The sequence below is a fragment of the Kitasatospora sp. NPDC001225 genome, assembly GCF_053597855.1.
In genome coordinates this window covers 1-42,598 of the sequence record NZ_JBSFJC010000076.1, presented here as the reverse complement: position 1 = coordinate 42,598, position 42,598 = coordinate 1, and the positions used below count along the sequence as shown (strand labels likewise).

The 42,598-nt window shown below is 68.9% G+C and carries 38 protein-coding genes and 1 tRNA gene; 21 read left to right on the top strand and 18 right to left on the bottom strand.

Going from position 1 to position 42,598, the window contains the following annotated elements:
- Positions 1-78: 78 nt before the first annotated feature.
- The 4 genes from ACWDCZ_RS24540 to ACWDCZ_RS24525 all read right to left on the bottom strand — a co-directional run bounded on the left by ACWDCZ_RS24540 (position 79) and on the right by ACWDCZ_RS24525 (position 2,935).
- A complete protein-coding gene (locus ACWDCZ_RS24540) occupies positions 79-837 on the bottom strand; it encodes a hypothetical protein (RefSeq protein ID WP_449816969.1) in 759 nt (252 codons plus the stop codon).
- Complete coding sequence (locus ACWDCZ_RS24535; RefSeq protein ID WP_449816968.1) at positions 837-1,502, bottom strand: hypothetical protein; 666 nt, start codon at positions 1,500-1,502, stop codon at positions 837-839. Before ACWDCZ_RS24535 ends, ACWDCZ_RS24540 begins: the two co-directional genes overlap by 1 nt.
- A 600-nt stretch (positions 1,503-2,102) precedes the next feature.
- Complete coding sequence (locus tag ACWDCZ_RS24530) at positions 2,103-2,492, bottom strand: helix-turn-helix domain-containing protein (protein ID WP_449816967.1); 390 nt, start codon at positions 2,490-2,492, stop codon at positions 2,103-2,105.
- Positions 2,489-2,935: a hypothetical protein gene (locus ACWDCZ_RS24525; protein ID WP_449816966.1), complete on the bottom strand. Its 447-nt coding sequence runs from the start codon at positions 2,933-2,935 to the stop codon at positions 2,489-2,491. The genes ACWDCZ_RS24530 and ACWDCZ_RS24525 overlap by 4 nt, the downstream gene beginning before the upstream one ends.
- Positions 2,936-3,160: 225 nt before the next feature.
- Here ACWDCZ_RS24525 and ACWDCZ_RS24520 point away from each other — a divergent pair, with 225 nt between their 5' ends.
- The 4 genes from ACWDCZ_RS24520 (at position 3,161) to ACWDCZ_RS24505 (ending at position 6,127) form a co-directional block, all read left to right on the top strand.
- Complete coding sequence (locus ACWDCZ_RS24520) at positions 3,161-4,006, top strand: RNA polymerase sigma factor sigma-70 region 4 domain-containing protein (RefSeq protein ID WP_363380455.1); 846 nt, start codon at positions 3,161-3,163, stop codon at positions 4,004-4,006.
- A 3-nt stretch (positions 4,007-4,009) separates the two neighbouring features.
- The gene (locus ACWDCZ_RS24515; protein WP_449816965.1) at positions 4,010-4,819 is read left to right on the top strand and encodes a protein phosphatase 2C domain-containing protein; all 810 of its coding nucleotides are present in this window, start codon (positions 4,010-4,012) and stop codon (positions 4,817-4,819) included.
- A 42-nt stretch (positions 4,820-4,861) separates the two neighbouring features.
- Positions 4,862-5,119, top strand: a complete 258-nt coding sequence (locus ACWDCZ_RS24510) for a hypothetical protein (protein WP_449816964.1) — start codon at positions 4,862-4,864, stop codon at positions 5,117-5,119.
- A 411-nt stretch (positions 5,120-5,530) separates the two neighbouring features.
- Entirely contained in the window at positions 5,531-6,127 is a 597-nt protein-coding gene (locus ACWDCZ_RS24505) for a lytic polysaccharide monooxygenase auxiliary activity family 9 protein (protein ID WP_449816963.1), read from the top strand.
- Positions 6,128-6,235: 108 nt separating this feature from the next.
- On the opposite strand, the gene ACWDCZ_RS24500 is transcribed toward ACWDCZ_RS24505, so the two are convergent.
- Positions 6,236-6,415: a hypothetical protein gene (locus tag ACWDCZ_RS24500; RefSeq protein WP_074001727.1), complete on the bottom strand. Its 180-nt coding sequence runs from the start codon at positions 6,413-6,415 to the stop codon at positions 6,236-6,238.
- Positions 6,416-6,609: 194 nt separating this feature from the next.
- Positions 6,610-7,299, bottom strand: a complete 690-nt coding sequence (gene phoU / locus ACWDCZ_RS24495) for a phosphate signaling complex protein PhoU (protein WP_049657907.1) — start codon at positions 7,297-7,299, stop codon at positions 6,610-6,612.
- 306 nt (positions 7,300-7,605) lie between these two features.
- Here phoU and ACWDCZ_RS24490 point away from each other — a divergent pair, with 306 nt between their 5' ends.
- Positions 7,606-9,042, top strand: coding sequence for a sensor histidine kinase (locus ACWDCZ_RS24490; protein ID WP_375876597.1), 1,437 nt, complete (start codon positions 7,606-7,608; stop codon positions 9,040-9,042).
- 2 nt (positions 9,043-9,044) lie between these two features.
- Entirely contained in the window at positions 9,045-9,740 is a 696-nt protein-coding gene (locus ACWDCZ_RS24485; protein ID WP_031069385.1) for a response regulator transcription factor, read from the top strand.
- Between the two features lie 102 nt (positions 9,741-9,842).
- Here the strand turns inward: ACWDCZ_RS24485 and ACWDCZ_RS24480 are convergent, their stop codons facing one another.
- Positions 9,843-10,526 carry a hypothetical protein gene (locus ACWDCZ_RS24480; RefSeq protein ID WP_074001726.1) on the bottom strand — a complete coding sequence of 228 codons (684 nt, stop codon included), beginning with the start codon at positions 10,524-10,526 and terminating at the stop codon, positions 9,843-9,845.
- Between the two features lie 450 nt (positions 10,527-10,976).
- Between ACWDCZ_RS24480 and ACWDCZ_RS24475 the strand changes: the two genes are divergently transcribed.
- The 7 genes from ACWDCZ_RS24475 to ACWDCZ_RS24445 all read left to right on the top strand — a co-directional run bounded on the left by ACWDCZ_RS24475 (position 10,977) and on the right by ACWDCZ_RS24445 (position 18,000).
- Positions 10,977-11,459, top strand: coding sequence for a CarD family transcriptional regulator (locus ACWDCZ_RS24475; protein WP_014136563.1), 483 nt, complete (start codon positions 10,977-10,979; stop codon positions 11,457-11,459).
- Between the two features lie 308 nt (positions 11,460-11,767).
- A complete protein-coding gene (gene ispD, locus ACWDCZ_RS24470) occupies positions 11,768-12,523 on the top strand; it encodes a 2-C-methyl-D-erythritol 4-phosphate cytidylyltransferase (RefSeq protein WP_074001725.1) in 756 nt (251 codons plus the stop codon).
- Entirely contained in the window at positions 12,513-13,013 is a 501-nt protein-coding gene (ispF, locus tag ACWDCZ_RS24465; protein ID WP_049657183.1) for a 2-C-methyl-D-erythritol 2,4-cyclodiphosphate synthase, read from the top strand. Before ispD ends, ispF begins: the two co-directional genes overlap by 11 nt.
- A gap of 141 nt (positions 13,014-13,154) precedes the next feature.
- The gene (locus tag ACWDCZ_RS24460; protein WP_049657181.1) at positions 13,155-13,547 is read left to right on the top strand and encodes a PPOX class F420-dependent oxidoreductase; all 393 of its coding nucleotides are present in this window, start codon (positions 13,155-13,157) and stop codon (positions 13,545-13,547) included.
- A gap of 95 nt (positions 13,548-13,642) precedes the next feature.
- Positions 13,643-15,037, top strand: a complete 1,395-nt coding sequence (gene cysS / locus ACWDCZ_RS24455) for a cysteine--tRNA ligase (protein WP_049657179.1) — start codon at positions 13,643-13,645, stop codon at positions 15,035-15,037.
- 137 nt (positions 15,038-15,174) lie between these two features.
- Positions 15,175-16,167, top strand: a complete 993-nt coding sequence (gene rlmB / locus ACWDCZ_RS24450; protein ID WP_049657177.1) for a 23S rRNA (guanosine(2251)-2'-O)-methyltransferase RlmB — start codon at positions 15,175-15,177, stop codon at positions 16,165-16,167.
- Between the two features lie 168 nt (positions 16,168-16,335).
- The gene (locus ACWDCZ_RS24445) at positions 16,336-18,000 is read left to right on the top strand and encodes a DoxX family membrane protein (protein WP_449816962.1); all 1,665 of its coding nucleotides are present in this window, start codon (positions 16,336-16,338) and stop codon (positions 17,998-18,000) included.
- Between the two features lie 91 nt (positions 18,001-18,091).
- Here ACWDCZ_RS24445 and ACWDCZ_RS24440 read toward each other — a convergent pair whose 3' ends face one another.
- The 3 genes from ACWDCZ_RS24440 to ACWDCZ_RS24430 form a co-directional block, all read right to left on the bottom strand.
- Positions 18,092-18,892 carry a nucleotidyltransferase family protein gene (locus ACWDCZ_RS24440; protein ID WP_107086556.1) on the bottom strand — a complete coding sequence of 267 codons (801 nt, stop codon included), beginning with the start codon at positions 18,890-18,892 and terminating at the stop codon, positions 18,092-18,094.
- Positions 18,893-18,980: 88 nt separating this feature from the next.
- Complete coding sequence (locus tag ACWDCZ_RS24435; RefSeq protein ID WP_049656385.1) at positions 18,981-19,436, bottom strand: hypothetical protein; 456 nt, start codon at positions 19,434-19,436, stop codon at positions 18,981-18,983.
- Between the two features lie 208 nt (positions 19,437-19,644).
- Positions 19,645-20,736 (bottom strand): ABC transporter ATP-binding protein, encoded by a 1,092-nt coding sequence (locus ACWDCZ_RS24430; protein WP_049656383.1) that lies wholly within the window; start codon positions 20,734-20,736, stop codon positions 19,645-19,647.
- A 285-nt stretch (positions 20,737-21,021) separates the two neighbouring features.
- On the opposite strand from ACWDCZ_RS24430, the gene ACWDCZ_RS24425 reads away from it, so the two are divergent.
- Positions 21,022-21,098, top strand: a tRNA-Thr gene (locus tag ACWDCZ_RS24425).
- 737 nt (positions 21,099-21,835) lie between these two features.
- Here ACWDCZ_RS24425 and ACWDCZ_RS24420 read toward each other — a convergent pair.
- The 5 genes from ACWDCZ_RS24420 to ACWDCZ_RS24400 all read right to left on the bottom strand — a co-directional run bounded on the left by ACWDCZ_RS24420 (position 21,836) and on the right by ACWDCZ_RS24400 (position 28,059).
- A complete protein-coding gene (locus ACWDCZ_RS24420; RefSeq protein WP_449816961.1) occupies positions 21,836-22,633 on the bottom strand; it encodes a phosphoadenosine phosphosulfate reductase in 798 nt (265 codons plus the stop codon).
- 220 nt (positions 22,634-22,853) lie between these two features.
- The gene (locus ACWDCZ_RS24415; RefSeq protein ID WP_449816960.1) at positions 22,854-23,498 is read right to left on the bottom strand and encodes a hypothetical protein; all 645 of its coding nucleotides are present in this window, start codon (positions 23,496-23,498) and stop codon (positions 22,854-22,856) included.
- A 168-nt stretch (positions 23,499-23,666) separates the two neighbouring features.
- Complete coding sequence (locus ACWDCZ_RS24410) at positions 23,667-24,578, bottom strand: phospholipase D family protein (protein ID WP_449816959.1); 912 nt, start codon at positions 24,576-24,578, stop codon at positions 23,667-23,669.
- The gene (locus tag ACWDCZ_RS24405) at positions 24,575-26,455 is read right to left on the bottom strand and encodes an ATP-binding protein (RefSeq protein ID WP_259316637.1); all 1,881 of its coding nucleotides are present in this window, start codon (positions 26,453-26,455) and stop codon (positions 24,575-24,577) included. Before ACWDCZ_RS24405 ends, ACWDCZ_RS24410 begins: the two co-directional genes overlap by 4 nt.
- Positions 26,440-28,059 carry a DEAD/DEAH box helicase family protein gene (locus ACWDCZ_RS24400; protein WP_449816970.1) on the bottom strand — a complete coding sequence of 540 codons (1,620 nt, stop codon included), beginning with the start codon at positions 28,057-28,059 and terminating at the stop codon, positions 26,440-26,442. The genes ACWDCZ_RS24405 and ACWDCZ_RS24400 overlap by 16 nt, the downstream gene beginning before the upstream one ends.
- Before the next feature lie 463 nt (positions 28,060-28,522).
- Here ACWDCZ_RS24400 and ACWDCZ_RS24395 point away from each other — a divergent pair, with 463 nt between their 5' ends.
- From ACWDCZ_RS24395 to ACWDCZ_RS24370, 6 genes are all read left to right on the top strand, one after another.
- Entirely contained in the window at positions 28,523-29,692 is a 1,170-nt protein-coding gene (locus ACWDCZ_RS24395) for a cysteine desulfurase family protein (RefSeq protein WP_449816958.1), read from the top strand.
- Positions 29,693-29,747: 55 nt separating this feature from the next.
- A complete protein-coding gene (locus ACWDCZ_RS24390) occupies positions 29,748-30,851 on the top strand; it encodes a DUF4007 family protein (protein WP_117488401.1) in 1,104 nt (367 codons plus the stop codon).
- A complete protein-coding gene (locus ACWDCZ_RS24385) occupies positions 30,848-34,414 on the top strand; it encodes an ATP-binding protein (protein ID WP_449816957.1) in 3,567 nt (1,188 codons plus the stop codon). The genes ACWDCZ_RS24390 and ACWDCZ_RS24385 overlap by 4 nt, the downstream gene beginning before the upstream one ends.
- A 2-nt stretch (positions 34,415-34,416) precedes the next feature.
- On the top strand, positions 34,417-35,253 hold the full coding sequence (locus ACWDCZ_RS24380; RefSeq protein ID WP_117488397.1) for a phosphoadenosine phosphosulfate reductase domain-containing protein: 837 nt from the start codon (positions 34,417-34,419) through the stop codon (positions 35,251-35,253).
- 145 nt (positions 35,254-35,398) lie between these two features.
- Positions 35,399-36,001, top strand: coding sequence for a GIY-YIG nuclease family protein (locus ACWDCZ_RS24375; RefSeq protein WP_117488395.1), 603 nt, complete (start codon positions 35,399-35,401; stop codon positions 35,999-36,001).
- A gap of 31 nt (positions 36,002-36,032) precedes the next feature.
- Entirely contained in the window at positions 36,033-37,325 is a 1,293-nt protein-coding gene (locus ACWDCZ_RS24370) for a DNA sulfur modification protein DndB (RefSeq protein ID WP_449816956.1), read from the top strand.
- 253 nt (positions 37,326-37,578) lie between these two features.
- On the opposite strand, the gene ACWDCZ_RS24365 is transcribed toward ACWDCZ_RS24370, so the two are convergent.
- From ACWDCZ_RS24365 to argS, 3 genes are all read right to left on the bottom strand, one after another.
- Positions 37,579-38,316, bottom strand: a complete 738-nt coding sequence (locus ACWDCZ_RS24365) for a hypothetical protein (RefSeq protein ID WP_449816955.1) — start codon at positions 38,314-38,316, stop codon at positions 37,579-37,581.
- A gap of 12 nt (positions 38,317-38,328) precedes the next feature.
- Positions 38,329-39,408: a DUF262 domain-containing protein gene (locus ACWDCZ_RS24360; RefSeq protein ID WP_449816954.1), complete on the bottom strand. Its 1,080-nt coding sequence runs from the start codon at positions 39,406-39,408 to the stop codon at positions 38,329-38,331.
- A 232-nt stretch (positions 39,409-39,640) separates the two neighbouring features.
- Positions 39,641-41,401: an arginine--tRNA ligase gene (argS, locus tag ACWDCZ_RS24355; protein ID WP_449816953.1), complete on the bottom strand. Its 1,761-nt coding sequence runs from the start codon at positions 41,399-41,401 to the stop codon at positions 39,641-39,643.
- Positions 41,402-41,742: 341 nt separating this feature from the next.
- Between argS and ACWDCZ_RS24350 the strand changes: the two genes are divergently transcribed.
- The gene (locus ACWDCZ_RS24350) at positions 41,743-42,519 is read left to right on the top strand and encodes a hypothetical protein (protein WP_449816952.1); all 777 of its coding nucleotides are present in this window, start codon (positions 41,743-41,745) and stop codon (positions 42,517-42,519) included.
- Positions 42,520-42,598: the final 79 nt, after the last annotated feature.

Below are 42,598 nucleotides of genomic sequence, written 5' to 3'. Positions count from 1 at the left end.
CGCCGGACAACATCACCCGAAGGGTGGGGAGATCAACTGAGCAGGTTTGGCCAACCTCAGAGCACAGACTGGGGAAATTCAGAGAGCGTCATCAAGGAGGTTGCGCCAGACGACCATGGGCAGGAAGCGGTTGTAGGTGCCGCCGGCCATCTCGGCGTCCTGCATCTTGGCCCGCAGCTCGCGGGAGCTGATGTGGCCGACGACGGCGATGTGCGGGGCGGTGGCGTGCAGGGCGTCGCGGTTCATCACGCCGAGGTCTTCGCCGTTCCAGGCCTGGCGCAGGATGCCGCTCAGGGAGGAGCCCTCCCGGCGGCCACGGGCCATGGTGACGCCGTACTCGGACTCGATCACCCACAGGCGCTTGTCGGTGACCCCGGGGTCCTTGTCGCCGTCGCCGTCGCGGACCATGTCGATCAGGCCTTCGCCGGAGGACAGGCCGGAGCGGGTGTTGGAGGCGATGAAGTCCGGGACGGCGGCCTTGAGCAGGCGGCGCACGGTGTTGGTGGCGGCGCCCTTCCTGCCCAGGGAGGTGCCGCCGATGGTGAGGGCCCAGATCAGGGCGGGGTGGCGGTCGTTGCCGATCCACATGAACGGCCCCGGGCCGATGGCCGCGCCCGCGGCGGACAGGAGGTTCACCAGGATGCCGACGGGGTCGGCCTCGGTGGTCGGGTCGAGCGCGGCGACGGTCTCTCCGGCCCAGCCGCAGAACACCTCCGGGTCCGGGACGGGGCCCGGCCGCTCGGGGCGCACGAGGCCGGGCGCGGGGTCGTACATCGGGTTCGGTCGGGTCTGTGGTCGGTCGTCGGGGGTGGTGGCGAGGTGGAGTTCGACGGGCATCAGGCGCTCTCCGCAAGGGGCTGGGTGTCGGGGAGGTCGACCTGGCGGCCGGAGTGGTGGTGGCGGTGCCAGCCGGGGCGGCCGGGGATCGCGACCGGCGGCCACCTGGCCGAGGCGCTCACGGCCCGTTGGGCGGCTTCGGCGGCGCGGGTGCGCTGCTCGGCCAGCTCCAGCGCGCTGGGGTGGTTGGACCAGGCCCGCACCGTGCGCACCAGGCGCTTCCAGGCGGCTTCGTCCTCGGCCACCCACGCGGCCCGGGTCTGCTCGCCGATTGCGATGGTGGTGCGGAGGCCGGCGTGCAGGTAGAGCGGGGCTTCCTCGCTCTGCTGGCGCCAGGCTTCGGCGGCGGTGATGAGGGCGGCTTCGCGGCGCGGGTCGGCCGGCGGCAGGGCGGCGAAGGCGGGGGAGCCGTAGTCGGGGATGCCGACGGGCTGTCCCCACCGGTCGAGCACCACGGTCGGGGTGATCCGGCGGAGCGCGCTCACGAACCGGTCGGCTGCCCACCGGGCGGTCGACCGGTGCGCGTCCCGCACCGGCGCGGGGAGGGCGATCGGGTCGGGCAGCACCGCCGCTTCAACCACGTCCGGGTCCGCTTCAAGGACACCGGCGGGCGCTTCAGCGGCACCGGCGCCGGGGGCGTTCACCGGGCGCTCACCGGCGCTCACGGCGCCGTGTCCACCGCTCACGGACGGGCCCGCTTCAGGCCCGCCAGTGGCCGTTTCAGCGGCGCGGGCCGGGGCTTCAACCGCACCGGCGGGCGCTTCAGCGGCGGGGTGGACGGGGCGGTGAGTACCCGACTGAACGGCGCTCACGGCCGGGCCGGTTTCAGCTCGACGGGCGCCGGTTTCAGCGGCGGCGGCCGGGATTTCAGGCCCGGATGGTGGAGGTTCCTGGGGGCGGGCGTCGGCCCCGTCATGGCTGGTCACAGCTACTCCTGCAAGGCGAGGGAAGCGCTTCCGGGAAACCGGGAACGGTCGGCGGAAACGCGGCGAGCGAGTCGGGTGGCAGTCGGGCCGTGACGCCTGGTCAGTGGGCGACCGATGCATGGGGGAACGGGACGGGAAGCGCTTCCCGGGAACCGGGAACGGTCGGCGGGTAACGCCGGGAACGGTCCCGTGAGCGGCGGTGAACAGCCGGGTGTTCACCGCCCCGCGCGTGCCCCTGAAAGTCGGCCGACTGCGGTTGAAACCGGGCCAGTCGGGCGGCCGGGTGAGCGGGTGGTGAGCGCCCGTGAGCGTCGGTGAGCGCTCACCCGGGACAGAGCGTCAGGCCGCGAGCGGGAGGAGGCCGACGACCGTCTCCGGCAGACCCAGGAGGCGGGCGATGCGCCGCAGCTGGGCGACGTCGCGGATGGTGCGCTTGCCGCGCTCCAGGAGCGAGACGTACGGCTGGCTGAAGCCGAGGAGGTCGGAGAGGTCCTGCTGGGTGAAGTGGGTGTCCGCGCGGAACCGGCGCAGGATGGCGCCCAGGTCCGGGCCCGTCTCCTGGGCGGCGGGCTCCTCGGCCGGGAGCGCGGCGACGGAGGCCAGGCGGGCGGCACGGCGGTCGTCCGGGCCCACCGTCCGACGGCACGGGCCGCACAGCCGGTCGGGGTTGCTGCGGCTGAGCCGGGCCGAGCAGCGCGGGCACCGGCGGATCTCGACGACCGTGTTCACGCCGCCACCGCCTTCGCGACGGCCGGGGCCACCAGGGAGAGGACCGGCGCGGTCGGGGTCGGCGGCTGCGGGGCGGTGACGCCGAACATCCGGGTCACGGCCTCGGCCACCAGCTTGGTGTAGGCGTAGAACGGCCGGCGCGAGTGCGACAGCGCGGTGCGGGCCAGCTCCGCGTACTCCTCGATCTGGTGGGCGTCGGAGTCCACGATCGCGAAGCGCAGGGCCTCCGCCAACTCCTCGGACTTCAGCAGGTCCGAGGCGGTGAGCGTCATCTCCGGGTGGAAGGCCAGCAGGCCCACCAGGTCGAAGAACCGCAGCGACAGCGACACCCGCACCGAGACGCGGGCCTCGCTCTCGCCCGGGTCCGCCTCGCCGAACAGCGAGACGTTCTCCTTCGCCGGGCCGACCGCGAGCGACGACTGAGTGATGAGCGGAGCGTGCATGATGGAACTCCCTTCACCGGGGCACGGAGCGGCGTACTGACTTGGCGGTTGGGCGCGCCGCTCCGCTGCATTTGTGCAGGTCAACGAAGTGCTAAGCCCGTTCCTTGTGTTGCTTAGGGGGGCTTTCGCTCTCTCGCGATACCCAAGGTAGGCAGTCGCTATCTGTGCGTCAAGTCCCTCTAGCGGTAGGCTTGCTTCGCCCCCCTAGGCAGTGAAGGGATCACCATGCACGAGGAGCTTGAGCGGGTGGCCAACGTGGCCGTCCCGATCGACCGGGCCAAGGCGGCGATTGCCCTGATGGCGGACTACCAGAACCGGGTGGTCGAGCTGTCCCGGGTCCGCCGGGAGGCCATCGAAGAGGCATCGGCGTCGGGCATGTCGCAGACCGAGATTGCAGCCCTGCTCGGCGTAAGCCGTGGGCGTGTCGGTCAGCTCGCGTCGGCCGGCCCCGCGCCGGAGCGGGCCTTCTTCGGCCTGGGGCCGATGACCGTGGCGGTCGGCGGCAAGTACGAGGCGGGGAAGTCCCCGGACGAGAACCCAAGCCAGGTCGTGACCAGGGAAGACCTGAACAACTACGAGCACCTGCGGAAGCTGTTCGCGGGCCTGAAGCTCGACTCCGAGTACGAGGTCATCCCGCCGTCCGGCATCGTGAACCTCAACCGCGAGCACCTGGTCGTCATCTGCGGCCCGCGGCTGTCCCCGATCGTGGCCCAGGTGCTTGAAGGTGACGACAACCTGCGGTTCCGCAAGGACACGGCTTGGCACCTGGTGGACCTGCACACCGAGACGGAGTACCGCTCCCCGCTCGACGTGGACGGCACGGCCGGGGATGTCGGCTACCTCGCTCGGCTTCCCCGCCTCGACGGTAAGGGGACGTTCCTCTACGTCGCGGGCATCCACGCGATCGGCGCGAACGGCGTCGTGCACTACCTGGAGAACCATCTCGGCGAGCTGTATCGCGAGGTGCGGACGAAGCGTTTCTCCACGCTCATCTCCTGCCGTTACGACCCGCAGACCCTGGAAGTTCTGGAGAGCAGCAGGATCACCCCGATCTACCGACACGAGGGCTGACAGATGCGCGTCTCCATCGCCACCGCACCCGGTGGCACGAACCCCAATGAGGACTGGGCGGCGGCCACGCCCACGCTTGCCGTCGTCCTGGACGGCCTGAGCACGGCCGGACTGGACACCGGCTGTCGGCACGGCGTTCCTTGGTACGTCGCCCAGTTGGGCGGCCACCTGATGGCCGCGCTGGCAGAGTCCGGCCGGCCGCTGGCTGACGGGCTGGCGGATGCCCTGGAGCGTGTGGCGGTGCTCCACCCCGGGTGCGACCTCGGCAACCCCGGTACGCCGTCCGCCACGGTCTCGATCCTGCGGGCCGGTGCCGACCAGTTCGACTACCTCGTTCTCGCGGACTCACCCATCGTCTTCGAGCGGGCCGACGACTACCACGTGGTCACCGACCTGCGAGTCGACACCGTGGTGCCGGAACTCCGGGCGGAGACGGAACGGTTCGCCACCGGCACGCCGGAGCACGCCGAGGCCGTCCGCCGGATGGTCGAGGCCCAGCGGCTCACCCGGAACACCGTGGACGGCTACTGGGTGGCCGCCTCCACCGGCGAAGCCGCGCACCACGCGCTGACGGGTGTGGTGCCCCTCGATGGCGTCCGCTCGGTGGCCGTGCTGTCCGATGGGGTCTCGCGCCTCGTGACCGAGTACCGCACGGCATCCTGGGCGGATGCGTTTGCGACGCTTCGGGAGGCTGGCGCGGACGGTCTGATCTCGCAGGTCAGGAAGACCGAGGCCACCGACCCCGATGGGCGCCGCTGGCCGCGTTTCAAGTCCGGCGACGATGCAACCGTGGCGTTCTGTCAGGTGCCTTGAGGGGTCAACTTCGCAGAGCCTGGCCCTGGCTAGGATCTGGTCATGACTTCTGAATCGCCCAACCCCACGGCGCGTGGCATCGAGATCATGGCGGCGTGGACCGAGAGCAGCGATGGCCGGGGGACGGACTTCGCGCTCAGTCGACTCACGGAGATGGCCACAGAGGACGGTGAGCGTGGCTTGGTGGACGCCTCGATCGGGCTGGCCAACGTCGCGGGCTACCTCCTGCTGATGCTTGAGCGGGAGACCGGCAAGACCCCACAGCAGGCACTCCAGGAGATTGCCAAGCTGGGGGCCTAGTTCTGGGCCGTCCATGGGCCGTCCGGCGTCGATCGAGGGTGGCCAACGATGACAACTATCAACGGCTCAACCGCAGGTCAGAGGCCCCTGATCAGGCCCGCAGAATCGACAGGCCAGACCCAGGGCAAGAAGTAGGCCGCTTGCCGCTACGGCCCCGCCACCCGGTCCGACCGGGCGGCGGGGCCTTCGTTCGTTTTCGGTCGGTTCGGGGTCAACCCGCTTGCCTGGTGGTGGAGTTGGGTAGGTGGGAAAATGGTTCAGACCATTGACGGCCGCAGTCGGCGGCTCCTACCGTGAGGGCACCGGACTGGCGCAGGCATGCCAGGATCTCCCCGTCCGGGCCGCCGCACCCCCACGCGCGCGCGTCTGTGCCCCCGGCGCACACTCCATCCACCCCCACGGAGGAGCACCATGCGCACACGCCACATCGTCGGGGCGGCCGTCGCCGCGCTGGCGATCCCGCTGACCCTCGCCTTCCCGGCCGCGTCCCACGGCTGGATCACGACCCCGCCCAGCCGGGCCGCGCTCTGCGACACCCACGTGGACGGCGTCCCGTGGGACTGCGGTGACATCCAGTGGGAGCCGCAGAGCGTCGAGGGCCCCAAGGGCTTCCCGGCCCTCGGCCCCTCGGACGGCACCATCTGCGCCGGCGGCAACGCGCGCTTCGCCGAGCTGGACGACCCGCACGCGGGTGCCTGGCCGACCACGCCGGTGACGGCGGGCGGGCAGCTCACCTTCACCTGGAAGTTCACCGCCCGGCACGCGACCACCGACTTCCGGTACTACATGACCAAGCCGGGCTACGACGCGAGCCAGCCGGTCACCCGGGCCAACCTGGACCTGACGCCCTCCCTGACCGTCCCGTACGGCGGGCAGCAGGTGCCGAGCACGCTCAGCCACACCGCGACCATCCCGGGTGGGCGCACCGGCCACCAAGTGGTCGTCGCGGTCTGGACGATCTCCGACACCGGGAACGCCTTCTACTCCTGCACCGACGTCGCGTTCTGACGTCCGGTCCCGACGCCCGGTCCGACGCGGACACGGACCCGGACGCGAACGAGGTGCACGGCCGCCGGAAGACCGTGCACCTCGGGGACTCCTCGGACGGCGGCGCGCTCAGTGGCCGCCGCAGCAGCCGCCGTCGGCACCGCCGCACTGGCAGGGCGCGCCGGACTGGCAGCCGCAGCCGCAGCCCGGGCCGCAGCCGCAGCCGGCGGCGAGGACGGGGAGCAGCTTCGGGGCGGGTGGCTCGACGGTGGTGTGGGCGGATGCCGGTCGGGTCGGGTGGGCCTTCATCGAGCTTCCCTCCTTGTGACGGGCACAGTCCTGTGCCCCCAACGTCGAGTGAAGCCGCCGAATGGACGGAGCGTCAACGGGCGCGCGGTGGTGGGGCGCACGGAGTGCCGTGCGCCCGCACCACCCTCGTCGCAGGTTTACTCGCCCCGGGGGGTGAGCCGGGAGCGGCCACGAAGCACCGCCCGGACCGGAGGTCAGTCGACCGGCGCGGCCTCGGCGGCCTCGGTGGCGGCCACGAACTCGGCCACGTGCTCGCCCGTCACCAGGTACACCACGCGCTTGGCGACCGACACCGCGTGGTCCGCGAAGCGCTCGTAGTAGCGGCCGACCAGGGTGATGTCGACGGCGGTCTCGATCCCGTGGTGCCAGCGCTCGTCGATCAGGTGCGACAGCAGCTCGCGGTGCAGGGTGTCGATCGCGTCGTCGTCCTGCTCCATCTCCAGCGCCTTGTCGACGTCCTTGGTGGCGATGACCAGGCCGGCCTTGGCCACCAGGCGCTGGGCGAGCTGGCCCATCTCCAGGACGGTGGAGTGCAGGTCGCTCGGCACGGCGGTGTCGGGGTAGCGCATCCGCGCGACCTTGGCGACGTGCCGGGCGAGGTCGCCGCAGCGCTCCAGGTCGGCGCTCATCCGCAGCGAGGTGACGACGATGCGCAGGTCGGTGGCGACCGGCTGCTGGCGGGCGAGGAGGTCGATGGCCCGGTTCTCCAGGTCGTGGTGGAGCTCGTTGACCTTCTCGTCGGCGGCGATCACGCCCTCCGCCAGGGCGAGGTCCGCGTCGAGGAGGGCGGTGGTGGCGCGGCCCATGGCAGAGCCGACCAGCCGGGCCATCTCGACCAGGCTGTCGCCGATCGCATCGAGTTCCTCGTGGTACGCGTCGCGCATGTTCTCTCCTCAGTAGCTGTGTCGGTGGCGGTGCCGACCGGTCAGCCCGTCCGACCGTCGTTCCGGTGTCCGGGTGACCGCTGCTGGTGGCGCGCATCGTACGCGCACACCCGAGCCGGTGGCCGCTGTTCGGCACACCGATCTCTCCCACACGGGCTGCCTGGCCAACTTTCGGCCGCCTGGGCGACGGTGCACGGCCGCTCCGGTGAATCGGCGGCTACCTGAAGGTGAATTCTCGGCAACGCGTGGTCGATGCCTTGATCGGGTGCTTGGGGACTGGCCTGGCCGTGCGCTTACGCTGGCCACATGGACGTGAACGTGGCCGCCGCCGCTGCCTGTGCCATAGCCGGGCTCGGTGTCGGCCTCACCGCCTCCATCGCCTTCCGCTGGAGCGAGCGCGAGCAGGCCAAGGGCAGGTACAGCGCAACCGGCGGCAGGAACCCCGGCCGGTACCAGTCACTGGGTACCGGCAACCCCGAGCCGCCGCTGCCGCCCGGGGTCGACACCGTGCTCTCCGTGCTCCGCTCCTGCGCGATCGTGCTGGGCGAGGGCGACGAGGTGGTCAAGGCCAGTTCGGCGGCGTACGCGATGGGCCTGGTGCGCGGCGGTGCCGTCGCGGTGGACCAGATGCTCGCGCTGGCCCGCTCCACCCGCCGGGACGGCGAGATCCGCCAGGTCGAGCTGGAGGTGCCCCGGCCGGGCGCGGCCCGCGCGGCCGAGCCGCTCGCGGTCTCCGTCCGGGTCGCCCCGCTGGGCTCCCGGCTGGTGCTGGTGCTGGTCGAGGACCAGACCGAGCGCCGCCGGGTGGAGGCCGTCCGCCGGGACTTCGTGGCCAACGTCAGCCACGAGCTCAAGACCCCGGTCGGCGCCCTGTCGCTGCTCTCCGAGGCGGTCGTGGACGCGTCCGACGACCCGGAGGCGGTGCAGCGCTTCGCCGGCCGGATGCAGGTCGAGGCGGCCCGGCTGGCCAGCCTGGTCCAGGAGATCATCGACCTCTCCCGGGTCCAGGACGACCGGCTGATGATCGACCCGGAGCCGGTCGCGGTGGACGAGCTGATCGCCGAGGCGATCGACCGCTGCCGCCAGCAGGCCGCCGCCAAGCAGATCCTGATCGCGGCGGGCGGCATCGCCGGCCTCTACCTGCACGGCAACCGCGGCCAGCTCGCCGCCGCGCTCGGCAACCTGGTCGAGAACGCCGTCAACTACAGCCCGCCCCGTACCCGGGTGGCCATCGCCACCCGGCGGATCTCCAGCGCCGCGGCGCTCGGGGAGGCGGACGGCGAGCTCATCGAGATCTCGGTCACCGACCAGGGCATCGGCATCTCCGAGAAGGACCGCGAGCGGGTCTTCGAGCGGTTCTACCGCGTCGACCCCGCCCGCTCCCGGGCGACCGGCGGCACCGGCCTGGGCCTGTCCATCGTCAAGCACGTCGCGGCCTCGCACGGCGGCACCGTCTCGGTGTGGAGCGTCGAGGGCCAGGGGTCGACCTTCACCGTCCGCCTGCCCGCCGGGCAGGCACCCACGGAGGACGAGCCCGACGACGCGTTCGACGACGAGTTCGGCGACGAGCCGGACCACACGCCGGACGGCGGCCCCGCCGGTCCCGCCGCCGCACCCCGAACCCTCACCACGGACCGGACGGACCGCGCTCCCCGCGCGCCCCGCACGGACCGTTCGCTCCCCACCGGGGAGCGGGCACCACACCTGTCAGACACAACCCCGCAGCTTGCCCCGGAGGCCTGATCGTGACCCGAGTACTGGTGGTCGAGGACGAGGAGTCGTTCAGCGACGCCCTCTCGTACATGCTCCGCAAGGAGGGCTTCGAGGTGGCCGTGGCCGCCACCGGCCCCGACGCCCTGGAGCAGTTCGAACGGAACGGCGCCGACCTCGTCCTGCTCGACCTGATGCTGCCGGGCCTGCCCGGCACCGAGGTCTGCCGCCAGCTCCGGGTGCGTTCCAACGTCCCGGTGATCATGGTGACCGCGAAGGACAGCGAGATCGACAAGGTCGTCGGTCTGGAGATAGGCGCTGACGACTACGTCACCAAGCCGTACTCCACCCGCGAGCTGGTCGCGCGGATCCGCGCGGTGCTGCGCCGCCGCGGCGAGGACGGCGGCGCGGGCGACAACGGCGGCGGCCCGGGCGCCCTGGAGGCGGGCCCGGTCCGGATGGACGTGGACCGCCACGTGGTGACCGTGGACGGCGCCAAGGTCGACCTGCCGCTCAAGGAGTTCGACCTGCTGGAGATGCTGCTGCGCAACGCGGGCCGGGTGCTCACCCGGATGCAGCTGATCGACCGGGTCTGGGGCGCGGACTACGTCGGCGACACCAAGACCCTGGACGTCCACGTGAAGCGCCTGCGGGCCAAGATCGAGCCGGACCCGGGCGCGCCGCGCTACCTGGTCACCGTCCGCGGCCTGGGCTACAAGTTCGAGCCGTAAACCGTCCCCACCACGCGGAAGGCCCCCGCCGGCAGCAGCCGGAGGGGGCCTTCGCGTCGCTCCGGCGGGCCCTGGAGGGCCCGCCGGGGGCGGGGTGCGGCGTCAGTGCGCGGCCGGGACGGCCGGGGCGGTGGTGCCGGCCGGGACGGCGGCACCGGTGGCCGGCGCGCCCGGGGTGGTGGCGCCGGGGGCCGGAGCGGTGGCACCGGGGGTGGCCGCACCGGGGGTGGTGGTCTTGGCCGGGGTCGCGGTCGGCGACGGGGTCGGACCGAAGCCCTTGTACAGGCCGCGGCCGTCTGCGCCCGAGTCCGGGCTCACGGCGGCCTGGGCCTCGACCTTCTGGCCGTCCTTGAAGGTGAACACGGTCGGGGCGAAGCCGCCGACGTGGACGGTCGCGGAGGCGGCGGTGGCGGACGGGTTGCCCTGGCCGCCGATCACCACCGCGCCGCGGGCCGGGACGACGATGCCGGACAGCGGAGCGCCGGCGGCGTCCGCGAAGGTGGTGGCGGCACCGCCGACGGTGACGGACTGGAGCTCGGCCGGGGCGTCCGCGGTGTTCGCGATGTTCACGACCACGTTGGCGGGACCGGTGTGGTCGCCCGAGGCGCCCTCCCCGGTGACGACCACGATGTTGTTCAGCCGGAGGTTCGTTCCGAGGGTCGCCGCCGCGTTGTCCGGCTTGATCTGCAGGGTGTCCGGCGTGTTGCCGGCGGCGCAGGAGGACAGCGAGGCGATGGCGATGGCGGCGAGGGCGGCGATGCTGCCGCGTCGAAGGCTGCGGCTCACGGCGGCGGCTTCTCCCTAGGTCACGTGTCGGGTGGTCAGGTCTCAGATTATCGACCTCGCTTATGCGCTCCTCACGGGGTGGTCCCCGTGTCGCACTCCCGGGGGCCGCCGGGGGCCGTCCGGCCGTACGCCGGGGGTGCGTCCGGCGGTACGTCGACATGTCCGGGTCACGCGGAGGACAAGGTTCGACCAAGATCGAATAACGATTCGGCCGCGACTCGAAAAGGGGTGAAAGCTCAAGATCCAATCATGGTTGCGGGGGTGTTGCGCAAGGGTTTCGTCGAACCCCGGAACCGCCTCCGACCTGCGGGAAGCCCCTCTCGAACACCGGTCGCAGCACGTCATGGGGGTCCTTGTCAAGCCCCGAGACCGGCCCTGACCTGCGAAAACGCCCTTCGGGTGGGCCGAGAAGCGTGTTATTCTGGAAAGCCACGGAAGGGGTCCTGTCACATGACGTTCAAGGTTGGCGACACGGTGGTCTACCCCCATCACGGGGCCGCGCTGATCGAGGCCATCGAAACTCGCCAGATCAAAGGTGTGGACAAGACCTACCTGGTGCTCAAGGTGCAGCAGGGAGACCTGACGCTCCGCGTGCCCGCCGAGAACGCGGAGTTCGTCGGTGTGCGCGATGTAGTCGGCCAGGAGGGTCTGGACCGGGTCTTCGAGGTGCTGCGGGCACCGTACACGGAAGAGCCGACCAACTGGTCCCGTCGCTACAAGGCGAACCTGGAGAAGCTCGCCTCGGGTGATGTCATCAAGGTCGCCGAGGTCGTCCGCGACCTGTGGCGCCGCGAGCGCGAGCGCGGCCTCTCGGCCGGCGAGAAGCGGATGCTCGCGAAGGCGCGCCAGATCCTCGTCAGCGAGCTCGCGCTGGCGGAGAACACCAACGAGGACAAGGCGGAGACGCTGCTCGACGAGGTCCTCGCCTCGTAGCGCGCCACCGCAGTGCGGTCGGGCTGCCGCCCAACGCTCACAGCGCCCGGTGCCGGCGCGCCACTCCTCGGACGAACCGTCCGGGAGTGGTGCAGTGGCACTCCGGGCGCTGAGGCATGTCCGGACCACGCCACCCGCCCGAGCCGGCCCAGGCCTGCAAGACCGTTTCCGCACCCGTTCTTGCGCGGAACCGTTGCGCGGAACTTGCGGAGCTGTGCGGCGGACGGTGGACCGTGGTTCTTCGGAAGGGGCCCGGTGCGCCCGCCGGGCACGCCATGGCCATACCCACTTCGCCGAAGGAGTGAAACCTGAACGCGTCAGGAGCAGTCGCAGCAGCAGTGGTGCCCGCCGCCGGACGGGGTGAGCGGCTGGGGCCCGGGGCCCCGAAGGCCCTGCGGGAACTGGGGGGCGTGCCGCTCCTGGTGCACGCCGTCCGGGCCCTGGCCCGCAGTCGGGCGGTCGGCCTGGTCGTGGTCGCCGCGCCCGCCGACGGGGTGGCCGAGGTGGTCGCCCTGCTGGACAGCCACGGGCTGGACGACAAGGACATCCGGGTGGTGGCCGGCGGGGCGACCCGCCAGGAGTCGGTCCGGCTGGGCCTGGCCGCGATCCCGGACGAGGTCGGGATCGTGCTGGTGCACGACGCGGCCCGCCCGCTGGTCCCGGTCGAGGTGGTGGACGCCGTCGCGGCCGCCGTCCGGGCCGGGGCGCGGGCGGTGGTGCCCGCGGTGCCGCTGGCCGACACGGTGAAGCGGGTCGAGCCGAACCCGGGCGGCCCCGAGCCGGTGCTCGACACGCCCGAGCGCGCCACCCTGCGCGCGGTGCAGACCCCGCAGGGCTTCGACCGCGCCACCCTGGTCGAGGTGCACGCCAAGGCGCTGGCCGAGGAGAGCGCGGGCACCGCCGACGCGCCCCCGGTCACCGACGACGCCGGCCTGGTGGAGCGCTACGGCGGCCGGGTCGTCGTGGTGCCCGGCCACGAGGAGGCGTTCAAGGTCACCCGTCCACTGGACCTCGTGCTCGCCGAGGCCGTACTCGCCCGCAGGAGGGCCGCCGATGCCTACTGACCCGCAGACCCCCGTGATCCCCCGCGTGGGGATCGGCACCGACGTGCACGCCTTCGAGGCCGGCCGCCCGCTCCGGGTGGCCGGGCTGGACTGGCCGGACGCCGAGGTCGGCCTCTCCGGGCACTCGGACGCCGACGTCGCCGCGCACGCCGCCTGCGACGCGCTGTTCTCGGCCGCCGGGATCGGCGACCTGGGCGCCCACTTCGGCACCGACCGCCCGGAGTGGGCCGGCGCGTCCGGGGCGAAGCTGCTCGGCGAGGCGGCCCGGCTGGTCCGCGAGGCGGGCTTCGAGATCGGCAACGTGGCGGTCCAGGTGATCGGCGTGCGGCCGAAGATCGGCAAGCGGCGGGCCGAGGCGCAGGCCGCGCTCTCCGAGGCGGTCGGCGCCCCGGTGTCCGTCTCCGGCACCACCACCGACGGGCTGGGGCTGACCGGCCGGGCCGAGGGCCTGGCTGCGATCGCCACCGCCCTGGTGTACGAACGGCGTTGAGCCGGTCGCGGTGAGCGGTCGGGAACAACCCGGACCTGACGGGTGTTCACCGGGTGTTCCCGGGGCCCGAGTCGCTAGTGTTCGGCTCGGGCCCGGACGGGGCTTCCGCTCGGGCCGAACGCCGACGTGAAGGGGTTTCCGATGGGTGTCGAACTTGCGGACAAGGTCAAGGAACTGCTCGACAGCACGAGCTTCGCCGTGGTCTCCACCATCCAGCCCGACGGGGGCCCGCAGGCCTCCGTGGTCTGGGTCAAGCGGGACGGCGACGACATCCTGTTCTCCACCGTCGAGGGCCGCCGGAAGCACCTCAACCTGGTCAGGGACCCGAGGGTGTCCCTCGTCATCAACGACAAGGACAACCCGTACGAGTACTTCGAGGCGCGCGGCGAGGCGACGCTGACCACCGAGGGCGGCCGGGAGCTGATCGACGAGCTGTCCCGCAAGTACCTGGGCAAGGACTACACCTTCGACGGCCCGGAGGCGGTCCGGGTGGTCGTCCGGATCTCCCCGGACAAGGTGCTCGGCAACATCTGAGTCCCGTCCGCGTCCCGCCGTTTCCCCGGGATCACGCCCCCGTTGTCCCGGGGAATGTGGCGGGGCACCCCCCGGTGCCCACTACGCTTGACGCTGTGAGCATTCGTCTGTACGACACCAGCACCCGCCAGGTACGCGACTTCGTCCCGCTTGTACCGGGTTGTGTCTCGATCTACCTGTGCGGCGCTACCGTTCAGTCGGCGCCACACATCGGGCACATCCGGTCGTACCTCAACTTCGACCTCATGCAGCGGTGGTTCGCCTACCGCGGCTACCAGGTGACCTTCGCCCGGAACGTCACCGACATCGACGACAAGATCATCGCCAAGGAGCGCGAGCTCGGCACGCCGTGGTGGCAGATCGCCTACGAGAACGAGCGCGCCTTCAACGACGGCTACGACGCGCTCGGCTGCCTGCGGCCGACGGTCGAGCCGCGGGCCACCGGGCACATCCCCGAGATGATCGCGATGATGCAGGGGCTCATCGAGAAGGGCCACGCCTACGCGGCCGACGGCAACGTCTACTTCGACGTGCGGTCGTACCCCGACTACCTGGCGCTCTCCAACCAGAAGCTGGACGACCTGCGCCAGCCCGAGGGCGAGGGCGAGACCGGCAAGCGGGACCAGCGCGACTTCGCGATGTGGAAGGCCGCCAAGCCGGGCGAGCCGAGCTGGGAGACCCCGTGGGGCCGCGGCCGTCCGGGCTGGCACCTGGAGTGCTCGGCGATGGCCCACAAGTACCTGGGCGCGGCCTTCGACATCCACGGCGGCGGGCTGGACCTGATCTTCCCGCACCACGAGAACGAGATCGCCCAGTCCAAGGCCTACGGCGACGACTTCGCCGGCTTCTGGGTGCACAACGCCTGGGTCACCATGGCCGGCGAGAAGATGAGCAAGTCGCTGGGCAACTCGGTGCTGGTCTCCGAGATGGTCCGGGCGTGGCGGCCGATCGTGCTCCGCTACTACCTGGCGGCCCCGCACTACCGCTCGATGATCGAGTACAGCGAGGAGTCGCTGCGCGAGGCCGAGGCCGGCTTCGGCCGGATCGAGGGCTTCATCCAGCGCGCCGTCGAGCGCTGCGGCACGGTCGACGCGGCGCCCGAGGTGCCGCCGGCCTTCGCCGAGGCGATGGACGACGACTTCGGCGTGCCGCAGGCGCTGGCCGTCGTGCACACCGCCGTCCGCCAGGGCAACAGCGCCCTGAACGCGGACGACAAGGAGAGCGTGGTGGCGCGACTGGCCGAGGTCCGTGCGATGCTCGGTGTACTGGGCCTCGACCCGCTCGACCCGCACTGGGCCGGGACGGAGCGCGGCGAGGACCTCCACGGAGTGGTCGACTCGTTGGTCCGTCTGGTCCTGGACCAGCGGCAGGCCGCGCGCGAGCGCAAGGACTTCGCCACCGCGGACGCCATCCGCGACCAGCTCGGCCTCGCCGGGCTGGCCATCGAGGACACCCCGTCCGGCCCGCGCTGGACGATCAACAGCCAGTAACCCCATCCGACGATCGGGGTGATGGGTGGGCCGTACCGGACCGGTGCGGCCCTCCCGCATGACGTAGCGCATGCCGTCGGCCGCCACCGGGCAGACCGGGACGGCCGGGGCATGCCGGACAGACAGGAAGTACAGCCATGGCCGGCAACAGTGCACGCAGGAACCGTCGCAACCCCGGATCGAAGAAGGGCGCGTCTGTCGGTACCGGCGGCCACAGCCGGAAGGCGCTCCAGGGCAAGGGCCCGACGCCGCCCGGTGCGGAGCGCAAGGGCCACCCGAAGCAGCGCGCCGCCAACGCCGCGATCAAGCGCGAGCGGGACGCCAAGGCCCGGGCCGGCATGCGCCGGGCCGGCGGCGGCGGCCGTGGTGGCCGCGGCGGCGCGGGCAGCGCCGAGCTGGTCTTCGGCCGCAACTCGGTGGTCGAGGCCCTGCAGGGCGACGTCCCGGCCAACGCGCTGTACGTCCAGCAGTTCATCGACACCGACGACCGGGTCCGCGACGCCTTCCAGGCCGCCAACGACCGCGGCATCCCGCTGATGGAGGCCCCGCGGCCCCAGCTGGACCAGATGACCGGCGGGATGAACCACCAGGGCCTGGTGCTCCAGGTGCCGCCGTACGAGTACGCGCACCCCGACGACCTGCTGGTCGACGCCGCCGACGCCGGCCAGGACGCGCTGATCATCGCGCTGGACGGCGTGACCGACTCGCGCAACCTGGGCGCCGTGGTCCGCTCGGCCGCCGCCTTCGGCGCGCACGGCGTGGTCATCCCCGAGCGCCGCGCGGCCGGCATGACCGCCGGTGCCTGGAAGACCTCCTCCGGCGCCGCGGCCCGGCTGCCCGTCGCCCGGGCCACCAACATGACCCGCACCCTGGAGGCCTACCAGAAGGCCGGTCTGATGGTGGTCGGCCTGGCCGCCGACGGCGAGGCCGAGATCGGCGACCTGGAGCTGCTGACCGGTCCGGTCGTGATCGTCGCGGGCAGCGAGGGCAAGGGCCTGTCCCGGCTGGTCTCGGAGACCTGCGACATGCGGGTCCGGATCCCGATGTCCGGCCTGACCGAGTCGCTGAACGCCGGTGTCGCGGCGGGCATCGTGCTGTACGAGGCCGCGCGACTGCGCGCCAAGCGCTGAGCACGGCCGGGTCGCGGCGCGCAGGAGATCTTCCGAATTCCCCGCAATCCGAGTGAAGGCGATCGGGCCCCGACCGGGCCCGATCGCTTTTTTCATGATCACTTCAAGTGTGCGCCGGACATCCACCCGGGAGAGTGTCCTAAGCGGGCGTCACCCGGTTAGACGGGCGTGGACACCAGAACACCTCGGCGCCCCCTGTTCGGCGACGGCAGCACCGGGATAGACGCGGGCCCCGGCCTCAACACCGTCAAGGTGGAGTCGGACCCTTCGCGGCTCAGCAGCACCCAGGCGAGCTTCCGGCTCCGGCTCGGCGGCCCGGTGGCGCCGCTGATCGATGCCCCGGCCGGACTGCTGTCCACCGGTGCCGCATTCGGCGACCCGTACGCCAACCAGGGCCTGATCCGCCGTCCGCTGGTCACCCCGCAGGTCGTCGTGCCCTCCTCCGCCGTCCCGGCGCTGGCCGGGGCCGGGGCCGGCGGCGCACCGCGCCGCAAGGGCCGGGTCACCGCCGTCACCTGGACCGGCCAGGCGCCCCCCGGGGACCTCGCGGCCACCCGGCTGCTGGAGGCGGTGCGCCCCGGCGGCACCCCGGTCGGCGGCGTCCGCCTGATCGAGGCGGACACCCAGGCGCTCCCCTCCCTCGCGGGCGCCCGCACCCTCCCGCGCCAGCCCCGCGAGGGCGCCGGCACCGCCACCGACGCGGGCGTCGGCCCGGTCGGCGAGCCGCACGGCTGGACCCCGAGCGGCGAACTGCCCGAGGTCTCCGCCGTCGACGCCGCGGGCAGGCAGCCCTGGTACCCGGGCCGCCGGGTCGACCTCGGCCTGGTGCTGCTGCCGCTGCGCGCCGTCCTCGGCTCGCTCTCCGTCTACGCCGGGTTCAGCAAGCTCTGCGACCCGGTGTACTTCGACGGCGGCGAGCGCGGCTCGATGATGCGCTGGCTCTCCTCGCTGCACCCCTGGAAGGTCGCCGAACCGCTGCTGGCCTTCGCCATGGCGCACCCGGTGGGCGCCGGCCTGGTGGTGTCGTTCACCCAGATCGTGGTCGGCGTGCTGACCGTCCTCGGCCTCTGGCAGCGGCTCGCCGCCGGCGCCGCGATGGCGCTCTCCGCCGCGCTGCTGTTCACCGTCAGCTGGCGGGCCGTCCCGGTCTACGACACCCCGGACCTGATCTTCCTCGCGGCGTGGAGCCCGCTGCTGATCGCCGGGGCGCCGTTCGCCTCGCTGGACGGGCGGCTCAGCCTGGAGGCCTGGCGCCGGTACGGCGCGGACGCGCCCGCGGCGCTGCGCCGCCGGGTGCTGCGCCGCGGCACCGTGGTCACCACGGTCGTCGTCGGCCTGACCCTGCTGCTCGGCTCGATGCTCGGCGCCGCCGTCCGTACCGGCGCCCGGGCGCACCAGGCGCCGGACCGTCCGGCCACCGACTACGGCACCCCGGTCTGGCCGTCCGGCAGCCCGTCCGGCGCCCCCGGCGGCAAGGGCACGTCCACCACGCCCCAACCCGCCGCCCCGCACCCGGCCACCCCGACGCCGAGCGCGACCACCCCGGCCGCCACGCCGTCCACCAAGCCGGCCACCCCGACGCCGAGCGGCAAGGCGCACTCGGGCAAGCCGGAGGCCGGGTCGGGCTCCTCCCCGGCCGCGCCCGCCCCGTCCGGCGGCTCCGGCGGCACCGCCCCCGCCTCGCGCGGCACCCCGGGCACCGGCGGCTCGGGGCCGGCGGCCAAGTCCAGCCCGAGCTCCGGCGGGCTGCTCGGCGGGGTGCTGGGCAGCGCGCCGCTGGCCGACCTCTCCGGCGGCCGGACCTCCCACCCGGGGGTGCCGACCGCGACCTGAGGCCCGCGTGACGGCGGTCGGCCGGGTGCTCCGCGGGGAGCACCCGGCCGACGCGTGTCCGCGGGCGGCCGTACGGCTCGCGGCCCGCTGGTTACCTGGGGGACCGGCCGGCGCCGGAGGCGAGCTCCTTGGCCGCCTCGGTGAGGTCCTTGGCGGTGTCGATGGCCCGCCAGTACACGCCCTGCGGCAGCTGGTAGCCCGCCAGCCGCTTGCCGCGGGCGAGCTGGGGGAAGGTGGTGCGCTCGTGGTCGCCCACGTCCGGCAGCAGCTCGGCGAACTCGGGGCTGAACACGTACAGGCCGGCGTTGATCAGGAAGGGCGAGGGCGGCGCCTCGATGAAGTCCAGCACGTTGCCGAACTGGTCGGTCTCCACCGCGCCCCAGGGGATCCGCGGCCGGGCCAGCGCGAGCGTCGCGACGGCGTCCCGCTCGTGGTGGAAGGCGGCCATCTCGCGCAGGCTGAACCGGGTCCAGATGTCGCCGTTGGTGGCGTACCAGGGCTCGTCCGGGCGGGGCAGCGCCTTGGCCGCGTACTTGAGCCCGCCGCCGCGTCCGAGCGGCTCCGCCTCGACCACCGTGCGCACCCGCAGCGGCAGGTCCGCCTTGTCCAGCCACTCCTCCAGCACGTCGGCGAGGTGCCCGCAGGAGACCACGACGTCGGTGACGCCCTCCTCGGCCAGCCAGGCCAGCTGGTGGCCGAGGATCGGAGTACCCGTCCCGGGGATCTCGACCAGCGGCTTCGGGCGGTCGTCCGTGTAGGGGCGCAGCCGGGAGCCCTGGCCGCCGGCCAGGATGACGGCCTGGGTGACGGGCGTCGTGGTCGGCCGCGGCGGGTGGGGCTGCGGGGGCCGGGCGGACGGGAGGTCGGCGGTGGGGCCGGAGTCAGCGGTCATGCCTGAACAATAAGGCGGCGGACGGGGGCGTCCGCCGCCTCGGGGGCCTGCCTCGGCCCCCTTGCCTTCCCTTGCGTTCCCGGCCGCCTCAGCCGACGACGCCGGCCGCGAACGCGCCGTCGCAGACCGGGCGGGCGAAGGTGCGGGCCCGCTGGACGTCGCCCTGGTACTTGCGCACCGCGGCCTTGCCCAACTCGGTGGCCAGCGAGGTGCAGTACGGCGTCAGCGAGGGCTGCTCGCGCATCGAGCGCTCCAGCAGGTCCAGCGCGGCGGAGGGGTTCTTCGCCCGCAGCTCGTCCAGCAGCACCACCCGCAGCGACTCCTGCGGGGCGAGCCCGTCCGAGGCCTTGGCCACGGCGCCGGCCGCGTTGTTGGAGCGTCCGATCCCGGCGCCGTCGCCGCTGGACGCCGCCACGACCTGCTGGTCGAGCCCGGTCGGCGGGGCCCACGGGACCCTGGTCACGGCGAGGGTGCCGGTGGTCACCAGGACGACCGGCAGGGTCAGGGCGACGGTCTGGCCGATACGGCGCAACAGCTGCTTCACCCTCAGGAGAGTAGCGGTGGGTACGGGCCGGATCGCCCTCCGTTACCCCATCGAGTGACACGGTGTCCGGGTTTGTCCCCTTGCCGTGTTGACGCGGGGGCGTCCGGACGGGGTCGAAGGGGCGGGGGTACGGACGGAGCCCGCCGGACCACGAGGGTCCGACGGGCTCCGGGTGCCGCGCTGGTCGCGGCTGTCGCGCGGGGTCGCGTCAGTTGCTCAGGCGCAGGCCGGAGCTGGTGGAGAAGACGTGGGTCTCGTTGGCGATCGGCACGACGTGGACGGTCTCGCCGCGGGCCGGGATCTGGCGGCCGGGCACGCGGACGACCAGGTCGTGGTCCTCGCCGCCGATCTGGGTGGTGCCGTAGACGAAGCCGTCCGAGCCGAGCTCCTCGACCACGTTCACGGTCACCGCGACGCCCTCGATGCCGCCCGCCGGGACGATCTCGAAGTGCTCGGGGCGGACACCGACGGTCACCGTCTTGTCGGTGCCGGCGCCGGCCAGGTCCTCGCGGGAGATGTTGACGACCGAGCCGCCGAACTTCACACCGCCGTCCACCAGCGGCACCTCGACCAGGTTCATGGCCGGCGAGCCGATGAAGCCGGCCACGAAGAGGTTCGCGGGCTTGTCGTACATGTTGCGCGGGGTGTCGACCTGCTGGAGCAGACCGTCCTTGAGCACCGCGACCCGGTCGCCCATGGTGAGCGCCTCGGTCTGGTCGTGGGTGACGTACACCGTGGTGATGCCCAGGCGGCGCTGGAGGCCGGCGATCTGGGTACGGGTCGAGACGCGGAGCTTGGCGTCCAGGTTCGACAGCGGCTCGTCCATCAGGAAGACCTGCGGCTGGCGGACGATCGCGCGGCCCATCGCGACGCGCTGGCGCTGGCCGCCGGAGAGCGCCTTCGGCTTGCGGTCCAGCAGCGTGGTGAGGTCGAGGATCTTCGCGGCCTCCTCGACCTTGGTGCGGATCTCCGCCTTGTTCACGCCGGCGATCTTGAGCGCGAAGCCCATGTTGTCGGCGACGGTCATGTGCGGGTACAGCGCGTAGTTCTGGAACACCATGGCGATGTCCCGGTCCTTCGGCGGCAGGTGGGTGACGTCGCGGTCGCCGATCCGGATCGCACCGGCGTTGACGTCCTCCAGACCGGCCAGCATGCGCAGGCTGGTCGACTTGCCGCAGCCCGAGGGGCCGACCAGCACGAGGAACTCGCCGTCCGCGATCTCCAGGTCCAGCGCGTCCACCGAGGGCTTGTCCGCCCCGGGGTACACGCGGGTCGCCTTGTCGTACGTGACAGAAGCCATGGTTGTTTGTCTCCTTCACCGGCAGGAACGTGCCGGACGATCCGAGTAAAGGGGGGTCTGTTCTGCTCCGCCGGCCCACCAGTGGTCTGAACCACTGCCACGAACCGGCTCCCGGCGACGCTACCTGCGCGTCCGCCGCTTGTCAGCCCCCACCCGACCCGATTTCGGCATCGGTTCCATCACGCCCACCCATCCCACCAACCCCCGGATATACCCCCATCCCGTCACCCGGGCCCGGTAGACTGCCCCCCGGTGCCGCCGTGATCCATCGCGGACGGCCACCGTGCCTCCTTAGCTCAGCTGGCCAGAGCACCGCTCTTGTAAAGCGGGGGTCGTCGGTTCGAACCCGACAGGGGGCTCCAAAGCGGACATTTTTTCGGGGTGAAACGGACATTCGAGGCGCGTATCCTGCCTCTTCGTTGTGTGGCCGTCTCCTTGGGGCGATGGAGCTTGACTCATAAAACTGCAGGTCAGGGTACTTGTGGCCCGTTTCGCCCATCTGATGAGCCTGCGCCCGGAAAAGTGGTGCTCAACGGCTTTCTGGGCTTGGTTTCCCCGTGAAACCGCAGGTCAGGGCTCGTTTCGGTGGGGTGTAGGCCGCTGGGGTGACCTTCGCCCATGCGGGCGATGGCTCACTCGTATGGGTTGGCAGCGTTTCCGCAGCTCAGCGGTATATCAGGCGCGGCCGGCTGGCTCCAGTACACATTCGGCACACATCAGAATCGATCATGAGCCTGTGAGTGGCGCGCGCAGCCGGTGGAGGAAAGCCTTGCCGTCGCGCCCAGAAGTGTCACCAGAGTCGCCCGTGCGTGACTTGGTGCTGTCAGCGCTGTGGGCGATCCGTGCGTCGATGGGGCGGGCGTTGGCTTGCTGTCGCGAGGGCAACTGGGAGTGACGGCACCGGCGATCAGGACGGCGACGAGTGCGCTGAGGACCGTGGTCAGCGTCTCGCGGTCAACAAGGCACAGTAGGCGCCTTGTACAGGCATGCAGGTGGGCGGGTCGAGTCTCCAGTCAACCCGGTGCGGTTCAGTTTCCGGTATGGCGTACCGGAAACCCCGCCCTCCAGCGGCTCAGCTCGCCGGGGCGGCGGAGGCCAGTCAGGTCATGCACCAGCCGGAGTCGCAACCACTGTCCTCCGCCTCCTCTGGGGCCTCATCCCTTTGAGCAGGAATTGCTTCGGCGAGCGGTCGGCCATATCGCGTGAGGTAGGCGGGGTCACGCCCCATGGCGGCGCGACGCTCATTCACTGCCTTCTCCAGCTCCACTGATTTGGCGAAGAGTTCGGGCTCATCTTGTCGCTGCTGATGCCAGGCGCCAACGGTGCGGAACGGACAGAAGAAGCACGAGCTCTTGGGGGGTACGGGGAGGCCCGCCTCTTGGATGATGTGTTCGCAGTCATCCCTGCGCAGGCGCAGGTCGAGCAGTGGGTACTCGACTTGCTCGTGAGGTTCACTCCGTCTGCGGTTTGCCCTATGGATCTCGTCGAGGGAGATGCCGATTCCCACGTTGGCGGGATCATTCGCCGTGGCGCCGTGCTGGCGCAGCCATCGGCCGACCACCTTGATCTTGAAGTCTGCGGTGCAGGATCTACGCCCAGGCGCTCCGTTGGCCATTCTCACGGGGATGGGGATCGAGCGGGTGTCTGGCCGATTCAGCCTTTCCATGAGGGTCTCAGTGGTGCCGTCCCGCCGCGTGCGCCGAAGCTGGTGGAGCTCGATGCCGGCGTTCGCCGCGTAGGGTGCGGCGATGTCGCGGATGTAGGACAGAGTCGCCGGGTGTTCACTGTCATCGCCGACGTTGGCGAACAGGAAGGTGGGGTAGTCGATTTGGCCCTCGGCGGCGAGGACGAGGAGTGCGGTGGACTGCACTCCGCCGCCGTAGGAGATCACCTTCACGAGTGAGTCTCCGCTCCACAGCGGATGGGTGCCGTGGAGCTGGCGCGAGTTGGTGCTTCGGCATGGCGGGCATGGTGTGACATGAGGGCTCCTGCGTGCGGTTCCGACTCCGACATGAGAGACTCTATTGACGCAAGGCAATCTAATCAACTGTTTCTCTCAGTGGAGGTGCATGAGTGCTCAAGGCCACCAGTGCACACGCCCAACATCGAACAGGCGTCTACCGCTTGGGCCGGATGACGGTGGCGTGCCCTTCGGAGAGCACCTCGGCAACGAAGGCGATGGCTTCGTCATGCTCGGAGCTCGTGAAGCTCTGCGCTGCGGGCAAGGGCCTCTTTGATGGTCTGGGCCCGGCCGTTATCCGGCGCCCGCGCGGTTTTTGGGCGGTCCTCTCGCCGGCCTGCAGCCGCTTGACCTCCTCCGTCACGAGGCGACGCCCTCGCTCGCGTGCATCTGCTGTGATGGTGTCGAGGAGCCAGAGCGGGGACCCGGAGAGTACGAGGTCGGCTTCCGCGATTCGCTTGCGGTTGCGCCAGCGGGACACGGCCTGCTGATCGGTGCCGAGGACCTGGGCGACTTCCTGGATTCCCAGGATGACGGGCAGGTGGTCACGGCTGCTGGCACGGTAGCCGCCCGGGATGCCCGCCTCATAGGTGTGAAGGTTTTGCTCGGCGACATGTCTGCCCGCACTGCCGTCGAGGCCAAGGACAGTGTCCAGAAGCCAGTAAGGGTTGCCGGATGCGACAAGATCGGGATCGCCCAACGTGCCGTCGACGCGCCACTTCGCAGAGGTCTGAGACTTGATCCCAAACAGCTCGGCGATTTCGCGGTGGCCCAGCAGGTAGGGGATCCGCTTGGCTGCCATGTCCCAGTACCTTCTCCGCCTTGCGTACCACCTTGGAGCCCAGTTGCTGCGGGCGTCACCAAGATATCGCGGCACTCGGGCCCGTGCTCGGGCTCGCCAGCGCGCGTGAGGTCACCGGTTGGTGGCCTGTGGAGCGCCGAGGCGCTACGGGCCACCAACCGGAGGTGACTACGAGAGTTCCTTGCCCTGCCGGATCTCCCACGGGCCGATGGGCACGAGGTGGACGTCGTCGAAGTAGTGCAACCACGCTGCGATGGTCTCAACTGCGCGTTGCGCCTGCTCGCCCGTGAACTCGCCCGTTGCCACGAGGTCCGCTTGCGCGTCACCCAGGTTCATCCGGCCGGCTGCCGTCAGGGCGTGCAGTTCAGGCATGGCGCGGAGTCGGGCAAGGACTGCGGTGCCGAACGCCTGCTCGTCGAGTCCCGGGCCGATGTCGAGGTGGGCGAGGTCGCGGAGCACGCCGGCGAGGACGTCGCTGCCGATCTGGTGGTGGCGTCCGTTGTAGACGCGATAGAGCCGTTCAGGGTTGCGGGTCTCCGGCAGCCAGTGTGTCGGTTGTTCCTCCTGGCCGGGCACGAGGACGCGGGGGCTGTCCTCGTCGTCCTGCATGAGATTTGCCTGCTCGCGGATCTGCGCGGCCAGTTCCACGGTCCCGGGCACCGTGGTGCCCTCGAATATGGCAAGGACCCGCTGCACTTCCGGGTGGGCTACGTCGGCTTCCACGAGGAGCTCGACGTTGGCTGCGGACACGCGGCCAGTGGCCTTGCCCGTAAGGTTGGCGGACCCCACGAGACAATGGTCGTCGGCCACGTAGAGCTTCGCGTGGAGGTTGTGGCACAACAAGACGGTGGCACGGCCGTCACGCTGCGCGAGCTCGGCGATCTCAGGATCGGAGACGCCGGCGGCCACCTCGGCTACGGACCAGCGGGTGATACACGTGATCTTCTGGACGCCGGCAGGTACCGCGTCGAGCGTAGCCTGGAAGACCTCCTTCTTGATGAAGGGGGCCACCAGGACGACGTGATCGGTTGCGCTGCCAAGGAGCTGCTCGATCTGGCGCCAGACGTGGTCGACAGTCATTCGTCGTCCTCGTCGTCGGCGTCACTGGCTCCAAGGAACTCGCTGGCCAGGCGACCCCAGTCCTGGCGCATCCGCTTGGCGCGCTCGCGCGGCTTCTCGGGCTGCTCGTCCTCAAACCGCGCCCAGGAGATCAGCAGGAGCTTGAAGGCGCCGGCCGCCGCGGCGAGGCGTTCGGCAAGCTCCTCACGGCTCGCGCCGTCGATGTCCCTGTCAAGGACGGCGATCAGGTCGTTGTAGACCGGGTGGTCCATGTTGAGGGCGACCTGGAGCATGCCGGGGATGTACTCGACGTTGAAGAAAGCAGGGGAGTCCGGGTTCCGGCTGGTCAGGAGCCGGACGTGCTTGCCCTGCGACATCGTCTCTTCGATGATGCGCTGGGCGTCGGCCGGGCTGTAGTGGTGCGTCTCGACCAGGCTCTCGTACTGGAGCTGCTTGCTCACCTCCGGAGTGGACTCCTCAGCGAGCTGATCGGTCAGGCTCGGCCGGGTCTCCGCCCGCCGACGCTGGACCGCAGTTTCGGCCTGGACCTCGACCACCTCATGGCGCTTGCGGCTCGTACCCGTGCCCTGTGTCTGGTCCTCCAGGTCCGAGCGCAGCTTGCCGAGGAGTTTCTCACGGATGTGGTACACGATCTCGATGAGGGGCAGGCGTGGATTGCCCTCCTCGCGCAGCGCCTCCCTGAACTCGTCCCATGACAGGCCGGCCGCCTCCTCCCGCCAGTTGAAGTGGGCGAGGCTGGAAAAGATCGTCGCAGACTGCTTGTTGTTGGTGACCCCGAAGACCTCGTCGAGGGCCGGCGGGAAGTCGATCTCCACTCCCCACCACCGCTCGCGGGGGTCGTAGGAGTTGATCCACCCGGTGTCGAGGTCGAGTTCGCGGTCAGCGCGGATCAGGGAGATGCCGAGGTTCCGGGAAGCGTGCTTGCCCCAGGGGGTGTCACCGGGCTTGAGGCTGGTCGGCACGTTCGGAGGCCACGCTTCACCTGCGATGTCGGTGCGGCGGGCGGAATGAACGGCGATCGAGGACCGGACGTAGACGGGGTACTCCTGCCCGTCCACGCCCTTGACCATGAAACGCTCTTCGCCGATCTGGCCGGTGTTGCTGGCACCGTGGGCACGGAACATCGGCTTGCTGTCGAAGGGGTAGGGGGTGGCGCTGGGCGTCATGAGGTACAGCGGGTCGTTGGGGCGGGTGTCCCGGACTCCGGGCAGCTGGGCCCAGCCCCGTACCGGGACGAGCTTGATCCGCTTGCCCTGCGTGATGAGCCGCCGGTAGATGCGTCCGATCAGGCTCTCGGTGTTCGCGATGGTGGTTTCGGCACCGCGCCACTGGACGCGCTCGAGTGCGGTCCACTGCACCAGGGTGCCGGTCGTGCCGAGACCTTCGGAGAGGGCCTGCCACTCGTCGGGCACGGCGTCGAGCTTGGGCTCGGGGACTTCCTCGAGCCCCTGGGAGATCTCTTTGAGGTCGAGGTAGGTGTGGAGAGCATTCTGGGGGCCGTTGGTCCAGGACCAGACGTCGACCCGGTCGCACTGCGAGATGCTGGAGTTCGGCAGGCCGACGCCGAAGCGGCCGATGCCCTTGCGGTCCGCACGAGTGCCGGCCCCGAAGCGCAGTGACTGCCGCAGCGTCTCAGGGTCCATCCCGGTGCCGTTGTCAAGCACGGCGATCTTCTCGACACGGTAGCGGGCCCGGTGGGAGGGGCGGTCCGTCGATTCCACGACGAAGAGCTCGACGAGGTCGGCCTTGGCTTCGAGGCCGTTGTCGATGAGTTCGGCGATGGCGTGGGCCGTCGACTTGTAGCCGCTGTCCTGCAGGGCCTTGATCGTCAGATCGGAGGTGACGATCGAGTACTTGGATGTCATCGGGTGTTCCACACGTCCTCCCAGTTGGTGAATGCTTCCGCTACGTCTCCGAAGCCTGGGAGCTCAGGGTCGATGACGGTGACGATGTCGCAGGTGGGGGTACCGCCGGCTTTCGGACCACGGATGACCCGCCCCACCATCTGGCTGTAGAGAACCAGGGACCGGGTGGGGCGGGCGATGACCGCAGCACTCGCCGCGGGGGCGTCGAACCCTGTGGTCAAGACTCCGAAGTTCGACAGAACCATGGGCCGAGTGCCGGGGCCCTTGAAGCGCGCAATGGCCCGGTCGCGATGCCGCGGCGAGGACTCCGCCGTCACCTGGTCCGCGTCGAGGCCAAAGACCGAGAGGATCGCGACCAACAGGCGGCTGTGCTCGACGGATGCGGCGAACAGGAGGATCCGGCGGTGCCGCTCGGCCAGGTCAAGCACGGTACGGACGACCTGCAGGTTCCACTGCACGTTGTCGGCGAGCCGAGCCATCAGGGCGTCGGGGATGTCGAACGAGGCGGCGAGGTCCTGCTGGTCCCGAGCACTGAGGAGCGTGCCCGAATCGGCTGCCACGGTGCGGAAGTCCGGACGAGCGAGGTAACCCTGCTCGATCAGGGCCGTGACGGGGTTGTCGTACCCGTCGATCTCCAACATCACCTTCTGGCGGGCGAAGAAATCGGACAGCTTCTCGTCCTCGACGATGTCGGCCCATGTCCGCCCAGGGGTCGCGGTCAGCCCCAAAAGGCTCGAGTCGCTGCGCAGCGTGAGCGCCTCGACGACTCTGCGGTAGGTCGGGGCGATCGCCTGATGGGCTTCGTCGAAGGTGGTGAGGGTGGTGCGCACGCCAAGGCGGTCGAGGAACGTCGGGTCGGCATTAGCTGCGGCGGTGGCCTTGTCCAGGCCAAGGACGATGAGACCGTCCTTGATCGCGTCGAGGTCGGTCGGCGCGTCCCCCCACATGCGGGCCACGGTCACCTCGCGGTTGCCGAGTGAGGCCCATGCCTGTTCGAACTCCACTGCCCCCTGCTCCAGCAGCTCCCGCCCCCGGGCCAGCCACACCACGACGGTCGGCTCGTGCCGGCGGAGGTGGTCGCTGATGAGATTCATGGCGGTACGGGTCTTGCCGACACCAGTGGGCAGGTGCAGCACGACCTTGCGTTCACCGGCGTAGAGCATGCGCTGGGCGCGGCCGGCTGCCAGCCGCTGGTGGGGGAACATCCCATACTGCGGTGTGGAGGCGCTACGGAAGGAGACCGGTAGTTCAGGGGCGCGGTCGACGACGAGTCCGAGGAAGCCGAGGAGGGCGCGGCGCTGCTCGGTGGTCCAGGTCAGGGCCGCGAGGAAGACGTCCGGCTTCGTGGAGTGGCTGCCGCCGAGGCGGTCGGCGAGTTCGGCGCGCTTGTCGTCGGGCAGGAGCTGCAGGAGTTGCGTGCGCTCCTTTGGGTCGCTGATCAGGCGCTCCGGGGAAACGGCCGAGGCCGCGACCTTGCGAAGAGTCTCGTCCGCGTCCTTCCCTTTGTGTAGCAGGTCCAGCAGGTCGCAGGCGTGCTCGCCGAGGAGACCTCGCACGTAGGACAGCGGTGCACCGTTCAGTACGGACGCGAATGCGATCCCGGGAGACCCCGTCATGACGTACACCCGCCCGTTTGCATTCGCACGCTGCTGCGCGTCACTCCAGCTCCCACCCTCGGCTCCTTGGCCCGCTCGTCGGCACAGCAGTGCGCCGCGGGCTCGCCGCCTCACGCTGTGATCAAACCCTAGACCCGCCCGCCTCCTGCCCGAGGTCGGTCGCCCAAACCCCTACCTTATGGCGGCGGGTTCTCGTCGAGCCGGGGCCGCTCAGGCCGAGCGGCCGAACTCCCGTACCCCTCATGTCAGTTCACAGCCATAGGCAGATCGCCCCGCCTATGGGAACATTTGTTTCATTCTGGCCGGCGGGAGCCTTCCTTCGGTGTGACGTTCACGCCTCCCCTCCGACTGTCCTTCGCTCCGGCTAGGATCTCCGTGTACTACTGGTGGAGGATCTCGCGCCGGACGAGATTCGCCGCCAGTTGCCGAAGAGCGGCTAGAAGCGAGCGAAACGGGGTGGAGTGTGATTTATCAGTCACCTGACTCGGACCTGGCCTACCTCGACTACAACGCCACTGCGCCGACGCGGCCCGAAGCCCTCAAGGCAACGGTCGAGGCCATGAGTGCCGTCGGCAACGCCTCTAGCACCCATCGTTCCGGCCGGCACGCCGCCGAGCGAGTCGATCTGGCACGCCGTCAAGTAGCCGAACTCCTGAACTGCGCCCACGGTGAGATCGTCTTCACCTCTGGGGCGACCGAAGCCAACAACCTGGCCCTGCGGGCAGCATTTGGGATCGGGGGCCGGCTGGTCACGAGCCCGGTCGAGCATCCGGCTGTCCTGGAGACCGCGAAGACCATCACCTCCGGCAGCCCCGACTCCCTGATGCTGTTGCCCGTCGACGCGGACGGCCTGGTCGACCTGGATGCCCTTCGGAAGGCCCTGGCCACTGGTGAAGTGGCAGTCGTATCGCTGATGGCGGCCAACAACGAGACCGGGGTGATCACGGATCTCGGGCCTGTTGTCGAGGCTGCCCACCGTGCGGGAGCACTCGTCCACACGGACGCCACACAGCTCGTCGGCCGACTCCCGGTCGATCTTGCAGAGACAGACGTCGACCTCCTCTCCCTCTCCGCCCACAAGTTCGGCGGCCCGCAGGGAGTCGGTGCGCTGTTCGTACGTCGCGGTACCCCCCTGCCCTACCGCCCGCTGCTCATCGGGGGCGGGCAGGAGCGAGGCTGGCGGGCGGGAACTCTGAACGTGCCGGGCATCGCCGGCGCCGGCGCGGCTGCAGAGGCCGCCAGGCGTGCGCTGGCCACCGAGGCTCCCCGCATCGCACAGCTGCGTGACGCACTCGAGGACGCGCTCGTTGAACGGGTCGGCGATTGCCGGATCAACGGCGTGCGCAGCACGCGGCTGCCAGGGGTAACGAGCATCACGTTTAACGGCGCCCCGGCGGATGCTGTGCTCGCTGCCATGCCGGACGTGGCCGCATCAGAGGGCAGTGCGTGCTCCTCCGGCGCACCTAGCCCGAGCCACGTGCTCCTGGCCATGGGGCACAGTCGGGAGGAAGCCGACTCCACGGTCCGTTTCTCCCTCGGGTACGCCACGACCGCTCCAGAGATCGAGCGGGCCGCTGTGTCGGCGGTGCGAGCCGTCCGACATGTTCGAGCCGCTCTGACAGCTCCCCTGTGACAGGGCTCGCATTGCAAGACCATCCACGCCTTTACGGACACGGAGAACACCTCGCATGTCAGACAGCCGGCTCGCGGAAGCCGCCCACCCCGCCTTCGCGCGACACGAGACCTTCGCGCCGCGGTTCGGGTGGCTCCATAAGGCATACATGCAGGTGAAGGACCGCCCGGACACATTCCTTGCGGACGACGCCCCCGTTCTGCTCGGGGTCGGCAAGAACATGGCCATCGCCATGAGGTACTGGTCGAAGGCTTTCAAGCTGACTCGCGAGACCTACGGCGATGACTCCAATTCCCGGGCCATGTTCTCCTACCCCACGTGGGAGGCTCGGTGGCTGCTTGCCGAGGACGGTGCCGACCCCTACCTCGAGGAGCAGGGCAGCCTGTGGCTGCTGCACTGGTGGCTCCTGTGCTCGCGGCCCGGTGCCATGAGCTGGGCGCCTTCCTGGTACGTCGCTTTCCAGCTCGCCCCGTTCGCTCGCTTCTCGGCGCGTGACCTCACCCAGCTGATCGTTCGTCACGTGAACCTGTCGTATAAGGATGCGCCGGTGGAGGCGTCCATCGGCAAGGATGTCGACTGCATCACCAAGATGTACGTGCCTGCGAAGCGGGCCAAGGGCGGCGCACCCGGCGCACTCGAAGATCTGCTCGGCGGCCCGTTCCGAGAGCTTGGTCTGATGGCCGCGGTGGACCACCCGACCTCGGGGCGCCCGGAGTGGGAGTTCACGACCGGCTCGCGCATCTCCTTGCCTGACCGGGTAGTGGCGTACGCCTGCCTCGACTACGCAGCCCGCACGACTCGTAGCGCCGGGTCAATTTCCCTGGCCCGACTCGCCAACGAGCACGGAGCTCCCGGCCGGGCCTTCCGCGTACGCGAGCCCGACATCGCCGCAGCCCTGGAGCGGGTCGCAGCCACCACAGCGGGCCTGCAGGTGGCCGAAGCAGTCGGTCAGCGCAGCCTCGCGTTCGATTCCGACCCGTTCGAGCTGGCCTGGGACGTCCTTGACGCCCAGTACGACAACGTCCGAGACCGGCCTGACTTCCCAACCCGCCTGCAGTGGGACCTCCAGTACCCCAAGCTCGCCGAAGCGGCCGCGCGTGAGCTCAAGCTCCAGGACGTCACCGAGCCGACGCTCGCCCTGATCGAGGAGACCCCGTGACCACCGAGACCCCTACGCGGCCCAGCGCCGCCCGCAAGACCTCCGGTGGCCCCCGGTTCCCCGCCGGCGTCGAACTCGTCGGCTCTCGGATGCGCTCCACCAACGTGGAACGCGACGTGCTGGACGAATTGCACTCCCCGTACATCGGCGCCCGGGCAGTCGACGTTTTCGACCGTGTCGCCAACGCCCTCGGCGACCTGCGCCGGCCTCGGTCGTGGTCCTTCACCGGCCCCTACGGTTCCGGCAAGAGCACCCTGGCCAACCTCATCGACGCGACTCTCGGGTGCGACGAGAGCCGCCGCGCCGAGGCACACGCAGCGTTGGCCGCCGTGAGCCCCAGCCTGGCACAGCGCTTGGCCACATCCCGTGAGCAGCTGGCACCGGAAGGCTTCCTCGGCGCTGTCGCGACGGCCCGGCGCGAGCCTCTCGTCACCACCCTCTCCCGCGCCCTGCAGACCGCCGCCAAGCGGCGCTGGCCGTCCAGGACGCCCAAGGCAGTTGCCACCGCGCTGGCGCGGTGCGCTGATCCTGCCACCGCCAAACCTGAGGACATCGTCGCGGCAGTCACCGCCCTGTGTGCGCAGCAGCCTCTGCTGCTGATCATCGACGAGTTCGGCAAGACCCTGGAACACCTCGCAGGACACAGCGAGTTCTCCAGCGCGAAGGACGACCTGTTCCTCCTGCAGGATCTCGCGGAGAAGAGCGCCGGCAGCCGTGGCCTGCCGTTGTTCATGATGACGCTGCAGCACCTGTCGTTCATGGACTACGCCGCTCACTCCAGCGAGCTGCAGACCCGAGAATGGGCCAAGATCCAGGGCCGGTTCGAGGACATCACCTTCGCCCCGCACCTGGGCGACTCGGTCCAGCTCATGCGCCGCCGACTCGACCAGACCGCCGTGGCGGAGCCCGGCCGCAAGCTCATCCGGGCGCACGCCGAGGCAGCGGAAAAGGCATGGCGCGACCACGGTCTCAGCGACGTTGCCGATCTCTCGGCACAGGACTTCGCCGACCTCTACCCGCTCCACCCGCTGACCGCGGTCGCCGCGCCCCTCCTCGCGGCGCAGATCGGCCAGCACGACCGCAGCCTGTCCGGGTTCCTCAACAACGACGAGCCCCACACGGTCCGCCGTTCACTGGCCTCGTTCTCGGCCGACAAGCCGCGCCGGGCGAGCACCATTCAGCTGCCCCAGCTGTACGACTTCTTCCTCGACTCCGGCCGAACCTCGCTCCTGGCGTCGAGCAACGCGAGCCGCTGGATCGAGATCGAATCCCGGGTCACCGAAGCCAACGGCCTGTCCACCGCCGAGCAGAGCCTGCTGCGCACGATCGGCATGCTGAATCTGATCGACTCCGACGGCGCGCTGCGAGCAACCGCAGCGATGATCTACTTCGCGCTGCACGACCCGGCCGATGCGCCCAGCCCCAAGGCGTTCGCTGCCCTGCAGAAGCAGCTCAACGGCCTGGTGGACCGCGGTCTTCTGGTGCTCCGGGCGTTCAACGGCGAGTACCGCGTATGGCGTGGAAGCAACTTCGATATCGACGGGCGCCTCAAGGAGGTGCACAACCATCTCGATGAGGCAGCAGTCCTCCAAAGGCTCGGCGACTACCTTCCGCTGGCTGTCGCCGCCGGGCGGCACAGCCAGGTCACCGGCATGCTCCGCGCCTTGTTCGTCCGGATCTCCGGTGCTCAGACTCGGTCCATCGAGGGCCCGGACGAACTCAACGACCACGCTGACGGCCTGCTCGTCTTCCACCTCGGAACCATGGAGGACCGGCCGCTCGTCGAGTCGTCGCTGCCCGTGCTCCTCGGGACAACCGACGAGCCGGACCTGGTCCTGCGTGCCGCCTTCCATCTCGTGGCGTTGGAGGAACTGCAGGGCGACAAGTCCCTGGACCCAGTGGCTAGCCGTGAGATCTCCGAGCGGATGTCGGCCGCCAAGCGTGAACTCCTGGAACTGCTCAGCACAGCGTTCTTCCCGCTCACCCAGCGGGCCACCTGGCGCCTGTGGCGCTCAGGTATCCCCGCGGAGGCCGGCGAGGGTGAGGTGATCGAGAGCCGTAGCCTCAGCGGTCTCGCGTCCATCGCCTGCGACCGGGTATTTCCCGCGTCTCCGCGCATTCGCAACGAGATGCTCGGTCGCCATGAACTGACAAGCCAGGGAGCGGCAGCACGCGGCCGGCTGTTGATCGCCATGCTGACCAAGTCCGGCGAACGACACCTGGGCATCGGCAAGTATCCCGCCGAGCGAGCCATGTACAGCGGCGCGCTGGAGTTCATGGGTCTGCACCGAGAGAACGTCGGTACTGCGGACGATTCCTCGACCTCCCTGCTGCCCTACGGTTTCTCGCGGCCCGGTCCCGCCCACCCGCACGTGCTGCCCGTCTGGGAGGCCCTGGAGGCAGCGCTTTCGGACGCCCACAAGCGCACCGATCTCGATGAGATCTTCCGCGCCGTCATGGTGCCGCCCTACGGAGTCAAGGCCGGTCTGGTGCCTCTCCTCGTGGTGACCGCGCTCATCCTGCGCAGCCAGGACGTGGCACTGTTCGAGGAGGGCTCCTACCTGCCACGTCTGACTCCCGATGTGGTGGAGCGGATGGCCAAAGCCCCTGCCCGGTTCTCGGTGAAGGCCACACCCCTCGGTGACGGTCTGCGGCAGAACGTCGTCAAGAAGCTCTCACAGGCGTTGAGCGTCGAACCGCCCCGCTCCCAGGCACTGCGCAACCCCGCCATCCTTGCGGTGACCCGGGCTCTGCTCGAGCGGGTGATGGTGCTGACGCCCTACGCCCGACGCACGCAGCGGATCAGCAAGGACGCCATCGCGGTCCGCTCAGCGCTGTTCACCGCGCAGGATCCGGACGAGCTGCTGTTCCATGCCCTCCCGCAGGCACTCGGCCTCGACCCGATCAGCCCGGAGGCCCGCAAGAGCAGCAGCGGCAACAAGGGCTACACCGAGCGCCTCGCTGCCGCCGCTGAGGAGATCTCCGGCGCCGACCGAGCCCTGCGCGCCGAGGTCGTCGAAACCATCAGCCGCGAGTTCCGCCTGCCCTCGACACTGCCAGAGCTGCGTCAGGCGCTGGCTGCCCGCCTTCAGGGCTTCGCCGGGATCTCGCTCAGCCTTGAGCTGCGCGGATTCGTCGCCATAGCGCTGAATGAGGGCCTGCCGGACTCCGATTGGCTCGATCCCATGATCGTGCGGCTGTCGCACTCCGCCCTCGGAGACTGGTCCGACAACGACATCGCCCACTTCGCCCAGCGCGTCCGTGACATGGCTGCTGCTCTCGACCGAGTGAGCCACCTGTACAAGACCGGCAAATCGACGGGTCGTACGGAGGAGGCCCTCGAAGCGCGCCTGCTCACCCTGACCGACAAGGACGGAGGCGAGCAGCGCACGCTGATCTACCTGCCCGAGCAGTCCAAGCAGGAAGCTGAAAGCCTGGCTGTCAGTGTCCTGGAGCAAGCTGAGAAGACACTCGGCCCCGACGGCGCCCGCATCCTGCTCGCTGCCCTCGCCCAGCGCGTGGCCGAGCCCGCTGCCACCACCGCACTCGAGAGGACGGAGTGATCATGACCGACGCAACGGCCCCGGCCAAGAAGGTTCGGCACGTCATGGGCTTGTCCGGGGGGAAGGACTCTTCCGCCCTTGCCATCTACATGCGCGACCGAGTACCGGAGATGGAGTACTTCTTCTGCGACACGGGCGCCGAGTTGCCCGAGACGTACGAGTACCTCAACAAGCTCGAGGCCGCAGTGGGCAAGCCGATCACGCGGCTGAACACCGACCGGGACTTCGATCACTGGCTCGAGGTCTACCAGGGCACGCTGCCCAGCCCCCAGATGCGCTGGTGCACCAAGAACCTGAAGATCAAGCCTCTCGAGGACTGGATCGGCGAGGACGAGGTCATCTCCTACGTCGCCATCCGCGCCGACGAGAACCGCCTCGGCTACGTGAGCACCAAGCCCAACATCACCGCTGTCTTCCCCTTCCGAGAGGACGGCATCGACCGCGAGGGCGTTGGACGCATCCTCGACGAGGCCGGCACCGGTCTGCCCGGCTACTACGAGTGGCGCACCCGCTCCGGCTGCTACTTCTGCTTCTTCCAGCGCAAGCACGAGTGGGTCGGCCTCAAGGACCGGCACCCCGAACTCTTCGACAAGGCCGTCGCCTACGAGGAGAAGGTCCGCCATCAGGGCACCGCCATGCAGGGCCGTGACTACACCTGGTCCCAGGGCGAGTCCCTGCACCAGCTGATAGAGCGCCGCGAGGACATCGAGGCCAAGCACGAGGCCAACCTGGCGCGCGCCGCCAAGCGGATCAAGCCCAACCGCCCGCTGCTGGAGGTTCTCTCCGACGCCCTCGACGCCGATGACGACGAAGCGGGTTGCTCCGTCTGTCATCTCTGAGCCCTCTGGCTCTGCTCAAGAGTCCGGTTGGTGATAAATCATCACCAACCGGACTCTTTTCTGCCTCGCCCCACCAGTTGTCTGTGCTCCGTGTAAGGATGTGTGCGCTCGTTACACACCGTTACCCAGTCGGAGCGCATGAGGAATGGCGACACCAGACACTGTCGCGCGCGCGGTCATCCGGCATCGCCTAGATGCCAGTCCCGCGCTGGAGATCCAGCTCGGCATCGCTCCGATGATGGACGTGCCGGCTCATCAGGTTCTGCAGGGTGACCTCAAGCGACTCGCATCCCCGTGGGAGCGGCTCGTCGCGACCGAGAGCATCGTCAATGCGATACCCGACGAACCAGGTCTGTACATGTTCGTCTGGCGCCCGTCAATCGCGCTCGCCATGGCGGACCGGAGCGAGAGCAGCTTCCAGCAGGTTCTCTACATTGGACATGCGGGCGGGGCCGGAGAGCTGGGCAACACGCTCAGGAACAGGTACCGGGACTACAAGAAGCATCTGAGGGGGAACCCCGAGGATCTCTGGACCCGGGAGCCACCGACCAACCGGGGCGACCGGCTCACTCACTACCTCGCCCTGCACCCTTTGGAGTACTGGTTCGCGACCGTCGACGATCGATCGATGATCAAGAACCTGGAGAGCCGCCTGATCCACCTGTACAACCCGCCGATCAACATCCAGGGCGGCCCCACCCTGCGCGGCCGACTCAGCAGTATCCCCAAACCTGCGCTCCGCTCCTAGCCTGCGCTCGCTTCCTGACATCGAGGTACCCATGCCGTCCAAGACGTTCGTTCCCGCCTTCGAAGCGAAGGTGGGCAACTGGACCTACTACTCCTGCCTGATGAGCTACGCCCAGGTGGCCCGCGAGATCAACTTCGCGCACGAGCTCGGTGGGAACCGCGATCTCGGCACCATGATCCAGCGAGGCGTGGGCACCCGGACGCAGGAGATCACCGAGTACCTGCTCACCAACGAGAACCGCTTCCTCGGTGCCCTCATCATCGCGGTGTGGGGCGGAGACCCCAACTACCTGTCCGTGACGATGGATGCAGAGAACCAGGCTGTCCTCCAAGGGCTGGACCGAAACTTCGGCGTCCTCACCTTCGACGGTACCCAGCAGTTCTTCGCCTTGGATGGCCAGCATCGGCTCAAGGCCATCAAGGACGCGATCAAGCAGAACCCGGAGTTGGGGAACGAGGACATCAACGTCATCGTCGTACCGCACTTCGACACCGAAGAGGGGCGCCGCCGCACCCGGCGGCTTTTCACCAACATCAACCGCAACGCCAAGAGCACTAACCTCCAGGAGAACATCGCCCTCGACGAGGACGACAGCTTTGCCATTCTCACGCGGCGTCTGCTTGACGAGGACGACTTCCTGAAGCGCGACAAGGTCGTGCTCGTGTTCAGCAAGGTTGGCCAGGACGGCGAGATGGTCCTGGCCCAGCGCTCCGTCAACGCATCAAGCCCTGCGTGGAGCACCATCGCCGTTCTCTACGACATCATCAAGGAGATCGGCTACGACCTCCCCTGCACTACCGAGCAGACCAAACAGCGGGCGACCGACGAGCTTCTCGACCGGAGCTTCGAGCTCATCACCATCCGCCTCCAGGAACTCCTCGACGCATGCGGAAATCTGCGTCAGCGCTACCTTGCCTCGCCTTCACACAAGGAACTGCGCGCGCCCAAGGGGCGCGACGGTGCCGGCCACCCGTTCATGCGACCCGCCGTCCAGAACCAGGTGGCGAAGGTCGTACGGCACATCCTGGAGCAGGAGTCCTTGGAGTGGCCGGAGATCATGAAGCGGCTGTCGGCGCTCGACTGGAAGATGACGTCGGCACCGTTCTCCTCCATGTGGATCGAAACCCCCGAGGGCACGAAGACCAAGGGCAAGATGGCCAGCGGCAACACCCAGTTGCTGTACGACCTCCTGCAAGTTCACCTCGCGCCGCGGTCCAAGGCACAGATCAGCAGGGCATTGCGGGCATACACCGACGTGATGAAGACCAAGTACCCCGTTCCAGCCGAAGAGCTGTTTGCTCTCCTTCCAGTCGATGCCGACTGAAATCGTCGTTGCTCTCAGAGCCTAGCTGGCAAAGGTCTCCGGCTTGATCCTGTCGCTAGCGCCGATTGGCGATTGCTAGTAGGGCCGCATCGAACTGCGGCCCTACTAAGTACAAAATTGGCACCATGGCCCGGCATTTCTGGAGACTTTTATGGAGGCGACCGATGCCCAGAATGGCACGGCGCGAATTTCTCCGCCTTTGAGGCCGCGGTTAAGCAAGATGTTTGCGAGATTCACGCCGGCAAGGGAAATTTTACTCTGACGCAAAAAGGTCTGCGATCCGCGCGGCAGCGGAAGCGCAAACCCTCTGAACTGGGCCAGCCGTCAGGTTATTGTAATTCCCGGGAGATCCATCGAGCGCGAGTACCCCCAGTAGGCGATTCGTGTCAGCGTGCACAATAGGAAATGCTCCAATAATCCCATAGCGTCCGCGGACTTGTTCAAACTCCGCCCAGCTCATCCCCATTGTTAAATCAGGGGAAAGTTCGTCCCACTTTTCCTCGGTCCACGTATGCTGATCCGAATGATGGGTATCGAAATCGTATTCGTGATATCTGCGGAATCGCCAGCATTCTCCGACTATCCCCTTCCCTTCGAGCCATTCAATATCACTCGGAGGTTGCATGTCGTTGAATCGAAGCCTGGCAAGTCGAACTAGATGCTTCTCCCGGCTCCATGCTTTTTTCTCAATAGAGAATGCCTGGAGTCCAATCTCGCTAGCGCGCAGAGCTGTAATATCCTCAATCTGAACAAGAGCAGTCGATAGGGCCGATAGAACCTTGGATCGAGTTACTCTTTTGCGTTCCTCCTTCCGCTCCTTGCGTGCTACTCGGACGGGCTCATAGATGGCCATGGCTGCGATAACCGCGACAGCAGCAAGCATAAGAGTCTTGCTTGTCTGAGTTGGTGGATTGCGAAGGGAGTTTGTTGCAATAACAGCTGCAGCAAGTGCCTGCAGCGCTGCACGTGCAACGGCAGCAGCAGTCTTCAACGAAACCGCCACCTACGCCCCCCGGAGAGGTGCTTCTTCAGCTGGGTCATCACTTGAAAATAGGGAGGATTGAAGGCGTGCGAGGTAAATTTTGTGCCTGATCTCAACATTCTTCCGCGTTGCACCTTCGCGCGTGAATGCCGAAATATAGCTGAAGAGATCGACCTTGTCTGGGTCGGTGCTTCCATTTTCGTCGACAGCAAGCAGCTCATCCAAAGCTCCTGCTGCTTCAAGGCGTTCTGACTCAAAGTTCAGATGGCTTTGCAGGATATCTTGCTCTCTGCCGGACAGGTCATGCTCGGCAAGTAGAACCCTGAGGGCCAAGAAGAGGTCGACGAATGCCCATCGGGTCTTGATCTTCCCTGGATCTGTTCGGGCAATCCGCGCCATGAAATCCAAGGTCATTGAGCATTTTTGGGCAATTTCGCCCGAAGGATCAAAATCTTTATCTTCATACAGGGAAAATAGGTCGGCAGCTTTAAGGTCCGCCGGGCCGTTAGCCTTTTCGAGGCGAAGTGCGATGGCGCCGAGCTCCTGCCACGAAAATCGCTTGTTTGGATTTCCGCTCAGGGCTGAGAAAAGTGGATGACTGTCCGCAAGGCGGTCGACATAGTCCCGCACCGGGCCAGCCATTGCGTTACGCTTTTCTGCAGGGTTTAGAGACTCGCCTTCCTGTAGTCGAAGGAACAGTTCCCGCACAGATGCTTCGGACGCATCTCGAATCTCCGAGATGCTCACCTTGAATAGGCCGATCCGATCTTGATCGTTCTCAGTAAGGTCTGAGTAGAATTTTCCAACCATCTCACCCGGGAGATCCTCTGAAGCGTCGCCAATGGGGTAGTCGCCATCAAGGAAAGCCCAGAGTGCGCGCAGTCGCTGCTGGCCATCAATGACTTCATGGGAGTATATTTCGCTCGACACTTTCCGGAGGTAGATCTTCGGCATGTCGTAACCGCGAAGGATTGAATCGATGAGAAGTTGCTGCTTGCGGACATTCCATACCGGTCCACGCTGATATGCAGGACGCGGGTCGATCCTTCGTCGGATCTGGTGCACTGTATAGACAGTCCAGGTCTCATTGATCGCTTCCACTGCACTCCCTTGTGTCAAGATATCGACGAAGATTCTGCGGTTTCGAGTTTCCCCGATTCACGCCTGCTGAACCTGTATGGCTTGGCGTCGTGCCTTCTTGCCTAGTGAAGGTTGCTGAGGGTTCGTCTAGGCAGCCAAGATAGCGGCTAGCCGGACGACCCACTCCCCGAGTGCTCGATACAGCCAATCGCGGGGCATTACTATTTCCGCTCCGCGCATACGGAATCTCGAATCACAGGCGCTCGGGCGTCCCGATTCCGAGGAGGTCCATGCCCTGCTGGAGCGTCTGTCCGGTGAGCTGACAGACCAGTAGCCGGGTCTCCATGATCTCGCGGCTGGGCGCCTTGAGGACAGGGCAGTGCTCGTAGAAGGCGGTGTACGCCGACGCCAGGTTGTGCAGGTAGGCACAGAGGCGGTGGGGCTCGAACGTTGCGGTCACCTGGGTGATGGTGGCGCCGAACTCGTCGAGGAGGAGTCCGAGGGCGCGTTCGGCCGGCTCCAGGGCGAGGTCCTGGTGGGCGGTCGGGGTGACGCCTTCGGGGGCCTTGCGCAGGATGGACTGGATGCGGGCGTAGGCGTACTGGAGGTAGGTGCCGGTGTCGCCGTTGAGGGAGACCATCCGGTCGGCGTCAAAGATGTAGTCGCGGGTGCGGGAGGTCGAGAGGTCGGCGTACTTGACCGCGCCGATGCCGACCTGCTTGGCCCGGTCCTTGAGCTCGCCAGTGGCGAGCTGAGGGCTCTTTTCGGCGACGACGGTGCGGGCCCGGTCGGTGGCTTCGTCGAGGAGGTCCATGAGGCGGACGGTCTCGCCGGAGCGGGTCTTGAAGGGTTTGCCGTCTTTGCCGAGGACGGTGCCGAAGCCGAGGTGCAGGGCGCGGACGTTGTCGGGGAGCCAGCCGGCGCGGCGGGCGGTCTCGAAGACCATCTGGAAGTGGAGGGCCTGACGGCTGTCGACGACGTAGAGGAGTTGGTCGGCGCCGAGCATGCCGACGCGGTCGCGGATGGCGGCGAGGTCCGTGGTGGCGTAGCCGTAGCCGCCGTCGCTCTTCTGGACGATGAGCGGGGTCGGATCGCCGTTGGGGCCCTTGATGTCGTCGAAGAAGACGCACAGGGCGCCGGCGGAGCGGACGGCGACGCCGGAGGCTTCGAGGTCGGCGCACACAGCAGCGAGCATCGGGTTGTAGTAGCTCTCGCCGACGGCGTCGGCGTCCTCAAGGAGGACGCCGAGGCGGGCGTAGACGGCTTCGAAGTAGACCTTCGACTCATCGACCATGCCCTGCCAGGACGCGACGGTCTCGGCGTTGCCAGCCTGGAGGTCGACGACGCGTCGGCGGGCCCGGTTGGCGAAGTCGGCGTCGCTGTCGAATTTGGCGCGCGATGCCTTGTAGAGGCGGTTGAGGCGGGACATCGACGGGCCGGAGTCGGCGGCCTCGGTGTTGTCTCCGAGTTCGTCGGGGTGCTCGACGAGGTACTGGATGAGCATGCCGAACTGGGTGCCCCAGTCGCCGAGGTGGTTGCGCCGGATGACCTTCTCGCCCGTGAACTCCAGGGTGCGCACGAGCGCGTCGCCGATGATCGTGGAGCGCAGGTGGCCGACGTGCATCTCCTTGGCGATGTTCGGCTGGCTGTAGTCGATCACTGTGACGCCGGGCTCTGTGGCGCTGCCGACACCGAGCCGGGTGTCCGTCGTGCGGGCGGCCAGCCGCTCCAGGATCGCGGCATCAGTGACCGTGACGTTGACGAATCCGGGGCCGGAGACCTCCAGGCCCGCGATGACCTCATCCGCGGCCAGGTGCTCGAGAACGCGCGTGGCCATCTCACGAGGGTTGGTCCGCAGAGGTTTGGCGAGACTCATGATGCCGTTGGCCTGGAAGTCGGCGCGGTCGCTTCGTCGCAGCTGGGGGTCGCTGTCCGCTGCGTCGGGAAACGCGGTGGAGATCGCCTGAGCAAAGCGCTGCTGCACCGCGTCGGCGATGGAGAGGACCGTAGCCATAGAACGAAGGACCACTTCTGTGAGAGGGCGGAGCTGCGGACGGGCCGCGGGAGTCGTACAGCAACCGCGCCAGGTAGACGGTCGGCGCCGCACGCCGATTATCCCACGCCCTTGCGGGCGAGAAGCCGATTAAGGGCAGCTGGACCGCACGCCAGGGCTCCCCAACGGCAAGGGTTATCAACGGAGCTGAACGATCATCAGTAATTGAGAGCCACCACTCCGCTTTGCGCGGTTCCGTGCGGCCTGGGACCCGATGGCCGAATCTGTTAATTCGATCGAACACACGGTGACGGGGCGGCTACGGTGGCACATCTGCATGCGGCACTCGGGAGGGGAGTGGGGTGAGCAGAACGGTGAGGGGTGCGCGAGGTTCGGGGGATCTCGCGGTCTCGGTTCGGCAGGCGTTCGACGCGGAGGGAAAGGAGCTCTCCTTCGACGACCCCGGCTTCATGGACATCGGTGGCCGGTTACGACGGTTTCGCCACTGCGGGCGCGACCTGGTGGCGAAGCTCCGGCCGCTTGAGGCGGCGCGCTCAGAGCGGGATCTGGCTGCCGAGTCCGCGCGTCGCCTGGGCGGGTTGACGGTCGACGGGCTCGGCGCCGTAGAGGTCTGCGTTCCCGAACTGGTTCCGTTGCCCGGGCGAGGTGCCGCACTGGCCTCTCCGTATCTGGGCAGGCGTGTGTCGGCTGAGAGCGGGGCGGACGGTCTGTCCGTGTCCGTCATCGCCAGCTTGCTTGTGGCCTTGCTCGACCGAGGGGTCGAGGCATCGGGGTGCGTGCCGCGGAACATGTTCCGCCAGAGCGGGCGGACGGTTCTGATCGACTGGGAGGACGCGCTCCTGGTGCCGGCCGGCGCCGCCCCCGACGAGTTGACCCTGATGAAGTGGGACATCGCCTGGTCCGACCTGCTCGGGCGGGACCTCAAGTTGAGGGAGCGAATCCCCGCCTCGTCGCCCGGCGAGCAGGCGGAGCTGGACGACTTTGAGACGGTCCTGGCGAGCTGGCTCCCCCAGGCCGCGACCTACAGGGACGTCCGCCGTTACGGGGTCGAGGTGACGCTCGCGAGTGAACTCCCGGCAGAAAGAGCCGGATCGGCTAGGGTCTGTGTGATGTTGTGATCAGTTGGGTGGTCGCACGAGGTCGTCTATCCAGATCATTGAGGCGCGGAGGTGGAGGCCTGCGAGGTAGCTCTCGGGC

What these genes read in the sequence shown, in the direction of transcription:
- ACWDCZ_RS24540 (WP_449816969.1), bottom strand. Translation starts at nt 837, where the DNA reads ATGCCCGTCGAACTCCACCTCGCCACCACCCCCGACGACCGACCACAG.
- ACWDCZ_RS24525 (WP_449816966.1), bottom strand. Translation starts at nt 2,935, where the DNA reads ATGCACGCTCCGCTCATCACTCAGTCGTCGCTCGCGGTCGGCCCGGCG.
- ACWDCZ_RS24520 (WP_363380455.1), top strand. Translation starts at nt 3,161, where the DNA reads ATGCACGAGGAGCTTGAGCGGGTGGCCAACGTGGCCGTCCCGATCGAC.
- ACWDCZ_RS24515 (WP_449816965.1), top strand. Translation starts at nt 4,010, where the DNA reads ATGCGCGTCTCCATCGCCACCGCACCCGGTGGCACGAACCCCAATGAG.
- ACWDCZ_RS24510 (WP_449816964.1), top strand. Translation starts at nt 4,862, where the DNA reads ATGACTTCTGAATCGCCCAACCCCACGGCGCGTGGCATCGAGATCATG.
- ACWDCZ_RS24505 (WP_449816963.1), top strand. Translation starts at nt 5,531, where the DNA reads ATGCGCACACGCCACATCGTCGGGGCGGCCGTCGCCGCGCTGGCGATC.
- ACWDCZ_RS24500 (WP_074001727.1), bottom strand. Translation starts at nt 6,415, where the DNA reads ATGAAGGCCCACCCGACCCGACCGGCATCCGCCCACACCACCGTCGAG.
- phoU (WP_049657907.1), bottom strand. Translation starts at nt 7,299, where the DNA reads ATGCGCGACGCGTACCACGAGGAACTCGATGCGATCGGCGACAGCCTG.
- ACWDCZ_RS24490 (WP_375876597.1), top strand. Translation starts at nt 7,606, where the DNA reads ATGGACGTGAACGTGGCCGCCGCCGCTGCCTGTGCCATAGCCGGGCTC.
- ACWDCZ_RS24475 (WP_014136563.1), top strand. Translation starts at nt 10,977, where the DNA reads ATGACGTTCAAGGTTGGCGACACGGTGGTCTACCCCCATCACGGGGCC.
- ispF (WP_049657183.1), top strand. Translation starts at nt 12,513, where the DNA reads ATGCCTACTGACCCGCAGACCCCCGTGATCCCCCGCGTGGGGATCGGC.
- ACWDCZ_RS24460 (WP_049657181.1), top strand. Translation starts at nt 13,155, where the DNA reads ATGGGTGTCGAACTTGCGGACAAGGTCAAGGAACTGCTCGACAGCACG.
- rlmB (WP_049657177.1), top strand. Translation starts at nt 15,175, where the DNA reads ATGGCCGGCAACAGTGCACGCAGGAACCGTCGCAACCCCGGATCGAAG.
- ACWDCZ_RS24440 (WP_107086556.1), bottom strand. Translation starts at nt 18,892, where the DNA reads ATGACCGCTGACTCCGGCCCCACCGCCGACCTCCCGTCCGCCCGGCCC.
- ACWDCZ_RS24430 (WP_049656383.1), bottom strand. Translation starts at nt 20,736, where the DNA reads ATGGCTTCTGTCACGTACGACAAGGCGACCCGCGTGTACCCCGGGGCG.
- ACWDCZ_RS24415 (WP_449816960.1), bottom strand. Translation starts at nt 23,498, where the DNA reads ATGGCAGCCAAGCGGATCCCCTACCTGCTGGGCCACCGCGAAATCGCC.
- ACWDCZ_RS24410 (WP_449816959.1), bottom strand. Translation starts at nt 24,578, where the DNA reads ATGACTGTCGACCACGTCTGGCGCCAGATCGAGCAGCTCCTTGGCAGC.
- ACWDCZ_RS24400 (WP_449816970.1), bottom strand. Translation starts at nt 28,059, where the DNA reads ATGACGGGGTCTCCCGGGATCGCATTCGCGTCCGTACTGAACGGTGCA.
- ACWDCZ_RS24390 (WP_117488401.1), top strand. Translation starts at nt 29,748, where the DNA reads ATGTCAGACAGCCGGCTCGCGGAAGCCGCCCACCCCGCCTTCGCGCGA.
- ACWDCZ_RS24380 (WP_117488397.1), top strand. Translation starts at nt 34,417, where the DNA reads ATGACCGACGCAACGGCCCCGGCCAAGAAGGTTCGGCACGTCATGGGC.
- ACWDCZ_RS24375 (WP_117488395.1), top strand. Translation starts at nt 35,399, where the DNA reads ATGGCGACACCAGACACTGTCGCGCGCGCGGTCATCCGGCATCGCCTA.
- ACWDCZ_RS24370 (WP_449816956.1), top strand. Translation starts at nt 36,033, where the DNA reads ATGCCGTCCAAGACGTTCGTTCCCGCCTTCGAAGCGAAGGTGGGCAAC.
- argS (WP_449816953.1), bottom strand. Translation starts at nt 41,401, where the DNA reads ATGGCTACGGTCCTCTCCATCGCCGACGCGGTGCAGCAGCGCTTTGCT.